The 44090-nt window shown below is 72.3% G+C and carries 40 protein-coding genes and 3 pseudogenes; 22 read left to right on the top strand and 21 right to left on the bottom strand.

Translation table 11 applies throughout. The annotated features are described in order from the left end of the window. Window positions 1–188 precede the first annotated feature (188 nt). Both ACFYX3_RS40190 and ACFYX3_RS40195 read left to right on the top strand, forming a co-directional pair. Complete coding sequence (locus ACFYX3_RS40190) at window positions 189–962, top strand: HAD family hydrolase (RefSeq protein ID WP_389024852.1); 774 nt, start codon at window positions 189–191, stop codon at window positions 960–962. Further along, a pseudogene (locus ACFYX3_RS40195) lies at window positions 959–3333 on the top strand (glycoside hydrolase family 65 protein). The gene ACFYX3_RS40190 and the pseudogene ACFYX3_RS40195 overlap by 4 nt, the downstream one beginning before the upstream one ends. A gap of 21 nt (window positions 3334–3354) precedes the next feature. Here the strand turns inward: ACFYX3_RS40195 and ACFYX3_RS40200 are convergent. Beyond that, window positions 3355–4344, bottom strand: a complete 990-nt coding sequence (locus ACFYX3_RS40200) for an Acg family FMN-binding oxidoreductase (RefSeq protein WP_389024854.1) — start codon at window positions 4342–4344, stop codon at window positions 3355–3357. A gap of 26 nt (window positions 4345–4370) precedes the next feature. After that, window positions 4371–4994 (bottom strand): CBS domain-containing protein, encoded by a 624-nt coding sequence (locus tag ACFYX3_RS40205; RefSeq protein ID WP_389024856.1) that lies wholly within the window; start codon window positions 4992–4994, stop codon window positions 4371–4373. Between the two features lie 250 nt (window positions 4995–5244). On the opposite strand from ACFYX3_RS40205, the gene ACFYX3_RS40210 reads away from it, so the two are divergent. From ACFYX3_RS40210 to ACFYX3_RS40225, 4 genes are all read left to right on the top strand, one after another. After that, window positions 5245–6141 carry a universal stress protein gene (locus ACFYX3_RS40210; RefSeq protein ID WP_389024858.1) on the top strand — a complete coding sequence of 299 codons (897 nt, stop codon included), beginning with the start codon at window positions 5245–5247 and terminating at the stop codon, window positions 6139–6141. A gap of 36 nt (window positions 6142–6177) precedes the next feature. Beyond that, window positions 6178–6741, top strand: coding sequence for a cation-transporting P-type ATPase (locus tag ACFYX3_RS40215; protein WP_389024860.1), 564 nt, complete (start codon window positions 6178–6180; stop codon window positions 6739–6741). Beyond that, on the top strand, window positions 6675–6947 hold the full coding sequence (locus tag ACFYX3_RS40220; protein ID WP_389024862.1) for a cation transporting ATPase C-terminal domain-containing protein: 273 nt from the start codon (window positions 6675–6677) through the stop codon (window positions 6945–6947). The genes ACFYX3_RS40215 and ACFYX3_RS40220 overlap by 67 nt, the downstream gene beginning before the upstream one ends. A gap of 78 nt (window positions 6948–7025) precedes the next feature. Beyond that, a complete protein-coding gene (locus ACFYX3_RS40225) occupies window positions 7026–8759 on the top strand; it encodes a GAF domain-containing protein (protein WP_389024864.1) in 1734 nt (577 codons plus the stop codon). A gap of 37 nt (window positions 8760–8796) precedes the next feature. Here the strand turns inward: ACFYX3_RS40225 and ACFYX3_RS40230 are convergent, their stop codons facing one another. Beyond that, entirely contained in the window at window positions 8797–9483 is a 687-nt protein-coding gene (locus tag ACFYX3_RS40230) for a response regulator (protein ID WP_389024866.1), read from the bottom strand. 51 nt (window positions 9484–9534) lie between these two features. After that, entirely contained in the window at window positions 9535–10173 is a 639-nt protein-coding gene (locus ACFYX3_RS40235) for a CBS domain-containing protein (RefSeq protein WP_389024868.1), read from the bottom strand. A gap of 292 nt (window positions 10174–10465) precedes the next feature. Between ACFYX3_RS40235 and ACFYX3_RS40240 the strand changes: the two genes are divergently transcribed. From ACFYX3_RS40240 to ACFYX3_RS40250, 3 genes are all read left to right on the top strand, one after another. Further along, window positions 10466–12589 carry a SpoIIE family protein phosphatase gene (locus tag ACFYX3_RS40240; protein ID WP_389024915.1) on the top strand — a complete coding sequence of 708 codons (2124 nt, stop codon included), beginning with the start codon at window positions 10466–10468 and terminating at the stop codon, window positions 12587–12589. 121 nt (window positions 12590–12710) lie between these two features. Then, the gene (locus ACFYX3_RS40245; RefSeq protein ID WP_181924792.1) at window positions 12711–13169 is read left to right on the top strand and encodes a DUF6325 family protein; all 459 of its coding nucleotides are present in this window, start codon (window positions 12711–12713) and stop codon (window positions 13167–13169) included. Between the two features lie 31 nt (window positions 13170–13200). Continuing rightward, a complete protein-coding gene (locus ACFYX3_RS40250; RefSeq protein WP_382660970.1) occupies window positions 13201–13494 on the top strand; it encodes an SHOCT domain-containing protein in 294 nt (97 codons plus the stop codon). A 127-nt stretch (window positions 13495–13621) separates the two neighbouring features. Here the strand turns inward: ACFYX3_RS40250 and ACFYX3_RS40255 are convergent, their stop codons facing one another. The 5 genes from ACFYX3_RS40255 to ACFYX3_RS40275 all read right to left on the bottom strand — a co-directional run bounded on the left by ACFYX3_RS40255 (window position 13622) and on the right by ACFYX3_RS40275 (window position 18175). Continuing rightward, window positions 13622–14929, bottom strand: a complete 1308-nt coding sequence (locus ACFYX3_RS40255; RefSeq protein WP_389024917.1) for a chloride channel protein — start codon at window positions 14927–14929, stop codon at window positions 13622–13624. A gap of 247 nt (window positions 14930–15176) precedes the next feature. Beyond that, window positions 15177–15515, bottom strand: a complete 339-nt coding sequence (locus tag ACFYX3_RS40260) for a P-II family nitrogen regulator (RefSeq protein WP_041133080.1) — start codon at window positions 15513–15515, stop codon at window positions 15177–15179. Continuing rightward, a complete protein-coding gene (locus ACFYX3_RS40265; RefSeq protein WP_389024871.1) occupies window positions 15512–16834 on the bottom strand; it encodes an ammonium transporter in 1323 nt (440 codons plus the stop codon). Before ACFYX3_RS40265 ends, ACFYX3_RS40260 begins: the two co-directional genes overlap by 4 nt. Window positions 16835–17039: 205 nt before the next feature. After that, entirely contained in the window at window positions 17040–17507 is a 468-nt protein-coding gene (locus ACFYX3_RS40270; protein ID WP_389024873.1) for a MarR family winged helix-turn-helix transcriptional regulator, read from the bottom strand. A 110-nt stretch (window positions 17508–17617) separates the two neighbouring features. Continuing rightward, window positions 17618–18175 carry an ester cyclase gene (locus ACFYX3_RS40275; protein WP_389024875.1) on the bottom strand — a complete coding sequence of 186 codons (558 nt, stop codon included), beginning with the start codon at window positions 18173–18175 and terminating at the stop codon, window positions 17618–17620. Window positions 18176–18310: 135 nt separating this feature from the next. Between ACFYX3_RS40275 and ACFYX3_RS40280 the strand changes: the two genes are divergently transcribed. Further along, window positions 18311–18967, top strand: a complete 657-nt coding sequence (locus ACFYX3_RS40280) for a TetR/AcrR family transcriptional regulator (protein WP_389024877.1) — start codon at window positions 18311–18313, stop codon at window positions 18965–18967. Here the strand turns inward: ACFYX3_RS40280 and ACFYX3_RS40285 are convergent. Genes ACFYX3_RS40285 through ACFYX3_RS40295 form a run of 3 tightly spaced genes read right to left on the bottom strand, consistent with a single transcriptional unit; the run spans window position 18936 to window position 21329 of the window. Further along, a complete protein-coding gene (locus ACFYX3_RS40285; RefSeq protein ID WP_376582620.1) occupies window positions 18936–19253 on the bottom strand; it encodes a hypothetical protein in 318 nt (105 codons plus the stop codon). The genes ACFYX3_RS40280 and ACFYX3_RS40285 overlap by 32 nt on opposite strands. A gap of 9 nt (window positions 19254–19262) precedes the next feature. After that, window positions 19263–20207, bottom strand: a complete 945-nt coding sequence (locus tag ACFYX3_RS40290) for a sigma-70 family RNA polymerase sigma factor (RefSeq protein ID WP_389024879.1) — start codon at window positions 20205–20207, stop codon at window positions 19263–19265. Between the two features lie 27 nt (window positions 20208–20234). After that, entirely contained in the window at window positions 20235–21329 is a 1095-nt protein-coding gene (locus ACFYX3_RS40295; RefSeq protein ID WP_389024881.1) for a chemotaxis protein, read from the bottom strand. 949 nt (window positions 21330–22278) lie between these two features. Here ACFYX3_RS40295 and ACFYX3_RS40300 point away from each other — a divergent pair. Further along, window positions 22279–22812 carry an EF-hand domain-containing protein gene (locus ACFYX3_RS40300; RefSeq protein ID WP_389024883.1) on the top strand — a complete coding sequence of 178 codons (534 nt, stop codon included), beginning with the start codon at window positions 22279–22281 and terminating at the stop codon, window positions 22810–22812. A 17-nt stretch (window positions 22813–22829) separates the two neighbouring features. Here ACFYX3_RS40300 and ACFYX3_RS40305 read toward each other — a convergent pair whose 3' ends face one another. Continuing rightward, a complete protein-coding gene (locus ACFYX3_RS40305; RefSeq protein WP_389024885.1) occupies window positions 22830–23747 on the bottom strand; it encodes a LysR family transcriptional regulator in 918 nt (305 codons plus the stop codon). A 67-nt stretch (window positions 23748–23814) separates the two neighbouring features. On the opposite strand from ACFYX3_RS40305, the gene ACFYX3_RS40310 reads away from it, so the two are divergent. The 3 genes from ACFYX3_RS40310 (at window position 23815) to ACFYX3_RS40320 (ending at window position 26088) form a co-directional block, all read left to right on the top strand. After that, window positions 23815–24615 (top strand): SDR family NAD(P)-dependent oxidoreductase, encoded by an 801-nt coding sequence (locus ACFYX3_RS40310; protein ID WP_389024887.1) that lies wholly within the window; start codon window positions 23815–23817, stop codon window positions 24613–24615. A gap of 53 nt (window positions 24616–24668) precedes the next feature. Further along, window positions 24669–25355: a 2-phosphosulfolactate phosphatase gene (locus ACFYX3_RS40315; protein WP_389024889.1), complete on the top strand. Its 687-nt coding sequence runs from the start codon at window positions 24669–24671 to the stop codon at window positions 25353–25355. A 115-nt stretch (window positions 25356–25470) separates the two neighbouring features. Next, a complete protein-coding gene (locus ACFYX3_RS40320) occupies window positions 25471–26088 on the top strand; it encodes an NUDIX hydrolase (RefSeq protein WP_389024891.1) in 618 nt (205 codons plus the stop codon). A gap of 53 nt (window positions 26089–26141) precedes the next feature. Here the strand turns inward: ACFYX3_RS40320 and ACFYX3_RS40325 are convergent, their stop codons facing one another. After that, window positions 26142–26552, bottom strand: coding sequence for an SgcJ/EcaC family oxidoreductase (locus ACFYX3_RS40325; RefSeq protein ID WP_389024893.1), 411 nt, complete (start codon window positions 26550–26552; stop codon window positions 26142–26144). Between the two features lie 142 nt (window positions 26553–26694). Here ACFYX3_RS40325 and ACFYX3_RS40330 point away from each other — a divergent pair, with 142 nt between their 5' ends. Beyond that, window positions 26695–27255: a GNAT family N-acetyltransferase gene (locus ACFYX3_RS40330; RefSeq protein ID WP_389024895.1), complete on the top strand. Its 561-nt coding sequence runs from the start codon at window positions 26695–26697 to the stop codon at window positions 27253–27255. An 81-nt stretch (window positions 27256–27336) separates the two neighbouring features. On the opposite strand, the gene ACFYX3_RS40335 is transcribed toward ACFYX3_RS40330, so the two are convergent. Beyond that, window positions 27337–28626, bottom strand: coding sequence for an MFS transporter (locus ACFYX3_RS40335; protein WP_389024897.1), 1290 nt, complete (start codon window positions 28624–28626; stop codon window positions 27337–27339). Between the two features lie 120 nt (window positions 28627–28746). Here ACFYX3_RS40335 and ACFYX3_RS40340 point away from each other — a divergent pair, with 120 nt between their 5' ends. Continuing rightward, window positions 28747–30282 carry an alpha/beta hydrolase gene (locus ACFYX3_RS40340; RefSeq protein ID WP_389024899.1) on the top strand — a complete coding sequence of 512 codons (1536 nt, stop codon included), beginning with the start codon at window positions 28747–28749 and terminating at the stop codon, window positions 30280–30282. Window positions 30283–30340: 58 nt separating this feature from the next. On the opposite strand, the gene ACFYX3_RS40345 is transcribed toward ACFYX3_RS40340, so the two are convergent. The 4 genes from ACFYX3_RS40345 to ACFYX3_RS40360 form a co-directional block, all read right to left on the bottom strand. Beyond that, a complete protein-coding gene (locus ACFYX3_RS40345; protein ID WP_389024919.1) occupies window positions 30341–31366 on the bottom strand; it encodes a TolB-like translocation protein in 1026 nt (341 codons plus the stop codon). A gap of 5 nt (window positions 31367–31371) precedes the next feature. Next, on the bottom strand, window positions 31372–32667 hold the full coding sequence (locus ACFYX3_RS40350; RefSeq protein ID WP_389024901.1) for an MFS transporter: 1296 nt from the start codon (window positions 32665–32667) through the stop codon (window positions 31372–31374). A gap of 1 nt (window position 32668) precedes the next feature. Further along, complete coding sequence (locus ACFYX3_RS40355) at window positions 32669–33550, bottom strand: alkaline phosphatase family protein (RefSeq protein ID WP_389024903.1); 882 nt, start codon at window positions 33548–33550, stop codon at window positions 32669–32671. A 242-nt stretch (window positions 33551–33792) separates the two neighbouring features. Further along, entirely contained in the window at window positions 33793–34191 is a 399-nt protein-coding gene (locus ACFYX3_RS40360; RefSeq protein WP_382660951.1) for an NTP pyrophosphohydrolase, read from the bottom strand. 358 nt (window positions 34192–34549) lie between these two features. On the opposite strand from ACFYX3_RS40360, the gene ACFYX3_RS40365 reads away from it, so the two are divergent. Together ACFYX3_RS40365 and ACFYX3_RS40370 are read left to right on the top strand one after the other, a co-directional pair. Then, entirely contained in the window at window positions 34550–36394 is a 1845-nt protein-coding gene (locus ACFYX3_RS40365) for a ricin-type beta-trefoil lectin domain protein (RefSeq protein WP_389024921.1), read from the top strand. Between the two features lie 38 nt (window positions 36395–36432). Further along, window positions 36433–39519, top strand: a complete 3087-nt coding sequence (locus tag ACFYX3_RS40370; RefSeq protein WP_389024905.1) for a glycoside hydrolase family 3 N-terminal domain-containing protein — start codon at window positions 36433–36435, stop codon at window positions 39517–39519. Between the two features lie 61 nt (window positions 39520–39580). On the opposite strand, the pseudogene ACFYX3_RS40375 reads toward ACFYX3_RS40370, so the two are convergent. Next, window positions 39581–40071: pseudogene (locus ACFYX3_RS40375) on the bottom strand (nuclear transport factor 2 family protein); the annotation flags it as partial. 463 nt (window positions 40072–40534) lie between these two features. Here ACFYX3_RS40375 and ACFYX3_RS40380 point away from each other — a divergent pair. The 4 genes from ACFYX3_RS40380 (at window position 40535) to ACFYX3_RS40395 (ending at window position 43863) form a co-directional block, all read left to right on the top strand. Further along, a complete protein-coding gene (locus ACFYX3_RS40380; RefSeq protein WP_389024907.1) occupies window positions 40535–42013 on the top strand; it encodes a glutamate-cysteine ligase family protein in 1479 nt (492 codons plus the stop codon). Window positions 42014–42251: 238 nt separating this feature from the next. Further along, entirely contained in the window at window positions 42252–43406 is a 1155-nt protein-coding gene (locus ACFYX3_RS40385) for a DUF3103 family protein (RefSeq protein ID WP_389024909.1), read from the top strand. Between the two features lie 23 nt (window positions 43407–43429). Then, window positions 43430–43744 (top strand): hypothetical protein, encoded by a 315-nt coding sequence (locus ACFYX3_RS40390; RefSeq protein ID WP_389024911.1) that lies wholly within the window; start codon window positions 43430–43432, stop codon window positions 43742–43744. Then, window positions 43729–43863: a hypothetical protein gene (locus tag ACFYX3_RS40395; RefSeq protein WP_389024913.1), complete on the top strand. Its 135-nt coding sequence runs from the start codon at window positions 43729–43731 to the stop codon at window positions 43861–43863. The genes ACFYX3_RS40390 and ACFYX3_RS40395 overlap by 16 nt, the downstream gene beginning before the upstream one ends. 113 nt (window positions 43864–43976) lie before the next feature. Here ACFYX3_RS40395 and ACFYX3_RS40400 read toward each other — a convergent pair. Next, window positions 43977–44090, bottom strand: a pseudogene (locus ACFYX3_RS40400) (3-oxoacyl-ACP reductase); the annotation flags it as partial.

Below are 44090 nucleotides of genomic sequence, written 5' to 3' on the forward strand. Positions count from 1 at the left end.
GGCCGCGGGGCGGCGGGACCGGCAGACAAGGGGTTCGGGGCTGCCTCGGACATGACCGCCCTCCTTCGGAGTGTGGGCCGGACTCCACCGTCGCACCAGAGGCGCCTGAGCCGCAGGGGCCCGAGAGGCCCGTCCCGGGGGCCGACCGGCTCATGCGGCAAGTGGCGACCGCGTAGTGGGGTGAGAGCGTGAGCGGCCAGGGCTCCAGCTTCCGATCGCCGCGGGCGGTCGTCTTCGACACCGACGGTGTGCTGCTCGACTCCGCCCGGGTCCACGCGGCGGCGTGGAAGACCGCGTTCGACGCCTGCCTGTCCGCGTGGACGCGCGACGGCGCCAAGCAGCGGCCCTTCGACGCGGAGGCCGAGTACCGCCACCTCGTCGACGGCAGGTCCCGCCACGACGGGGCCGCCGCCTTCCTGGCGGCCCGTGGTCTCGAGCTCCCGACGGGGACCCCGCGGGATCCGCCCGGCTGCGACACGGTCTGGGCCGTCGCCGCCCGCAAGGAACAGGTGTTCCGCGCCCTGGTCGGCGCCCGCGGAGTGCCGGTCTTCACGGACGCCGACCGGGCGCTCGACGCCCTCCGCGAGGCCCGGATCACCTGCGCCGCCGTGTCGGCCTCACGGCATGCCCGGGCCCTGCTGAGGGCCTCCGGGCTCGCGGGGTCGCTCGCCGTGATCGTGGACGGCGAGGACGTCGCCCGGCTCGGCCTCGTCGGAAAGCCGGACCCCGCGCTCTTCCTGCACGCGGCCGCCCTGCTCGGGAACGATCCGTCGGACACCGCGGTGGTCGAGGACGCGCTCGCCGGCATCAGGGCGGCGCGGCGCGGGGGATTCGGCCTCGTCGTCGGTCTCGACCGCACTCCGGACGGGAGCATGGCCGCTCCGCTGCGTGACCAGGGCGCCGACCTCACGGTCACCGATCTGACGGCGCTGGTCCGGAGCGTGCGGGGCGAGCCCGTATGACGAACTGCTGGAACTGGCGCTACGACCGCTACGAACGGGACCGCGAACGACTGGTAGAAGCCCTCTGCACCCTCGGCAACGGCCGCTTCGCCACCCGGGGCTCCGCCGACGCCACCCACTACCCGGGCACCTACCTGGCCGGCGGCTACGACCGGCGCGCCTCGGTCGTCGACGGCCGGCGGGTCGAGAACGAGGACCTCGTCAACCTCCCCAACTGGACGCTGCTGCGCTACCGATGCCGCCCCGACGACGGTTCGCCCGGAGACTGGCTGACACCCGACTCCGAGGACCTGCGCCACTGCGACGTCCAGCTCGACCTGCGCGGGGGAGTGCTGACCCGGCATCTGCTCTGCCTCGACGACCACGGTCGGGGGCTGCGGGTCAGCCACCTCCGGATCGTGCACATGGGAGACGCGGGGCTCGCGGCGCAGTGCACCATGTTCCGCGCGTACGGCTGGAGCGGTGCCGTCGAGGTGGCGTCGGTCCTCGACGGCGCGGTCGTGAACGCTGGGGTGGAGCGCTACCGGCACCTCGAGGGACGGCACCTCACCGACCACCGGGCCGGGTTCGGGCGTGACGGGGTGGCCTGGCTCACCTGCCGCACAGCAGACCCCGGCCTCGGCCTCGCCCTGGCCGTCCGCACGGTCACCCGCCCCGCGGGTCCCGCACAGGAGGCCGCGACGAGGACCGGCACCGTCCAGACGTACCGCCTCCCGGTCGGTCCGCGCCGCTCGGTGACCGTCGTGAAGACGCTCGCCCTGCGCACCTCGACGGACCGGCCCGCGGGCGACCCCCGGCAGGCGGCCTGCGGTGAGGCGGCCGACGCCCCGCCCTTCCCCCGACTGGTCTCCACCCACAGGGCGGCGTGGCGACGGCTGTGGCAGCAGGGCGAGTTGCACGTCCCCGGCGAGGCGGGCCGCGTGCTGCGGCTGCACCTCTTCCACCTGCTGCAGACCCTCTCCCCGCACACGGCGGAACTCGACGTGGGCGTCCCCGCGCGCGGCCTGCACGGCGAGGCCTGCCGCGGCCACGTCTTCTGGGACGAGCTGTTCGTCCTGCCCTACCTCTCCCTCCCTTCCCCGAGGTGGCCCGATCCGTGCTCGGCTACCGTCACCGACGTCTGCCGGCCGCGTGCGAGGCGGCGCGTCGAGCCGGGGGAGCAGGGGCCATGTATCCGTGGCAGAGCGCGAGTTCGGGCCGGGAGGAGACACAGGAGCTGCACCTCAACCCGCGCTCCGGCCGCTGGCTGCCCGATCACTCGCGCCTCCAGCGGCACGTGGGTTCGGCCGTCGCGTACAACGTGTGGCGGTACGCGAAAACCACCGGTGACCGCGGATTCCTCCACTCCGCGGGTGCCGAGATGCTCCTAGGGATCGCACGGTACTGGGCGGGCGCCGTGGCTTTCGACCCGTCTCTCCGGCGCTACCGGATCCCCGGGGTCGTCGGCCCCGACGAGTACCACGACGCCTATCCCGACGCGACGAGCCCCGGCATAGACGACAACGCCTACACCAACGCGACCGCCGCGTGGGTGATCGCCCGTGGCCTCGACCTGCTCGGCGAACTGCCCGGTGTCCGAAGGACGGAACTGAGGGAGAGACTGCTCCTCGACGACGCGGAACTCGACCGATGGGAGGACGTGCCCCGCCGTCTGTTCGTGCCGTTCCACCAGGGCGTGGTGAGCCAGTTCCAGGGCTACGGAGACCTGACGGAGCTCGGCTGGGAGGCCTGTCGGGCCCGGTACGGCGACATCCGCAGGCTCGACCGGATCCTGGAGGCCGAGGGCGACACCGTCAACCGCTACCAGGCGTCGAAGCAGGCCGACACCCTCATGCTCGGCTACCTGTTCGGGTCCGAGGAGCTGTACGGGCTCTTCGCACGGCTCGGCTACCGCCTGGACGACGAGACCTGGCGCGCCACCGTCTCGTACTACCTGCGGCGCACCTGCCACGGTTCGACGCTCAGCAGCCTCGTCCACGGCTGGGTACTGGCCCGGCAGAAGGGTCCCGACGCCTGGCGGTACTGCGAGGAGGAGCTCCTCGCCGACGTCGCCGACGTCCAGGGCGGGACCACCGGCGAGGGCATCCACCTCGGGGCGATGGCGGGCACGATCGACCTCGTGGAGCGCGGCGTCACCGGTCTCGAAGCGGGTCCGGAGGGGCTGAAGGTCGCCCCGGTGGCGCTGCGGGAGCTCCCGCGGTTCACCTTCACCCTCTGCGCCGGCGGTCATCGAGGAGTGCGTGTCCGGGTGCTTCCCGGGCGGTTGGGCGTACGGGTCCCGGCCTCGCCGCAGGGCCCGCTCACCGTGGTGCTTCCCGGTGAGCGGCGGCTCGCCGTCGCACCGGGGGAGGAGCGCTGGTTCCGGCTGTGAGCGCGGGCCGTGCGCCGGGGCTCAGACGAAGGTGAGCACCTCGGGCACGGGCCGGCGAGGCGTGGCCCTGCCGGCGGGTCCGTATCCGAGGCGGATCACCATGTGGACGTACCCGGTCGCGGAGCTCGGATCCCGCGCGACGGAGCGGAGTTCGGGCCATTCGAGGGGCTGGGACATGAGCGAGGTCGAAAGACCGTCGAGGGTGGCGCGGAGCAGCACCCGCTGCATGGCCTGGCCGGCCCTCAGCCAGTCCTGCGGGGTGTCCTCGACCGTGCCGAGCAGGACGATCTGCGGGACCTTCTCGAAGCGGGCCGACGGCCGGTCGGCGACGCGGCGGGGGGAGTCGAAGTCCCGGATCGGGGAGGTCACGTCGTACTGGCGGGGGCCGAAGGCGTACGCGGGGATGCCCTCGGTCGCGGGACCCTCGCCGGGTGCCCCCGTGCGGATCCACCGGGCGATCTCCGCACGGACCGAGGCGTCCGCGGCTTCGAACAGTTCGGAGGTGTGTACGGCGTCCATGACGGCGTCGGTGTGCCAGGCTCCCGGCACGCCCAGCCGGCAGCCCTCCAGGAGTGCGGCGGCACGGAGACCGTCCAGGATCTCGGCGGGGATCCGTTCGTCGGTGAAGGGGAACCGGCTGGTGTGCCGTTCGCGCAGGGCGGGCCGGAGCACGGCCAGGTCCTCGTCCGCGTCGGCGGCCTGCCGGATGTGGACGTCGGCGAAGTGCCAGGGATCCTCCCGGTCGGGCAGCAGCCGGGGTACGGCTTCCAGGCCGTGGTGTGCGGCGGCGACACGCAGGCCGAACAGGGCGGCGCCACAACCGAGGTGGAGGGAGCGGTGGGCGGGGTCCTCCCGCGGCATCTCGCGTGAAGGGTCGCCGTGGAGCTCGACGGCGTCGGTGCCCTCCCGGTGGACGAACTTCCACGGCTGGGCGTTGTGCATCGACGGCGCGGTGACGGCGTCCTCGACCAGCGAGGCCACGAGCTGTCGGGTCAGAGTGGTGGCGGACACGGTTCGTCCCGTCTGTGTGCGGTGAATCATTCGAAGGCTCCGAGGGCGGTACGCGCCGCGGGTGCGAGCCGGGTGCCGTCCTCCTGGGCGGTCAGCCGGTCCACCACGGCGACGACGCCGTCCACGCGCTCGGTGAGGCCGACCAGCATCCGGGCCTGGCTCTGCTGACGGAGACGGCCTTCCAGGGTCACGACGCCGTCCAGGACGCGCACGTCCACCGCGTCGCCGGCCAGACCCATCACGTCGGTGAGGACGTCCTCACGAATGCGGTGCCTTATCTCCGTGTCCGGCCGGAGGTAGACGCAGAGCAGATCGCGACGGGTCACGATGCCCACGAGCCGTTCCTCCTCATCGACGACCGGAAGGCGCTCCACCCCGCGACGCACCATCAGCCCGGCCGCGTCCGCCACCGACTGCTCGGCCTGCACCGTGACGGCCGGCGCGGTCATCAGTTCTCGCGCGGTCCGTTCCCGGTGGGCCAGGAGGTCGCTCTCGGAGACGACGCCCAGCACGAGGTCGTCCTCGTCCACGACGGGGACCCCGCTGATGTTGTGCTCGGCGAGCAGCTTCGCGACGTCCTTGAACGAGGCCGTGGGGACGGCCGCGACCACTTGGTCGGTCATCAGGCCGCCGACTTTCATGTGCTTCATCGCCGCGCCTCCTCTTCGGCCGGGCTGCCGCACGGCCCCCTTGCCACCACCGTCGCCGGTCCGCTCCCGGGCCCGCGTGGGCCGAACGGTCCACAGCCGAGGGCCGAACGGACGCGGGAGCCGAGCCGTCCGGGCCTGTCGCCGCCCGGTGGGACCTTTGGCCCCCGGCCTTGGCCCCAGCGGCCCTCCGGCCGGCCGGGCTCCGATGCCAGGGTGGGACCAGTGCCGTCGGAGCGGATGAGGAGGGGCCATGGAAGCGACCCCGGGCCGTCCAGGCCCCGGCAGGGTCGTCGTCGGAGTGGACGGATCACCGTCCGCCCGCTCGGCGGTCGTGTGGGCGGCGGACGAGGCCGCGCTGCGAGGCGGCGGACTGCTCCTCGTGCACGCGACGGACACCGACGCGGCGTCCCGGTTCCTCTCCAGGGCGGAGGCCGACCGGAGGCACCGCGCGGGCCGGGAGCTGCTCGACCGGACCGTCGAGGCCGTCGTCGCCGGACATCCCGAGCTGACGCCCGTCACGGAACTCGGCGACGGCGCGCCGCCCGAGGCCCTGCGGCGTGCCGCCGCCCTCAGCGGAACGATCGTCGTCGGCCACCGGGGCCTCGGCGGGTTCTCCTCGCTCCTGCTGGGCTCGGTGGGTCTTGAGGTCGTGGCGGCGGCCACCAGACCGGTGGTCGTGGTGCGCGGACCCGCCCTGCCCACGGTCTCCGGCGTCGTCCTCGCGGCGGTCCGGGACGGCGACGACCTCGGCTGCGCCGTCGCAGCAGCCCACGAGGCCGCGTTGCGCAAGGCCCACCTACGACTCCTGCACGTCTGGAGCGTGCCCCCGGGGGTCCGGACCCGGTTGCGCGGCGGCGCGGAACAGGGCGCCCGGGACCACGTACTTCCGCTGTCCGGCGTCGCCGACCGCATCCGGGAGGACTTCCCGGACCTGACGGTGCACGCCGACGGCGAGAAGAGCCGCAGCGCGGCCGGTGCGCTCGTCGACGCGTCCCACCACGCCGACCTCCTCGTCGTCGGCGGCTGCCGGTCCCCGGGCCACCTCGGACCCACCATCGGGCGGGCCACGCTCAGCGTGCTGCAACACGCCCACTGCCCCGTGGAGCTCGTCCCCCGGCACGGCCCCGGACACGGGAGCTCGTCATGACCGGCACCGACCCGCGACGGGACGAGTGAACCCGCCATGACCGCCTCGGTCACCGCGCCGGCCGGAGAGGCGGCGGGCCTCACCGAGAAGGAGGCCGCTCGCCGACTCGCCGAGACCGGGCCCAACGAGACGGCCACGCGGAAGTCCGTACGGCTCCACAGCCGCGTTCTGGCACAGCTGGGCGACCCGCTGATCATGGTGCTGCTCGGCGCCGTCGCGCTCACCCTCGCCATCGGCGACCATCCCGACGCGATCGTGATCGCGCTGGTCGTCGTCGTGAACACCACCGTCGGAGTCGCCCAGGAGATCCGGGCGGACGACGCCGTCGCCGCGCTGTCGGCCATGTCCGCCCCGCACGCGCGCGTACGCCGCGACGGCGCGGTGCGTGACCTTCCGGCGGCGGAGGTGGTCCCCGGAGACGTCCTCGTCCTCGGCGGCGCCTGGCAGCGGCTGCTCCTCCTCGCCGCCGTCGTCACGAGCGTCACGCTCGGTGCGGGACTCGCCGCCGAAGCACTGGGCTCCCCTGGCAGAGCGTGCTCTTCCTCGCCCTGCTCGCCGCGCAGCTCGGTGTCGTCCTGGGACTGCGCGCCCGCCTGGTGAACAGGGAGAACCCGTTCCTTCCCGGGGCCGTTCTCGCCTCCGCCCTGCTGGGGGCCGCCGCACTGCACGTCCCCTTCCTCCGATCGGTCCTGGAGACCGAACCCCTCGGCTGGTCGGGCATCGGCCTCGCCCTCGCCTGCGCACCGGTCGGATTCCTCGCGGCATGTCTGCTCCGGACGGCGTTCCGGCGGACCGCCGCGGGATGAACCTCCCGGGCATCGCGACTACCGTGAGAGCGGGCGCGGCGAGTGCCGTTCGCGCGCCGGACGCGACCGGAGGTTCCGATGGTCCGGGAGGACACCGAGTCCGCGGATGCGCGGTTGCCGCGACTGAGACTGGACGAACTCCTCGACGAGCTGCAGGTGCGCATCGACGAGGTCCGGGGCACCAGAGACCGGCTCCACGGGCTGCTCGAAGCCGTCATGACCGTCGGACGGGAACTCGACCTGCCACAGGTGCTGCGCGGCATCGTGGAGGCGGCCGTGACCCTCGTGGACGCCGAGTACGGAGCACTCGGGGTCATCGGTGACGACCGCAAGCTCTCCGAGTTCGTGCCCATCGGCATCGACGACTCACTGCGGGCGCGGATCGGGCCGCTGCCCTCGGGGCACGGCATCCTCGGCGAGCTGATCCGCGACCCGCGGCCGCTCCGGCTGACCGAGTTGTCCGAGCACCCGGCCTCGTACGGCTTCCCGACCCATCACCCGCCGATGAACACGTTCCTCGGCGTCCCGATCCGGGTGCGCGACGAGGTGTTCGGCAACCTCTATCTCACCGAGAAACGGGGCGGTGCCGACTTCGACTCCGAGGACGAGGCGGTGGTGACGACCCTGGCCGTCGCGGCGGGCATCGCCATCGAGAACGCCCGCCTCTACGAGGAGGGCCGGTTGCGCCAGCGCTGGCTGGCCGCGAGCTCCGGCATCACCAGCGCCCTCCTGTCCGGTGCGGAGGAGCCGGAGGTCCTCGGCGGCATGCTGGAGCAGGCCGTCGACATCACCGGTGCCGACATCGGGGTGTTCTACCTGGTCGGATCGGGCGGGGAGCTGCGCGGATCGCTGGCCTGCGGTGAAGGAGCGGAAGCCCACCGGGGCGTCGTGCTCCCCAGCAGCGAGGGAACCCTCGCCGCCGCGGCCCTCACGCACAACGGCCTGCTCGCCGTGGCCGACGTCGAGAAGGACTCCCGCATCACGGTGCAGCCCGAACGCTGGAAGGGCTTCGGACCGGCGGTGGCCGTCACCGTGGGCACGAAGGAGCGGCTGAGCGGCGTGCTGATCCTGGCGCGGCGCAGGGGGCGCTCCCCCTTCGCGGGCAAGGAGATCACCGCTCTCCCCGGATTCGCAGGACAGGCGGCACTCGCCCTCGAACTGGCCGACCGGCGCCGTGACGCCGAACAGGTGAGCCTCCTGGAGGACCGCGACCGGATCGCCCGCGACCTGCACGACCTGGCCATCCAACGCCTGTTCGCCACCGGCATGACGCTGCAGAGCGCCCGCCGGTTCGTCGAGCACCCGGAGGCGGCGGACCGGCTGACCCGGGCGATCGACGACCTGGACGCCACCATCAAGATCATCCGGTCGACCATCTTCGGCCTCCGGGAACACGAGCCCACCGGAAGCGAGCCGAAGCTCAGAAGCCGCATCGTCAAGGCGGTGGACCAGGCCGCCACGGTGCTCGGCTTCGCCCCCGCCCTGCGCATGGAGGGCCTGCTCGACACCGACGTGCCGCCGGAGATCGCCGAGGAGGTCGTCGCAGTCATCGGCGAGGCCCTCTCCAACGTGGCCCGCCATGCGGACGCGCGCCACGCGGAGGTGGCGGTCGTGGCCGAGGACGGCACGCTCGCGGTGTCGGTGAGCGACGACGGGGTGGGCTTCCGCCGCGGCGGGCCCCTCAGCGGACTGCGCAACCTCAGCGAACGGGCCGAACGCCTCGGCGGCGACCTGTCCGTCGGCCGGCGGACGGAATCGACGGGCGGCACTCTCCTCGAATGGCGCATCCCCCTGCCGCCCGAACGGGCCTGAGAGACCGGCCTGCCGCTCGCAGGGCGGAGCGGCCGGCCTACTTCCCGTCGGCGTCGTGCTCGTGGACCTGCGCCGCGATCACGGCCGCCTGCACCCGGCGCTCCACGCCGAGTTTGCCGAGCAGCCGTGAGATGTGGTTCTTGACGGTCTTCTCCGAGAGGTACAGCCGCTTGGCGATCTGCCGGTTGGTGAGACCCTGCCCGATCAGTTCCAGTACGGAGAGCTCCCGCTCGGACAGCACGGCGAGCCGCTCGTCCTCCGGGGCCTTGGCCACCACGGGATCCCGCAGCGAGCGCATGAGACGGGCGGTGGTGGCGGGGTCCAGCATCGACTGGCCGGTGGCCACCGTCCGTACCGCAGACACCAGGTCCGACCCCTTGATCTGCTTGAGGACGTACCCCGCGGCCCCGGCCATGATCGCGTCGAGGAGGGCGTCCTCGTCGTCGAACGAGGTCAGCATCAGGCAGGCCAGGCCGGGCATCCGCGAGCGCAGCTCCCGGCACACGGAGATCCCGTCACCGTCGGGCAGACGGACGTCGAGGACGGCCACGTCGGGCCGCAGCGCGGGCCCCCTGGCCAGCGCGTGGGCCGCCGTCGACGCCTCCCCGACCACCTCCAGGTCGGGCTCGTCGTCGAGCAGGTCACGAAGACCACGTCGGACGACTTCGTGATCGTCCACGAGGAACACCCTGGTGGGTGCGTCGGATGTCGGCGCTTCGGACATGGCGACCTCTGTGCTCGATGGGTGGTTACCCGCCCCCATCAGGATTGTCCGTCATGAGGTGCCTTCCTGCGGATCGAGGTCCATCCGGACGTCGACGACGCCCTCCACCGCGCGGACGGCACGCGCGAGCAGGGGCACCAGAGCCCGGTCGGGGACCGTTCCGCGCAGAGCTGCCACGCCGTCCGTCACGGTGACGTCCACGCCCGTGAAGCCCGCGGTCCCGCCGAGCACGGCCCGGCGGACCTCCGCCTCGATCTCGTCGTCCTCGCGGAGGAACACCTTCAGCAGATCGCTCCGACTCACGACTCCCTCCAGCAGGCCGATCTCGTTCACCACCGGCAGCCGCTTCACCTTCCGCCGGGCCATGATCCGTGCCGCCTCGGCGAGCGTCGCGTCCGCGTGCACCGTCACGGCCGGACTCGACATGAGCTCCCCGGCCCGCACGGCACCGGCCTTCGCGGCCTCCGCGAACTCGTCCGGGTGCGGCTCGACGCCCCGGAACTCCTCCTTCGCCAGCAGGTCGGCCTCCGAGACGACCCCGACGACCCGTCCCTCCCCTTCCAGGACGGGGAGGGCACTCACCTTCCACTGGTCCATGAGGGCGACGATCTCCTTGTACGGCGCGTCACGACCGATCGCGACGGCGGTGTGCGTCATGACGTCACTGACGGTGTACCGGGGGGCGGGCATCGTGTCCTCCGCGCGGGACGGGGGTACGGGCGAGGACTTGCCGCGCGCACCCCTTCGGGCTGTCCCTTCCGAGTCTCCGCCCGCCTGGAGCATGCGGGGAGGGCCGAACGGCCCACGCCCCGCCGCCTCCCGGGCAGGGGAGCCTTCCGGGCGGGAGCCGGGGGCATCCGCACGGAACGGCCGTGATCGCACGACCCGCACCCCGGTCCGCGCGACGAACCGCGGAAGCGCGGCCATACTGAGGAGGGCGGCAGCCGCCCAGGGGTGCGTACGTACGAGAACCGCGGTGGCGATGCAGCAGGTGCCCTTCGACGAAGTGACCACCAGCGCGGCCCGGGACGCGGGCGGATGGCTGGGGGACCTGCCGGTGGCCGTGGTGGGCACCAGCGCGGAGGGGGCGATCGTCCGCTGGGACCACGCGGCGGAGGACCTGCTCGGCTACACCCCGCACGAAGTGCTCGGCCGGCACATCGCCGACCTCCTCCATCCGGGCGCGGACCGCAGCCTCGGCCGGTCGCTGTGGGAGGGCGCGGCCACCCGGCGTGGGGTCATGGGCATGGTGACCGCCTGGCACAAAGAGGGGCGCCCGCTGGACCTGGAGATCTGGGCCGCCCCGGTCCCGGCCCGGCACCGGGGAGGGACGACGGTGCTGGTGTTCGCCGCGGAGGCGGAGACCGCACGACGGATCCGGGGCTCGTCGGCGGTGTGGGACGGGCTGTTCTCCCGGTCCCCCGTGGGCATCGCCGTCCTGGACACCCAGTTGCGGTTCCTCCGCGTCAACCCGGCACTGGAGGCGATGAACGGACTACCGCAGGCCGCTCACATCGGGCGCCGCCTCGTCGAGGTCCTGCCCGATGTCAACGCCGCGGAGATGGAGCGCGCGATGCGCCGGGCCCTGGACGAGGGGAAGCCCGTCCTGGATTCCCGCCGTACGGGCCGCACCCCGGCCGACCCGGATCACGACCACGTGTGGTCGGGATCGTACGTCCGCCTGGAGGACGCCGACGGACGCTCGATCGGGCTGGCCGCCACCCTGATCGACATCACCGCACAACAGCAGGCACAGCTCGAAGCCGAGGCGGGCCGGCGTCACCTCGCCCTCGTCAACGAGGCCACCCTCAAGATCGGCACCAGCCTCGACCTGGAACGCACCGCACAGGAACTCGCCGACGTCGCCGTGCCCGACCTCGCGGACGCCGTCACCGTCGACGTCGTGGAGACCCTGGCCGACGGCGGCGACCTCGGCGCCGGTCTGGTGGGCGGTGCCACACTGCGCCGGCTGGCCAAGGCGCCGCTGACCGGCTCACCCGTCGCGACCGCCCTCGCCCCCCTGGGGCATACCCTCGTCTTTCCCGCCAACGCGCCGTACACCCGGGCGCTCGGCGAACGCCGCCCGTTCGTCGTCCCCGAGTTCGACGAGCAGGCCATCGCCCCGGCGGCCGGCCACTCGGCCAGGCCTGCCGAGCTGCTCCGGCTGGGGGTGCACTCGTTCATGATGGCCCCCCTGCTCGCCCGTGGTGTGGTGCTGGGGCTGGCCACCTTCTACCGGACCCGGCCCGTAGGCCCCTTCACCAGGGAAGAGGTCGCCCTCGCGGGTGAGTTGGCGGCCCGCGCCGCTGTCTGCGTCGACAACGCGCGTCTCTACCGTCGTGAACACGACACCGCCGCCGTGCTGCAGCGCAGCATGCTGCCGCAGCACATCACCCCGCCGCCGGGGATCGAGGTCGCCCACCGCTACCTGCCCGCCAGCGACGTCAACGAGGTCGGCGGCGACTGGTACGACGTCATCACACTGGACGACGGCAGAGCCGTGCTCGTCATCGGGGACGTGATGGGCCACGGCACCGGGGCCGCGGCCGTGATGGGCCGGCTCTCCGCCAGCGTCAGGGCCCTCGCCCGCCTCGACCTCGCGCCCGAGGACATGCTGTACCAGCTGGAGGCCGCCCTGCACGATCTCGCCGAGCCGACGATCGCGACCTTCCTGTGCATCGTGGTCGACCCCGCCACCGGCCACTGCCGGATCACCCGAGCGGGTCACCCGCCCCCCGCGGCCGTACTCCCCGACGGCACCGTGCGCCTGCTCGACGTACCGCCGGGCCTGCCCCTGGGCGTCGGCGGCGTCGCCTTCACGACCACCGATGTCACCCTGCCCCTCGGCAGCCTCCTCGTGCTCTACACCGATGGCCTCGTCGAGGCCAGGAACAGTGACATCGACGCCCGCCTTGCCGAACTGACCGACCTGCTCGTCGAGCCCGTCCCTTCCCTGTCCGCCCTCTGCGACCGTCTGCTCACCCATCTCGTCCCGGCCGCCGCGGACGACGACATCGCCCTGCTCGTCGCCCGCGTCAACACTGCGGCCGGAGCACGGGACGGCGTGCGAGCCGCTCCACCGAGCCCCGGTCCGGGGCTCCCGTGAACGTGCGGGGCGCTGCGGCGAATGCTGGAATGGAGACGGGACTGTCCGTCGCCCCGGTGGAGCACCGGCACGGACGGGGGTGGGTTCGGTCAGGTCCTTCCCAACTGCGTGTGGAGTGGTCATGAGCGATGAATTCGAGGACATGGGGCCGGTGGACTATCTGGTCATCGAGTTCCCCGGCAACCGTATGACGGGCAAGGGACTGCCCCTTCTCCTCGATCTGGTCGACAGAGGCATCATCCGCATTCTCGACCTCTCGTTCGTCCGGAAGGACGCCGACGGCAGCGTCGTCGGCGTGGAACTACGGGACGTCGACGCCGACGGCGAGCTGGACCTGACCGTGTTCGAGGGTTCCTCGTCAGGACTCCTCGGCCAGGACGACCTCGACGAGGCGGGGGCGGCCCTGGAGGCGGGCAATTCGGCCGGCATCATCGTCTACGAGAACCTCTGGGCCGCGCCCCTCGCGCGGGAACTTCGGCGCGGCGGTGCGCAGCTCGTGGCCGGCGGGCGTATCCCCGTGCAGGCCCTGCTGGCCTCGCTGGACGCCATGGAGGAAGCGGGCGGCAGCGCCGCTGCCTGACGCCGACGGACGACAGCCAAGGAGGAACGACATGCCAGGACTTCTTCGGGGCGTGGCGCGCACCGCGGTAGTGGCCGGGACGGCGACCGCCGTCTCCAACAGGGTCTCGCGACGCCAGGCGGGCCGCTGGGCCCGGCAGGAGCCGGCGCCGGCGGAGCAGCAGTACGCGCCGCCGCCACCCCCGCCGCCGGCCGCGGCCCCCGCGCCGGCCGACGACATGAGCAGCAAGATCGCTCAGCTCAAGGAACTCGGCGAGCTGAAGGAACAGGGAGTGCTGACCGAGGCGGAGTTCGCCGCGCAGAAGAGCAAGCTTCTCGGCTCCTGAGCCTGCCGGAGCGAGCAGCCTTCCGCCCCGTGCGGCTCCTGACCGCCGGGGCGAGCGCGCCCGGCCTCGCCCCGTGCGGCTCCTGAGCCTGCCGGAACGGCCGCACCGTCCCTCGCCCCCGAAGGCCTCACGGCCGCCGGGGCGAGGGACGGCGCGTTCGCCCGCTCGGACGCTCTTCGAACGGGGGGATGCGCGGGCCCTGCGGCAGAAGCTCGGTGACGACGAAGGACAGGACCGCGGCCAGCACCACCAGGGCCACCGTCTCGACGTTGCCCAGCAGGAGCACGACCAGGATCACGCCGCTCACGGGCAGCCGCAGGGCCGCGGTCACCGAGGCCGCCATGCCGATCGCCATCGCCGGCACCAGACCGAGGCCCGGCAGGGGAGCGAGCAGGACGCCGGTCGCTCCGCCCAGGAACAGCGCGGGAAAGACGGGGCCACCGCGAAGGCTGCCCAGACACAGCGCGTACGCGAGGCCCTTGAAGACGAGCACCGCGACGAGGGCGCCCACCGACCAGGCGTGGGGGCTCTGGGCCAGCTCGGAAAACGTCGCCTCGCCGGACAGGGCCGCCTCGGCCGGCGAGCGACCGGTGGTGACGGCGTAGAGCGTGACGCAGACGGCCGCGCCGATCGCGCAGAGAATCGTGTTCCGTACGATGCTGCTCACCACGAAGCGGGCCGCGAACCGGCCGCCCACGAGGGTCCAGTGGACGGCGAACGCGACGGTGGGCGCCACCACGAGGACCCACAGCACGTCAGCGCCGTCGAGCGGCGGCGGCTCGGGCAGCCCGATGTCCAGGGTTCCCGTCTCAAGACCCGTCCAGTGGACGAACCCGGTGAAGATCAACGCTCCCACGCCGCTGGACAGCAGCGCCGGCAGCATCACCGCGAAGAGTTGTGGCCCGCCCACCCCGGCCACCTCCATCAGCAGCACGGCGCCGACCACCGGGTTCCCGAAGAGCGCGGAGATGGCCGCTGCCGCCCCGGCCGCGCCGAGCAGCGCCGTGCTCGCTTCGGTCTGCGGGGCGCGGGCCAGGCCCGCGAAGAACAGCGCAAGGCCTCCGCCCAGGGCGATCAGCGGTGCCTCGGGGCCCAGTACGGCGCCGAGCGGAAGACCCACCATCGCGGTGAGGATGACACCCGGCAGGGCCTGCTTCGTGACCCCGCCCGAGTGCAGTCCACCCGCCGGAATGTGTCCGCCCCGGCCGGGCAGGCGTGCGACCACCAGACCGACGGCGAGCCCCGCCACCGGCAGCAGCATGAGCCCCCACCACCAGGGGGCCTGCTTCCAGCCCAGGTCATTCGGCCAGTCCGTCCAGACGAGGCCTTCGAGCTGGTGCAGCGCCACGAGGAACCAGAAGGCGACGAGCGCCACCGGAACGCCGATCAGCCCGGAGAACACCAGAGCCTTCCGGTACTCGGGCCGCCGCAGCATGGTGCGCAGCAGGTCGGCTTCCTGGGGCTGGCTGTGCTGCGCGTCGGCCGAGGTGCTCGGGGGTGGGGTTCCGGTGATGGGGTCCTCCACGGCTCGACACCACGCCAGGCGCCCGGGGCGACGGGACACAGGACGGCGCTACGGGTGTATATCGGGGCGTATATACCGTGAGGGCGGCACGGTCATGGGTGTGCTCAGCGGTTCAGCCGTTGAGCACGACCCCGAGGCGTCCGTGCCGCCCTGTGCCTCAGAGCGCGTCCGGGCCGCGCTGCCCCGTGCGCACGCGCACCACCGTCTCCACCGGCACCGCCCACACCTTGCCGTCGCCGATCTTGCCCGTATGGGCCGCGCGGACGATGGCGTCGATGGCGGGCTCCATGTCGGCGTCCTCGACGACGACCTCGATACGGGCCTTCGGGACGAGGTCCACGCGGTACTCGGCGCCCCGGTACACCTCGGTGTGCCCTCGCTGGCGCCCGTAGCCGCTGGCCTCGGTGACCGTGAGCCCGTTGATGCCGAGTTCCTGGAGCGCGTTCTTCACCTCGTCGAGGCGGAACGGCTTGACGATCGCGGTGATCAGCTTCATGCGGAGGGCTTCCTGTCCTTGACGAGCGAGGTGACGGGGGACGCGGCGTGCAGCGGCGCGCCGCCGTGGCCGAGCACGCCGTGATCGTAAGCGGTCTCCGCGTGCACCGTCTGATCGAGTCCCGTCAACTCCTCCTCGGCGGAGGCCCGCAGTCCCATCGCCCGGTCGAGGGCCTTGCCGATCCCGTACGTGACGAGGAAGGTGTACGCCGCCACGACCGCCACGGCGAGCGCCTGCCGGCCGAGCTGGCCGATCCCGCCCCCGTACAGCAGCCCCTCGGTGCCGCCGGTCATGACCGAGGTCGCGAACAGGCCGATCAGCAGCGTGCCGACGACACCGCCGGCGAAGTGCACTCCCACGACGTCGAGGGAGTCGTCGTAGCCGAAGCGGAACTTCCAGGCGACCGCGTACGAGCAGACGACGCCCGCGGCGAGACCGACCGCCGCCGCTCCCGGCATGCCGACGACCCCGCACGCCGGAGTGATCGCCACGAGCCCGGCGACCGCGCCGGACGCCGCGCCGAACGTGGTCGGGTGGCCGTCGCGCCGCTGCTCGACGAAGAGCCAGCCGAGGAGGCCGGTGCATCCGGCGACGAGGGTGTTGAGGAGGGACGCGGCGGCCAGGCCGTTCGCGCCGAGCGCCGAGCCGCCGTTGAAGCCGAGCCAGCCGAACCACAGCAGGCCCGCGCCGAGCAGCACCATCGGCAGATTGTGCGGCCGCATCGCGTCCTTCTTGAAGCCGATGCGCGGACCGAGCACCAGACACATCGCGAGGCCCGAAGCACCCGACGCGATCTCGACGACGAGCCCGCCCGCGAAGTCGAGGGCGCCCAGCGAGTGCGTGATCCAGCCGCCGGGACCCCACACCCAGTGGGCCACGGGAACGTATACGAGAAGCGTCCATACCGGTACGAAGACGAGCCAGCCCGCGAACTTGGTGCGGTCCGCGACCGCACCGCTGATCAGCGCCGCCGTGATGATCGCGAAGGTCAGCTGGAAGGTGCTGAAGAGGAAGGTGGGAACCGTGCCGGTGAGGGTGTCGGGACCGATGCCCGCCAGGCCGAGGTGGCCGAGGCCGCCGATCAGGCCGGCGAAGGCGTCCTCGTCGAACGCGAGCGAGTAGCCGGCGGCCAGCCAGACCACCGTGACCAGGGCAATCGACACGAAGCTCATCATCAGCATGTTGAGGACGCTCTTCGTGCGGACCATGCCGCCGTAGAACAGGGCCAGGCCCGGGGTCATCAGCAGAACGAGCGCGGTGGCGGCGAGCATCCAGGCGGTGTCGCCGGTGTCGAGCCGGGGTGCGGCGGCGAGGGGCATCAACGGTCTCCTCCTACGGGTCAGGGGGAGAGCCTCGTGGCGGCGCGTTTCGCGATGCGTACACGGGAGTTTCCGCTGTGTTTCGTATGACGCGGGGATTGCCGGACCCTCACGCCGCACCCCGCTCGTGCGGGAGGATCCGCTCCCGGCGTGGACACGCGCGACCGCCCCGGCGAGACGCCGGGGCGGTCGGGTCGTGCGGTGCCTACGCGTGGGCGACGGGGGAGTCGACCGCCTCCACGGCCGCGACGAGCGGGGCCAGTTCGGAGTTCTTCGCGGCCTCGTCGAGCGCTTCGCGCAGCGCGGCGTCGTTGGTCGGCCGGGCCTCCTCCAGAAGCTCCAGGCCGACCGCGGTGACATCGGTGTAGATGCCGCGGCGGTCGGTGGGGCACAGGTACCGGGAGAGCAGTCCACGGTCCTCGAGCCGGCTGACCAGGCGGGTCGTGGCGCTCTGGCTGAGCACGACCGCGTCGGCGACCTGCTTCATCTGCAGATGGCCTCCGACGCCGTCGTGCTGGCGGCTGAGCACGTCGAGCAGCGAGTACTCCCGGACGCTGAGGCCGTGCCGGGACTGCAGGGCGCGCTCGACGTGCGTCTCGATCCTGCCGTGCAGGAGCGACAGGGCGCCCCAGCCGCTGGCGAGGGCGGTGAGCGCGGGATCGGTGGCGGTCATGAGGGTCCGTGTCTCCTTCCGGGGTGTGACTGGATCCAGGATACTCCACCAAGGAAAATATCGGCTATAAGCTATATAGAGCTTGTGCAAGCATTCTTTTCCCGGGCGCCCTACGCGTGCGCGCCGGCCGCGGCCCGGGCGGCTGCCGTGGTGACCCGGGCGGCGGCGCGGGCGGCGCGGCCGGTCACCTTCCAGGCGAGGGTGCGCAGGGCGGCGGGACCCGGAGGGAAGACGCCGAGCTGGCCGAGCAGGGTGACGTCGTCGCGTATCGCCTCGTGGCGCACCACTTTGCCGTCACGTACGCGCAGGAGGTGGACGTGCTCGAAGTCGATCTCGGCACCGGTGGGAGGGATCGCCTGGTCCAGGGCGCCTTCGCGGTAGCGGACGAAGGCGCCGGTGTGCCGGCCCTGCATCCGCAGCCGCACCCACACCAGACCACCTTCCTGGGCCACGTCGAGGACGGGGAAGCGCAGGCCGGTGAAGGCGTAGCGCATCCACGCCCCCGAGGCCAGCACGCCGGCCGGGCCGGGGAGCGAGCAGGCCGCGGGGGAGACGAGCGCCTCCCGGTTGCTGAATTCGGCGTGGACGACCTCGGCGGCCAGCGCCGCCCGTCCGGTCTCCAGGACCTTGAAGAGGCCGAGGGCCGCGCCCCTGGCGTCGTGTTCCATCGAGATCCCGCTCCCCCTCCGGGCGGCCGTCGGCCGCTGCTCGACTCCCGGGGCCATGGCCGGCCTCGGGATGCATTGAGGTTATGTAGAACCTATTGAATAGATCAAGGGTTCCCGTCTGGCTACACTCAGCCCATGTCCACGAAGCGCAGTTACGTCTCTCCCCGGCGCGAACAGGCTGCCGCCCAGACGCGCGAGCTGATCCTGCGGTCGGCGATCGACCTGTTCGCGGAACGCGGCTACGGGCGCGTGACCGTCGCGGACATCGCGTCCGGGGCCGATGTCTCCCCCAAGACGGTCTTCGCGAGCGTCGGCAGCAAGGGCGACATCCTCAACGAGATCGTCGACGCCGCCGTGCGCGCCTCCGGCCACGAACGAGCCATGAGGTCCGTGCTGGCCGCGCGGGACCCCGAGTCCGCTCTGGAAGCGCTGGCCCGAGGCACGCGGGCGGGCAACGAGAGCCAGTTCGCCGTGCACGAGGCGATACGGAAGGCCCTGCCGTCCCACGAGGACGGCGAGGCGCTGTGGGGGCGCGCCACGGCCGAGTACCGCGCCGCGCTGCGCGAGGCGGCCCGCCACCTCCACGCGCTTGCTCCCCTCCCGTACACCCGGGAGGAGACGGCCGACCTGCTGTGGTACTGGTTCGGACCGACCGGCTGGCGCACACTCGTGGCCGAATCGGGCTGGACCTGGGACCGCGCGGAGTCCTTCCTCGCACGCACGGCCATCGCCACACTCACCCCCGGCGAGCGCGGATCGTCTACGGCTCGTACAACGGCAGGAAGTGGATGACCGGTTCCTCGTAGGGGTGGGCGTCGCGGACGGCCCGCCGGACGGACGCGGCCTGCTCCGCGTCGCAGACCGACTCGATCCGGCACTCCTCGCTGTGCTGCACGGCGCCCACGTCACCGAGGTACGGCCGTGAACCGGGCAGAGGTTGCCAACTGCCGGTCACCTTCCAGACGCTGTGGCACCGTGCGTACTCGCCGACATGGCCCGCACCGGCCGCGTGAAGCGCCTCGACCACGGCTTCCAGATGGCTCTCGGGGACGGATATCTCGATCTTCAGCCGCGTCATGCCCGGACCCTAGCAACTCCCGCGACCAGCGCCTCCCTCGACCCGGAGCGTCCCGGGCAGGTCGAACGCCCCGAGCACGCGAGGATCCGTGAACACGACGTTCCGCGCGATCCGCCCGCCGGTGACCGTGAAGACCTGCAGCGAGTGCAGCCGGCACCCACCACCCGGCTCCGGCGCGTACGCGGCGAGCGCGGGCTGCCCGTTGGCGCTGACGGGCGTCGCGGCCCAACCCGCCCCGCGCATCGCGAAGACCCGCTCCATGAACAGGCCGTAGTCGCGCCTGCCCGCGTACCACAGCGGAACCGGCGGCATCTCCAGCACCGCGTCGTCCGCCAGCAGCCGCACGAGCGCGGGAACGTCCGCCGCCTCGAACGCCCGCACATACCGCTGAACCACCGCACGCGTCCGCGGATCCGCCGGCTCCACGACCTGCTCCGCGCCCCCCACGGCCGTGAGGGCGGAACGGGCCCGCTGCAGTGCGCTGTTGACGGCCGCGACGGTGGTCCCCAACTGCTCGGCGACCTCGGCGGCGGAGAACTCCAGTACCTCCCGAAGCACCAGTACGGCACGCTGCCGCGGCGGCAGCACCTGCATCGCCGCCACCAGCGCGAGCCGCATGTCGGCCCGTACCTCCACCTCGAACCGCGCGTCGGGGAACGGCTGCAGCCAGGGGACGTCCGAGGCCGGGGCGAGCGGCGCCCCGGGGTCGTCGCTCGGCCCGGCGAGCCCGGACGGCAGCGGCCGCCGGGCCCGCCCCTCAAGCGCGGTCAGGCATGCGTTGGTCGCGATCCGGTACAGCCACGTCCGGACCGAGGCGCGTGTGCCGTCGTACCGGTCACGGGCCTTCCAGGCCCGCAGCATCGTCTCCTGCACCAGGTCCTCGGCCTCGTGGAACGACCCCAGCATCCGGTAGCAGTACGCCAGCAACTCGCCCCGGTACGGCTCGACATCCATCCGCCCATCATGGCGTACCCGCGCGGTTCAGTAGCGCAGAGCGGCTGCGATGCGCTGCTGGCCGGCGAGCGTGTCGTGCGGGACGAACTGGACGTCCGTGCCGGTCTCCAGGGCCTGCTCCACGATCTCGTCGACCATGTCGTCCCGCGCCGAGGGGTCGTCGGCGCCGGCGGGTTCGAGGTGGCCGCCCTCCTCCCGGACGACGGTGCGGTAGTCGTCCTCGACGGCCAGGAGCCGTACCCGTCCCTCCTTGACGGCCTGCCACACCTCGTCGATGCCGCCCGCGAACTGCTTCCCGCTCCGGGCGGCGTCGAGTTCGGCGACGACGGTGGAGGCCGCCGCGGCCTGGCGAGCGGTGACCGAGGGGGTGACGGCCTCGTGCACGGCGGAGGCCGGGCCTGCCGCGAGGCCGCCGTGCTGGATCGTCACGGTCCCGGGGGCGAGGGGCCCGAGCTCCTCCAGGAGCGCGAGTGCGGCGGGGGAACCGATGACGTAGAGCGGGCGGGGGTCGGCGTCCAGCACGGCGCGCAGACGCTGGTGGGCGTCGCGCAGGAACTGCCGGGTGGCCTCGTCCTGCCACGTGCTGGGGAGGTCGCCGATGCGCTCCTTGCGCTCGGCGTCGGGGTCCTCGAGGCTCCTCGCGAGCGGGAAGCCGTCGCTCGCGGCCTCGGCCGCGCGCTCGGTCTCGCCGCTCCACAGGGAGACCCGGTCGGCGGCCACGGCCAGGGCCCAGTACGGCTGCTCGGCGGCGTGGGCCGCGACGAGGTTGCGGGTGAGGAAGGTGTCGGCCACCACGACCCGCTCGGGCACGGGACGGGCCACCTTCCACACGTGGTGCTCGCCCGGTGCCGCGTAGATCACCAGCCCGTCCTCGGCATGGACGAGGTCCGCCTCCTTGACCGCCTGGTTCAGCTGGTCGAGCACGTCCAGGCGCCGCTCACGGGTCACGCCGGGGTCGCTCTGCAGCGCCTTCTCGGCCTCGACGACGAGATTGCGGAGACGTACGGGGTCCTGGGCGTCGCCCGGTTCCCGGCGGTGCGTCGGCATCACCAGGGAGACGGCGGGGTACGGCCGGGGCTGGCGCAGCTGGTCGAGCACCTCACTGCTGAGCACGGGGTCCATGACGGGGAGCCTTCCTTCTGGATCAGGTGGAACCGGTGAGCTGCGCAGACGAGTCCTTGCGGGCCCACAAAGCGCCATCTTGGCCCGATACCACCCGTCTTGCGACTCGGCGGGCCCGGGCGCGAAGGGGAAGCGCCCTTCCTGATTCGGCGGGTGCTTGCGTGGCGGACGGCCAGGACGGTGGTGTCGTCGGCGAGCCGGCCGTCGGCTTGGTGTGCGGCGGCGGAGCGTGCGTACGCGACGAGGCGGCGGGGTTCGGTGAGGCCGGGGTCCTCGCGCGGTGCGGCGGCGAGGTCCTCACACAGCGGGGGAATCCGCCGTTGCCGTCGCGAGCCTCGGCGACTCCGTCCGAGTACAGCGGCAGGGTCTCGCCGGCGGCCGGCGAGAGGGACCGGTCCACGGGGCGGGCGCCGGTGAGCTCGAACATGCCGAGGGGCAGGACGGATCCGATCGGGGGTGACGGCCAGGGGAGTGAGGTGGCCGCAATTGACGAGCTAGACAGTGGTGGCGTGGCGGCGATGGGCGGGAACCGGACGAGTGCGGCGGTCGCGAAGCGTTCGTTCTCGTCGCCGCCGATCCGTGCGGTCTCGTCGGCCGCGGTGTGGACGGCGGCCTGTTCCGGACCGGCCCAGACGGGCGGCAGGGGCCGGAGCACGGTCTGCCAGGTGGTGTCGGCGGCGGCGCGGGCGCGGTGCTGGGCGCGGACCCTGGAGCCGCACATGGCGAGGGCGCCCACCCCACCCGCCAAGGCCCCGCCCTGAGCCCACCCGCCCGGGCGCGATGCCGGCGAGATCGTCACGTCGGGTGAGTCTTCGCCGCTTCCTGGCGGGTCGCCGGGACGCGAGGAAGCGGGCTGTCGATCATGAGCACGGTGCACGGTGTCCGGGGAGCGCCACATCGGACGCCGGCCGGACCCGCGCCTCACACCTCTCACGAAGGAAGACCCGACATGGCACTCCCGCGAACCGAGCTGCGGACCGCCCCGGCCGACCCCACGACCCCGAAGGCCCGTATCTACGCGATGCTGGACACGGACGGTGACGGAGTCGCCTCCCGGCACGACTACTTCGTCCGTATCGACCGGGCCCAGCAGGCAACCGGTCGCAGCGACGACGACCCCCTGGTCGTCGCCGCCCGTGCGACCGGCGAACGGGCCTGGGCGGCGATGGACGCCAACGGCGACGGCGTGATGACGTACGAGGAGTACATCGCCTGGGTGGACGCCGAGAAGTTCGACGACATCTGCCAGTACGCCCTGGGCGCGCTCTTCGACCTCGCCGACGCCGACGGGGACGGCGCGCTGGACCGCTCGCAGTTCACGATGCTGCGCCAGGCACTGGGCAACCGCGCCGACAACGCCGACGCGGCGTTCGACGCGCTGGACGGCGACCGTGACGGACGCGTCAGCCGCGCCGAGTACCTGGCCTCGATCCGCGCGTACGTCACGGGAGACGACTCGCCCATGGGTGCCGCGCTGTACTGAGCGCCCCTTCCGTCCGTCTACGCGTCCCGTGTGGCGGCGACGGCGGCGGACAGGAGGTCGGCGAGGTCGTCGACGACCGGGTGGGACGCTCGCGGGCGGGTGACGGCGAGGACCTCGCGCTCGGGCCGGTCTGCCGCGGGGAGGTCTTCGACGCGGGTGAGCGGCCGGTCCGGGTCGTGCCAGCCGCGGACGACGGACGCCGGTACGAGCCCGACCGCCAATCCCTGGGCGATGAGCGCGAGCGCGGTGTGATAGTCGTCCGTCTCGTACCGCACCGCCGGATCGATGCCGGTGCGGTGGGCCCAGCGCTGCAGCAGACGCCGGTCGGGGGTCCCCGGATGCCCGGCCGCCCAGTCGGACGTACGGCAGTCGTCGAGCGCGGCGATGCCGGTGCCGTGGGCGGCCACCAGCCACAGCGGCTCCCTGCCCAGCGCGCGGATCTGCAGATCGGCGGCGCTGGGAGGGTCTTCGGGGAGATACCGGTACGCCAGCAGCAGATCGATCTCCCCGGTCCGCAGCCCGCGCAGACCGTGCACGGGCTCGGTCTCCGTGACATGGAGCGCCACATCCGGATGGGTCCGGCGCAGCTCGGCCAGCGCGGTGGGGAGCAGACGCCCGGCCGCGGTCGCGTAGACGCCGATGCTCAACTCCGGTGCCCCGGACCGGGCGATGTCATCGGCCAGGCGCTGGAAATCGGCGGTGGCCGCCAGGACGCGGGCGGCCGAGTCGGCCAGCGCACGGCCCGCGGCGGTCGGGGTCACACCGCCGCCCGGCCGGCGCGAGAGCAGCTCCGTCCCCACCTGCTGCTCCAGCCGGGCGACGTGCTGCGACACCGCCGAGGGGACATAGCCCAGCGCGGCCGCCGCGGCGCTCATCGACCCGTGCCGCATCACCGCGAGCAGGGTCCGCAGCAGCCGGGGATCGATGCTGTTCATGATCCGTGAAAGCTCACTTTCTTGATTGTCGCTTCCCATGATGCCCGGCGGGGGTGAGGCTGTGCTCATGGACATGAACACAGAGCAGGACGTACGGGTGCCGGTCGCGGTGGTGACCGGTGTGGCACAGGGCATCGGGCGGCAGGTCGCCGAGGTCTTGGCCGGCGAGGGATACGCGCTCGTGCTCGCCGACCTGAAGGAGCCGTCGGAGACACTCGCGGCGGTACGGGACGCCGGTGCGGAGGCGTACGCGGTGGCCGGCGACGTGGCCTCGGAGGCCTACGTGACCGAACTCGCCGAGCAGGTACGGGAACGCTTCGGCCGGGTCGACGTCCTCGTGAACAACGCGGGCGTCTCGCTGCTCACCCCTGCCGAGGACACCACCGCCGAGCAGTGGCGGCGCGTCCTGGAGGTCAACCTCACCGGCCCCTTCCTCCTGTCCCGGGCGCTGGGGAAGCTGATGCTGGACGCGGGCGGCGGCTCGATCGTCAACATCGCCTCGATCGCGGGGCTGCACGGGGTCGCGGACCGGGCCGCGTACAACGCGAGCAAGCACGGCCTGATCGGCCTGACCCGGACCCTGGCCGCGGAGTGGGGCGGCCGCGGGATCCGCGTCAACGCGGTGTGCCCCGGCTGGGTCAAGACCGAGATGGACGCCGAGGACCAGGCCTCCGGCGGCTACACCGACGCCGACATCGTCGAGCGGGTGCCCATGGCGCGCTTCGCCGCCCCCGGGGACATCGCCCAGGCCGTCGCCTTCCTGGCGGACCCCGCGCGCAGCGGCTTCGTGAACGGCGTCGCCATGCCGGTGGACGGCGGCTGGACCGCGGACGCGAGCTGGAACTCCCTGCGTATGCGCAAGCGCTGAGCCGAGCGGGCCCACCGGGGTGCCCTGGGCCGGGCATGCGCGATCATGAACGGATGGATGCTCGTTTCCTCGGTATACCCGAGTTGACCGAAGTTCCGGACGTGGCGGTCGTGGTCGACGTCATGCGCGCCTTCACGGTGGCTGCCTGGGCCTTCGCCCAGGGCGCGGAGAAGATCGTCCTCGCCGGGTCCCTGGACGAGGCCCTGGCTTTGAAGGCCCGCCACCCGGACTGGGCGGCGCTCAAGGACGGCCCACCGGCACCGGGGTTCGACGCCGTCAACTCGCCGGGCATGCTGCGTTCCATCGAGCTCGGCGGACGGACCGTCGTGCAGAAGACCACGGCCGGCACGGTCGGCGCCCTCGCGGTCAAGGAGGCGTCGCTGGTGCTGTGCGCGAGCTTCGTGGTGGCGGAGGCGACGGCTCGACTGCTGCGGACGCGCGCGGGCGGAAGCGCCACGTTCGTGGTGACCGGGGAGGACGGGCAGGCCGAAGAGGACCTGGCATGTGCCCAGTACATCGCCCGGAGGGCCACCGGGACCGGGGTGGACGCGGCCGATTTCCTCCGCCGCGCCGCCGAGTCCCGTGCGGCCGGCGAACTGGTGGAGCGTGTGCGCAAGGGAGTCCATCCTGACGACGTCGCACTCTGTCTCGAGCTCGACAGGTTCCCTTTCGCCATGGTGGCGTCCGTGGAGGACTCGCTCATGGTCCTGCGCCCGCACGATGTGGCATCGCCGATGTGAGCCCGTTCAGGCCCCCAGGTCGTACGTGAGGTGGTTCCGATCAGGGCTCGGTCCGAGCCGTCCCGGCGTTGTCCGACTGTCGAGGACGGACGTCCGGACCTGGCAGGATGCGCGGATGACCTCCGCAGGCCCGTCACTCACCGACCCTGCCGACCAGCCGCGTGCGCACCTTCTCGGGCTGGTCGGCGCCATCGAACCCTGGGACGCGCTGGAGCGCGCTCACCTGAACACCGCCACGCAGTGGATCGCCGGTGGAGCCCCGGTCTACCGGGTGCACAAGCCGGACGTTCCTTCGATGCACCTGGTGAGCTACTTCGTCGTCCTGGACGACGCCCGCGGGCAACTGCTGCTCGTCGCGCACCGGAAAGCGGGCCTGTGGCTGCCGCCCGGCGGACATGTCGAACCAGGTGAGGACCCGTGGGCCGCGGTGGTCCGCGAATGCCGTGAGGAGCTCGGCATCGAGGCCGTGCCGTCGCCGATCACCGGCGAGCTCCCCCTCTTCCTCACGGTCACCCGGACCCGAGGCGAGGGCGTACACACCGACGTCTCGCTCTGGTACGTCCTCCATGCCGACGCCGACACCATCACCGCCTACGACCGGGACGAGTTCGACGCGATCAGGTGGCTCACGCCGGGGCAGTTGCTTGAGGAGCCGGACGACTTGCTGGACCCGCACATGCACCGCTTCACCCGCAAGCTGGAGCACGCCCGGGCCGCAAGCCGCCTCGGCTAGCCCCGCCGGCGAGGCGGACGCGCGGCTCGACGGCGGGGCTCCGGCATCAGGCCTTACGGCGTCGACGCGAGCACCGGGGCGTTGTGGTAGGCGGCGATCAGCCACCGGCCGTCCCGCTTCTCGAACACCCAGGTCGCGTGGACCCTGCGTTCCTGAGGAACCTCGGTCTCGTCGCCGAACAGGATCCCGGACTCGCTGACCACGATCGCGGCGCTCGTGCCGAGGAAGCGGAGGCTGAGCGTCTTGTTCCAGGTCGAGGTGGACTTGAGCGGGCCGGCGAAGGCCAGCGCCATGCTGTCGCGGATCACGTCGCGGCTGTCGCGGAGCGAGCCGGTCATGACGGCCGTGGCGTCGGGGGTGTAGTCGGAGACCATGCCCTCGGCGTCGCCGGCCTCCCACGCCTTGTAGGAGTCGGTCAGTACGGCCTGGATGGCGGCGCGGTCGTCGGTACGCGTGTCGGTCATGTGGATGCTCCTGGTCGTCGGTTCCCCGGGGATTTCCGGTGAACTCGCCTGTACATACCGACCGGGGGTCCGGAACTCATCGCGCCCGGAGAATGTCTTCACGTGTGTTGTTGATCAGTGGAAGAGATGAACGGAGATCGGTGTGAGCGTCCTCCTGTCCGTGGAGCCGACTGCATGCCTGCCCGCCCTGGGACTGCGCGCCTGGCAGCCCGACGATGTCGACGCCCTCGTGGCCGCGCATCGGGATCCCGCATTGCGTCGTTGGCTGATGACCACGATCAACAGCGAGGCCGATGCACGGCGTTGGATAGACGAGCAGCGTCAAGCCTGGGTCGACGGGACCCGCTTCGCCTTCGCCGTCCTGGAGGACGACGGGGCGGGCTTCGGCCCGCCGGTCGGCCATGTGGCCGTGAAGTCCAGCGGCGAGGGCTCCGTGGAAGTGGGCTACTGGACAGCGGCCGAGGTACGAGGGCGAGGCGTGGCCTCACGGGCGCTGGAGGCGGCTGTGCGCTGGGTCCTGGCCGAGCGTCCTGCCGGGCCGCCGGTGGCGCGATTCGAGCTCTTCCACGCCGCGGACAACGCCGCGTCATGTCGTGTGGCCGATCGTTGCGGCTTCGCCCTCGAAGCGGTCCTGCCCGCCCAGCCGCCCACGTTTCCGACGGAAGGGCATCTGCACGTCCGTACCGAGACCGCTCGGTTCTGAGGCGTCTCGGGCGTCGCTGCCGGCCGGGAGAGGGAGGGCGCGCGCCCGTTCCGTCAGGACGCCGGCGCGGTCGGCCCGACCTCAACGCTCGGCCTCCAGCACCGGGGTCTCCCCTTGCGGACGTGTCGCGGACGCTCCCGCACCGGGATTCCCGGGGCGCGTCCGCTCGGCCCGCGCGGCCACCGGAGGGCCCGCCGCGCCCACGAGCGCGAAGAACACGCCGAGGAGCAGCCATCCCGTGTGTCCGAGCGCGAGGACCGCTTCGGTCGGGATCACCGGGGCGAGCGCCTGGCCGGCGTCGAAGCCGATGCCGAAGAGGCCCTGATACTGCCCCTGGGCGTGGTCGGGCGCGAGGCCGAAGCCGAGCGCGAATCCGCCCGACGACTCCCACACCTCTCCGACGCTGTGGACGCACACGGCGAGGACGGCGAGGGCCGGCGCGACCCACGCGGGAACATCGGCCGTCAGCGCCATCAAGGGACAGCCGACGAGGAAGAGGAGCCCGGCGAGGCGGAAGGCCCGGCCGCCCTGTCCAGGGGTCTCCGCCTTGGAGCCGAGTCGGCTCTGGAGCAGCACGCAGACCCCGCTGTTGACCGCGTACACCGCTGCCACGGTCCAGCGCGGTGCGTCGGTGTGGGCGGTGAGCCAGATCGGCAGGAGGAGGGAGACCGTCTGGTACTGCAGGCCCGTGGCGCTGTAGAGCGCGACGAAGGACACGTACGGCCGGTCGGCCGGCACGGACCACTCCCGGTGCTCCTTGGGTCGGGGCAGAGGCCGGTAGTCCGGGACGCCCAGGAACGCGATCAGCCCGGCACCGGCGAAGCCGGCCGCGTTCGCGAGGATCAGCGCGGTGTAGGCGGGACGGGTGTCGATCTGGATGGCGAAGGCCGCGCCCAGCGTTCCGACGACGACGCCGAGATTGACGAAGGTGCGGAGTCTGGCGCGGAAGGCGGCAGGACGCTCCCCGCCGACGCGTGCGATGAGCGCACCGCCCGCGGCGCCGCCCGCCGTGGCGGCCGGCCGGTCCGGGGTCGCGACGAGCGTGAACGCGAACCAGCTGTCGATGAAGACGAACGCCGCCATGGTGGCGGCCTGCAGGGCGAGGGCCGTCAGCCAGACCGTACGCGGCCCGTACCGGTCGGCCGGATTCCCCGCCGGTACGCCGGCAGCCAAGCCGCTGAGGCCGGCGATCGTCAGACCGAGCCCCACCTGCGCGGCGGGCAGGTGCACCACGAACGTGAAGTAGAGGATGGCGGCGGTGTCGAAGAGACCGTTGCCCACCCTGCTGACGAAACCGGCAGTGATCAGAGGCCGCTGCGGACCGGCATCCGGCCCGCTCGGTCCCCGCTGCCTCGACCCCCTCCTGATCATGGCGATCAGGCTGACAGGGGCCCGCACGCATGGACCCGAGTCCTTTTTGGGGGACATCCCTGGCACGTTTCGGGGTTGTCCCCGACTGTGCCGAGCGTCCGTCGCTTCTAGGTTCGAGGTATGTCAACTTCCCGACGATTCAAGGCACTCGTCGCCTGTGCGGTGGTGCTCGCCGCCACCGTCACGACGACGTCCGTCACCACCGCCACGGCGGATCCGGACCCGCTCGCCCGCTTCCACGGCCAGCACGTCGACTGGCACGACTGCGCCCTCGGCACCGACGACAAGCTCGGCCGGGCCCTTGACGACTCCGGCGCCGACTGCGCCGACATCACCGTGCCGCTCGACTACACGGACCCCGGCGGTCGCACCGTCACCGTCGCCATATCCCGCCGGAAGGCCACCGACACCGCCCACCGCGTCGGCCCGCTGCTGCTCAACGACGGGGGGCCGGCGGGTGCCGGCCTGCACATGCCCCTGACCAAGCGGAAGGTGATGGGAGAGGTCGCCGACCGTTACGACCTCATCGGCATGGACCCGCGCTTCGTCGGGCGGAGCACCCCGCTGGACTGCGGCTGGGACCTCGGCTCGGCTCCCCTGCGCTCCGCGGGCGCCGACCGGGCGGCGTACCGCGAGGAGGTCGCCCTCGCGCGCGACCTGGCCGAGCGGTGCAAGCGGACCCGGGGCGACGTGCTGCCGTACGTCACCACCCGCAACACCGCCCGCGACATGGACGTCATCCGCGCCGCCCTCGGCGAGAAGACCCTCTCCTACCTCGGCTACTCCTACGGCACCTACCTCGGCGAGGTCTACACGCAGCTCTTCCCCGGCCGCACCGACCGCATGGTGCTCGACGGCGTGATGCCGCCGGAGCGCTACAGCTCCACCCTGCTGCGCGGCTCCGAGGCGGCGAACGAGGCGGCCCTGCACGCATGGGCGTCCTGGACCGCCGCGCGGGACGACACTTACGGGCTCGGTGCCACGCGCGCCGAGGTCCTGGCGAGGGTGGACCACATCCTCGACGCCGCCGCGGAGGAGCCGCTGCGGATAGGCAAGACGTACCTGCTTGACGAGCACGTCGTCCCCGCCTTCTTCATCGGCGGCCTCGGCAGCGACCTCGACGAGCGGCGCGCCGAACTGGCGGCGACCGTCCGCCTCCTGGCCCGCGCCGCGGACCGGAAGCCGGTCGAGCCGTCCGAAGAGCTCGCCGGACAGCTGGAGTTCCTGCTGACCGGGGCGGGCTCGGCACCCGCCAGCCAGATGACCGCGATCCTCTGCGGCGACATGGCCGAGCGGCGTGGCGTCGGCAGCTACTGGCGCGCGGTCGAGGAGTCCCGCGACCGGTTCCCCCTCGCCGGGCCCCTGGCGAACAACATCAACCCCTGCGAGTTCTGGGACCGGCCGGTCGAGGAGCCGACCGTGCTCGACAACGACATACCGGCCCTGCTCGTCGCAGGGACCGGCGACCCCCGCACCCTCTACTCCGGTGCCCGCGCCATGCGCGAGCAGTGGTCGAGCTCCCGACTGCTCACGGTGGACGGCGCCCGCCAGCACGGTCTGTACGGGGAGTACGGAAACGCCTGCGTCGACGAACGGGTCAACGCCTACCTGAGCACGGGCCGGCTCCCGGCGCACGACCTGACCTGCGAGGCGTAGCCGCGCGGGGCGGACCCGGCGGATCCGGCGGGCAGCCGGACGGGCCGGGTCCGCCTTCTCACTCCAGGAACGCCGGCGCCAGCGCGGCCGTCATCAGGCGCTTCGGGGCGCCCGAGCCGTCGGCCGGGACGGTGTAGAGGTCGGCGCCGTAGTCGCCCGGCAGGGAGTAGGAGACCGTGCGGTCGTCGAGCCAGACCGCCTGGTCGTCGACGCTGCGGCGCTCGGCGAGCGCGGTCTCGCGCAGGGTGGACAGGTCCAGGGCGTATTCGCGCCAGGGCGCGTCGGCGGGGGCACCCGCCACGCGCTTCTTGTACACGACCCGGGTCTCGTCGGGGGAGAGCGACGGGCACTCGACGTTCTGGTGGAGCGTGGTGACGGTACGGGCCGCCAGGTCGCCGCGCACCAGATAGGTCTGGCCTGCGGTCGCCATGGTCGCGTAGAAGTGCCGGTCGTCGCGGGAGAAGGTGACGCCCCAGAAGTTGGTGTCGGCCGCGTGGTAGTCCTTGCCGTCCTTCACCACCCGGAACTCCTCCAGCGACGGGGTGAGCCGGTTCGTCGAGGTGTCCAGGACGGCGGTACGGGTGGAGAAGTTCGCGCTGGCGTACGAGTCGCCGCCGACGAACACCGTCCAGGCCACCAGCCGCCCCGACGGCGAGACCCGTGCGCGGGTCGGGATGCCGGGCAGTGGGTGGTGGGTCCGCTCCTTGAGCGCCGAGTCGAGGACGACCGCCCGGTAGCTGTCCTCCACCGCGCCCCGTACGGCCTGGAGGCAGATCCCGGTGCCGCCGGCCGCGTGGAAGCGCAGGCACTTCACCCCGGACGCGGTGCGCGGTCCCGCGGGGGTGCCGGCCGGCACGGTGACCAGCTCGTCGCGGTGCGGGCCCCAGGCCATGTTGCGGAAGACGATCCTGCGGTCGGATCCGGCGGCGAGCGAGACCCGTCCTGATCCGATCGCCGGGCCGCCCGCCTGCGGGCGGTCCTTCTCGGCGGCCCGGTCGGCCGCGTGCAGCAGCGACGCGGCGGCCACACCGCCGAGCACGGCGAGCGCCGCGAGCAGGACGAGCAGTCTGCTGCGCAGGGTCAGCGGGGTCATGCGGGGGATTCCTCCGAAACCGTGGGGGTGGGCGAGGCCGTGCCGGGGTCCGTGGGCCGCAGGGCGTACGCGGCCGCCACGGACACCGCGAGCACGACGGTCGCCGCGCCGACCGCCCAGCGGTCGCCCCACGCGGTCCAGGCCGCGCCGAACGCGATCGAGCAGCCGAACCGGGCGAGCGCCTGCCCCGTCTGGATCAGCGCGAGCCCGGACGAGCGGAGCTCCGGCGGCACGCAGCCGGCTGCCGCCGCCATCAGGACGCCGTCGGTCGCCGCGTAGAAGCCGCCGTGCAGCGCGAGCACCAGATAGGGGAGGGCCGGGCTCTGCCAGCCGCTGAGCAGCGCTCCGTACACGAGCAGCAGGGCGGCGTGGCCGCCCAGGAACACCTGCCGGCGGCCCACCCGGTCGGCGAGCCGGCCGAGCGGCACGGCGAGCAGCAGGAAGGCGGCCGCGGTGCCGAGCGGCAGCAGCGCGAACCAGTGGTCGGTGACGCCGAGCCGCCGCTGCAGCAGCAGGTAGACGAAGGAGTCGCTGACCGTGGCGAGCCCCAACAGCAGGGCGGACAGGGCGAGTCGGCGGACATCGGGCACCCGCAGCAGGCCGATCGCGGCCTTGAGCGAGGCGCGCGGCGCGCCTTCCGGAGGTGCGGCCGGAGGCTGGGGGCGCGAGGGGACGAAGAGCAGCAGGACGAGCACGCCGATCGCGGCCACGGAGAAGCTGACCGTGAACACGGCGTCGTAACCGTCCGCCGCCTGGCGGAGGATCAGGAAGGCGACCAGCGGGCCGATCAGGGCTCCCGCGGTGTCCATCGCCCGGTGCACCCCGAAGGCGCGGCCGCGCGACTCCTCCGAGGACGCGAGGGAGATCAGCGCGTCGCGCGGCGCGGTCCGCAGGCCCTTGCCGGTGCGGTCGGCCGCCAGCACGGCGCTGATCAGCGGTATCGAACTCGCCACCAGGAGAAGGGGCTTGCACAGCGCGGAGAGGCCGTAGCCGAGCGCGGCCACGGTCTTGTGCCGGCCGCCGCGGTCGGCGAGATGGCCGCCGACGAGCCGGACGAGCGCGCTGAAGCCGTTGTACACGCCGTCGAGCAGGCCGAAGCCGAGCGGCGAGAGGCCGAGCCCGGCGACCAGGTAGAGCGGCAGCACGGCCGTGACCATCTCCGAGGACACGTCCGTGACGAGGCTGACCGTGCCGAGCGCGAGCACGGTCGGTGCGACGGCGGCGCGCCGCCCGGGACCGAGGTCCCGGGCGGCGGCCGTCGCGGGGGCGCTGCGACTGTCCGCTACGTACACGTCACGGAGTCCAGATGCCGGTGATCGGGGCCGCGTTGGCGGCCTGGCCGGCGTGCGTGGTGCCGTACATGTCCTCGATCGTGCGGAGCAGGTTGTAGTGGTTGTACGTGGTCGAGGACGTCGAGCCCGGGACCACCTGCTGGCCGTAGAGGACGGTCGCGATCTTGTTGCCGGCGAGGCGGTTGTCCTCGTCGAAGGTGACGACGAGCAGGCTGTTGTGGGTCTTCGCCCAGGTCGCGTAGGCGCCCAGGTTGTTCTTCAGCCAGGTGTCACCGGTGCCGACGGAGCAGTCGTGCATGTCGTTGCACAGGTTCGGGACGACGAACGACACCTGCGGAAGCGTGGTGTAGTCGGTCGGGAACTGCGCCATCGTGTACGCCGACGAGGTCGGGACGTTGTTGAAGCCGAACCAGGGGTTGTGCTTGCGGGCGTACTTGCCGCTGCTGCACGTGGTCGAGCCCTGGCTGGGCAGCGTCTCGTTGTAGCTCTTCCAGGTCTTGCCCGCGGCGATCAGCTCGGAGGCCAGGTTCGGCGCGGACGAGAAGCCCGGCGTGTAGCAGGAGTCGTCCGTGATGCCCTGGGTGGAGCCCGAGAACATCGCGAAGTAGTTGGGCTGGCTGGGGTGGGTCTCGGCGTACGACTGGGTGAGGTTGGCGCCGCCTGCCTTCAGGGAGTTGATGTACGGGGCGCTGGAGCTGTCGATCACCTGGTTGTAGGCGTGGTTCTCGAAGACGACGACGACCACGTGGTCGGGCGTGGGGACGGTCGCCGCGGCCTGGGCCTGCGACGTGCTGCCGAAGCCGGCCCACAGGCCGATCGACGTGGCCGCCAGGCCGAGGGCGGAAAGAAGAGCGGTGCGGCGATTCCTGGGCGCGCCGGACACGGCTACCTCCGGTTGAGGGTGGGGACTACGGAGCGGTGCAACCGGCAGGCTAGGAGTGGGCATGTCAACCTGGAAGGTGTTCCGCGTGAAGACCCGGGAAACGTCTCGTGCCGCCACCCGGAAACCACCTGGAAATGCCCGCTCACCTGCCCGATCGTCCCCCTTTTCCGTCCTGTGCTCCTCTGTCCCCAGTGTCCTCCTGGTGGGGCTCGGCCGCGGCTGGAAGCAAGCGGCGCAAGGCCCTATGCGGGCGGTGGGAGAACGCTGCGCGGTCCCGTGCAGCGGGCGCCCTCCCGCTCCACGCGCCGGCGCAGCTCGCGGTCGGCCGTGACCACCAGGCAGGGGCGGCCGTGGGCGCCCCGGGCCAGATCGGCGATCAGGTCGTCGCCGCTGCCGGGCGCCTCCTCGACCCGCACGCCCGGTACGGAGGCCACACCCCGGGCGCGGCCCTCGACGACCAGGACGATCTCGTACGGGCCGGGGTGCGGGCCGTCGGCCGGGCCGCCGGTCGCGGCGAGCCGGTCACGCAGCCGCTCGGCGGCCCCGCGCCGGTCGCGCCACCAGCCGTCCGGCACCGATCCCACGACGTTGGCGCCGTCCACGACCAGCAGGGGACGCAGGGGCAGGTCTTCGGAAGTCACGGTTCCAGGATGTCAGGGAACCGGTCGGGAAAGCCGTGACGATGCTCCGGGGCGCCTGGGCATCGGACCCACCGGCGCCGCCCGCTGGGAGGACCCGCACGGGCCACCGCTGCCGAGTCCGAACTCGTGTTCCGCGTTCAAGAGTTGTGTGCACGAGGGGTTGACTGGGCTGTGCCGTCTCCATAACTTCACACCTTGATATAAGCCTTGCCGTCTCGCGGCACGTCCAGCGGTCCGGGTTAGCCGGCCCGCTGCGCGGCGTGCCGCCCCCCACCGAAGGGCATGTCAGGTGCACTACAGTTCTTGGTCGCTCGCGCGGCGCGGTCGGCCCCGACCCCGCCGCCTCGCCGCCGCCCTCGTGACCGGCGCCCTCCTCGCGAGCGGCCTGGTCATGAGCGGCCCCGGCGTGGCGCAGGCCGCCGGCGAGCGGGTCGACGTCTGGCTGACCACCACCTCCGACGCCGGAGGCCGTACCGTCACCCGGGGACTCGCCCCGCAGACCCCGACGGCCTTCGGCCCGGCCGGCGGCAGCGCGAGCCACACCATCGCCGTCGACGAGTCCACCACCTACCAGCAGTTCGAGGGCGGCGGCGCGTCGATCACCGACACCACCGCCTATCTCCTGCGCGGCGGGGCGATCAGCGCCGCCACCCGCGACGACGTGATGCGCAAGCTGTTCTCGCCGACCGACGGCATCGGACTCTCCTTCCTCCGCAACCCCATCGGCGCCTCCGACCTCTCCCGTCCAGGCAACGTCTCCCTCGACGACACCTGCTGCGACCTCGACGACTTCGGGGCCAACGGCTACGACACGAACGTGCGGCTGCTGACCGGCCAGGCCAAGCAGCTCAACCCCTCGCTCCGGCTGATGGCGGTGCCGTGGAGCGCCCCCGGCTGGATGAAGGACAACGGCCGCATGGACCAGATGGGCTGGCTGAAGTGGGAGTACTACCCGCTCTACGCCCAGTACCTGGCCAAGTACATCCAGAGCTACCAGGCGGCCGGGATCAAGGTCGACTACCTCTCCGTGCAGAACGAGCCCAACTGCTGCCAGGCGGCCAACCCCACCGCCATGAACTACCCGGGCATGAGCTGGAACCCCTCCGGCCTGGTCGAGTTCACCAAGAACCACGTCTATCCGGCCTTCCGCGCGGCGGGCATCGACACCAAGGTCCTGGTGCACGACTGGAACTACGGCGACTACGCGAACTTCGGCTCCGGCGTCCTCGACGACGCGGGCGTGCGGAACGACCCGCTGTTCGGCGGCATCGCCTGGCACGGCTACGCCGGCGATCCGGCCGTCGGCAGCCAGGTCCACGACCAGTACCCGTCGGTGCGCCAGTTCAGCACCGAGCACTCCGGGGGCACCTGGATCGGCAACCAGCACAACGAGGACATGAAGGACATCGTCGGCTATGCCCGCAACTGGAGCGGCAGCCTGACGAAATGGAGCCTGGCGCTCAACCAGAACATGGGCCCGCACAACGGCGGGTGCGGCACCTGCACGGGCCTGATCACCGTCCAGGAGGGCGGTGCGCGCGCCGGGCAGGTCGACTACACGATCGAGTACTACACGACCGGCCACCTCACCAAGTTCGTGCGCCCCGGCGCGCACCGGATCGCCTCGACGGCCGACTCCACCGTGCAGAACGTCGCCTGGCGCAACCCGGACGGCTCGAAGGCCCTCATCGCCCACAACGGCGGCGCCTCGGCCCAGTCCCTTCGCGTCGACTGGGGCGGCCAGTCCTTCACGTACACCCTGCCCGCCCGTACCACCGCCACCTTCACCTGGTCCGGTACGACGGCGAGCGCCCCCACCGGACCGATGACCGGCCTGGCCGGCAAGTGCCTCGACGTCGCCGGCGCGGCCACCGCCGACGGCACCCCGGTCCAGCTCTACACCTGCAACGGAACCGCGGCCCAGCGGTGGACGCTCAGCGCCGACGGTACGGTCCGGGCCCTCGGCAAGTGCCTCGACGTCACCGGAGCCGGCACCGCCGACGGCACGAAGGTGCAGCTCTACACGTGCAACGGGACCGGCGCCCAACGCTGGTCGTACGACCCCGGGACCCATGACGTCGTCAACACGGCCGCGAACAAGTGCCTGGACGTCACGGGCAACACCTCGGCCGACGGCACACGCACCCAGATCTGGACCTGCACGGGCGGCACCAACCAGAAGTGGACCCACCAGCCGTCCTGAACCAGCCACCCCCCGTACCCCTCTCCCGAGGAGCCCGCATGCCGCACCCGCGCCACCGAAGAAGGGCGAGCGCCGCCGCGCTCGCCGCCACCGCCGTCCTCGCCGGACTGCTCGCCGCCGCCGTGCCCAGCGCCGCCGCGCCCGACGAAGACCCGCCGCCCCAGGCCGTCGACCGCTTCGAGGGGGAGGTCCCCTTCGCCGGACCGCCCGCCGAAGGCCTCTTCACCTGGGGCAGCGACACCGACGACCACCCCGCCCTCACCCTCGCCGAGCGCGCCGACGCCCCCGAAGGCGGACACGTCCTCGAAGGCCGCTACGACATCAGCGGTTGGGGCGGATTCACCCACGACTTCGCCTTCGACAAGCCCGCCCAGGACTGGACCGCGCACAAGGGCATCCGCTTCTGGTGGTACGGCCAGAACACCGCGCCCCTGCCGCCCGGCTCCGGGAAGCGGATCAACTTCGAGATCAAGGACGGCGGGGCGAACGGCGAGGCGTCCGAACTGTGGACGACCTCCTTCACCGACGACTGGGAGGGCTGGCACCACGTCGAGATCCCCTTCTCCGACTTCCAGTACCGCGCCGACTACCAGCCCGTCGGCGGCATCGACCAGGTCCTCGGCCTCGATCGCATGTGGGGGTACGCGCTCACGCTGCCGACCGGCGCGCCCGGCCGCTTCGCCCTCGACGGCGTCGAGCTGTACGGGAAGGCGGACCCCGCCCGCAACACGCGCGTCACCACCGGCGCCGTGGTCCACCCCGTCCACGAAGGAGACACCGCCAGGATCGCCGTCACGGTCGCCACCACCGGCTCCGCGCCGACCGGCGAGCCCGTCACCGTCACGTACACGACGGACGACAGCGGCCCCGCCGAGCCGGGGAAGGACTACACCCCGGTGACCGGGAGCGTGGAGTTCCCGGCCGGGACGCCGTCCGGGACGACCCGCTCGATCACCGTGCCCACCCTGAAGGACGGGGCCGGCGAGGAGGCCGAGACGATCCCGGTGAAGCTGACCGTCGACGGCGCCGAGGCACCCGCCGAGACCCCCGTCGTCGTCATCGACGCACACGGACTGCCCTACCTCGACAAGCGCCTGCCGGTGAAGAAACGGGTCGCGGACCTCCTCTCCCGGATGACGCTCCGCGAGAAGGCCGGCCAGATGACCCAGGCCGAACGCAACGCCCTGCGCTCGCCCGGAGACATCGCCGGCTACGGCCTCGGCTCCCTGCTCTCCGGCGGCGGCTCGGTCCCCACCCCCAACACGCCGGAGGCGTGGGCCCGCATGGTCGACGCGTACCAGCTGCGCGCCCGGGCCACCCGACTGCAGATCCCGCTCATATACGGCGTGGACGCCGTCCACGGGCACAACAACGTCGTCGGCTCCACGATCATGCCGCACAACATCGGCATCGGCGCCGGACGCGACCCCGGCCTCGCCGCCCGGACCGGTGCCGTCACCGCGAAGGAGGTCCGGGCCACCGGCGTCCCCTGGGACTTCGCCCCCTGCCTGTGCGTGACCCGCGACGAACGCTGGGGCCGCTCGTACGAGTCCTTCGGCGAGGACCCCGCGCTCGTCACCGCGATGGAGACCGTGATCGACGGGATGCAGGGCGCGCCCGACGGCCGGGACCTCGACCGCAACGACAAGGTGCTGACCACCGCCAAGCACTTCGTCGGCGACGGCGGCACCGCCTTCGGCTCGTCGACGACCGGCTCGTACACCATCGACCAGGGCGTCACCCGCGTCACCCGCGAGGAGCTGGAGGCCGTCCACCTCGCGCCGTTCGCCGAGGCGGTGAGGCACGGCGTGGGCACGGTCATGCCCTCGTACTCCTCGCTCGACATCCTCGGCGACGACCAGGGCCCCGTGAAGATGCACGCGAACGCCGAGATGATCAACGGGGTCCTGAAGGACCGGATGGGCTTCGACGGCTTCGTCATCAGCGACTGGCAGGCCATCGACCAGATCCCCGGCGACTACCCGAGCGACGTGCGGACCTCGGTCAACGCCGGCCTGGACATGATCATGGTGCCGACGAACTACCAGGACTTCACCCGGACCCTGATCGCCGAGACGGAGGCCGGCCGCATCCCCACCGCGCGGATCGACGACGCCGTCGCCCGGATCCTCACCCAGAAGTTCCGCCTCGGCCTCTTCGAGAAGCCGTACGCGGACACCGCGAACCTGGCCACCGTCGGCTCGGCCGAGCACCGTGCGGTCGCGCGGGAGGCGGCCGCCGCCTCGCAGGTGCTCCTGAAGAACGAGGGCGGCGTACTGCCGCTCAAGCCGACCCAGAACGTGTACGTCGCCGGCTCGAACGCGGACGACCTCGGCAACCAGGCCGGCGGGTGGACCGTCACCTGGCAGGGCGCCTCGGGCCGGACGACCACCGGCACCACGATCCTGGAGGCCATGCGGAAGTCCGCCGACTCCGGCGCCACGCTGACGTACTCCAAGGACGCCTCCGCGCCCACCGCCGGACACGACGTCGGTGTCGTCGTGGTCGGCGAGAAGCCGTACGCCGAGGGCATGGGCGACGTCGGCAACGGCCACGACCTGGAACTGAGCGCGGCCGACAAGGCGGCCGTCGACCGGGTCTGCGCCGCGATGCCCTGCGCGGTCCTCGCCGTCTCCGGCCGCCCCCAGCTCATCGGCGACCGGCTGCCCGCGATCGACGCCCTGGTGGCCTCGTGGCTGCCCGGCACGGAGGGCGACGGCGTGGCGGACGTCCTCTACGGCCGGAAGCCCTTCACCGGACAGCTCCCGGTGAGCTGGCCCAGGTCGGAGAACCAGCTGCCGCTGAACGTCGGCGACACACGCTACGACCCGCAGTTCCCCTACGGCTGGGGCCTGACCACACTCCGCGGCACCCCGCAGGGAGGCGAACCGGCACTGCGGGCGATCGAGCTCGCGGCCCGGGCCCTCCAGACGGCCGGCCACGGGGACTCCGCCGCGGCCCGGCAGCTCGTCGCCCGGGCCCGGCTGATCGTCCAGAACCGCATCGGGCAGAACATCACGGAACCGGTGGCGAAACCGTTCGCCGAGGCCGACCACCTGCTGCTCGGCGGTGATCCGGCGGGCGCCGTGGGCAAACTGACAGCGGCCTTCCGCGCGGCCGGCTGACCGACCCACCCGGCCCCGCCACCCGCACGGGTGGCGGGGCCGTCGGCATGGGCAGGCCCCCTCAGGGGGCGGACAGGCTGTTCTCGGGCGTCAGGCCGCGGAGCTTGTCGGGGTCGACCTGGAAGCGCAGGCGGTGAATGCGGCCGCCGGCGATGTCGAAGGAGAGCGCGCCGAGCGTGGGGCCGTCGATGGTCGCGAGGATGCCGAGTTCGCCGTTGATGACGGCCGGCTCCATGGTCAGGGCGGCCGGCTCCGGCTCGGCCGGGAAGCCGGCAGCCGGCGCGCGACATGGTCGATGCCGTGGAGCGGACGACGGGCGGCGGTGACCTTGCCGCCGCCGTCGGACCAGGCGACCACGTCCGGGGCGAGCAGTTCCATCATGGAGTTCAGATCGCCGCCCGCGCAGGCCGTCAGGAACTGGTCGGTGACCTGCCGCCGCACCCCGGGGTCGGTGTCGAAACGGGGGCGGAGGGCCTGGACGTGCGCACGGGCGCGATGGGCGATCTGGCGGACCGTCATCTCTGTTCGTTCCAGGGCCTCCGCGATCTCCGCGGCCGCCTCGATGCCGGTCAGGCCGCCGCAGACGGTGACCGTGCCGGTGTCGGTGGAGCCGCCCGGCGCGTACACGAGAGTGTCGTACGAGAGGGCCGTGCCGCCGTCGACGGTGACGCGCCGGGCCTCGGGGTCGATGGCGGTGGCGGCGCCCCGTACGAACCTGACGCCCGTGCCGTCGAGAAGATCGGTGATCCGATGGTGGGGCAGCTCCTGACAGGCCGCGATCCGGTGCATCCGCAGCCGCTCGGCGCCCCCCTCCGGACGTGACAGCCCGCCGGCGTGAACCAGGGCACTCGGTGAAAGCGCTGCGCCCGCCCCACCCTCGGTCACTCCGGACCACCCTGCGTACACGGGTCTGCCCTGGCCAGGTGGCCCGGGCGGCCCGCGCCGGGCGGGGCCCGCCTCCTGGTGGCACGCTGAAGGAAGAAGGATCCGCGCCGCAGAGCCCCGGGAGGATCCGATGGGTCGTGACGTCCCGGCACTGACGTTCACACGCGACGACCGTCGCCGCTTCCGCGACAGGACGCACGCCTCCCTCGACGTCCTCGCCCGCATGCTCCGCGAAGCCCGCTTCGACGTCGAGCGGCCACGGGTGGGCCTCGAAATCGAACTGAACCTCGTCGACGAGACCTCCAGACCCGCCATGCGCAGCGCCGAGGTCCTGGAGGCCATCGCCGACCCGGCCTGGTCGAGCGAGCTGGGCCGGTTCAACCTGGAGATCAACATCCCGCCCCGCCGTCTCACCGCGGGCGGCCCCGACACCTGGGAAGGGGAGATCCGCAACGCCCTGAACCACGCCGAGGAGAAGGCCGCCGCCATCGGCGCGCACCTGGTGATGATCGGGACGCTCCCGACCCTCGAGCGCGAGGACGTGAACCGCGAAGCGCTGTCCGAGAACCCGCGCTACCACCTCCTGAACGACCAGATCTTCGCGGCACGCGGCGAGGACCTCCTCATCGAGGTCGACGGCGTGGAACGCCTGCGCACGTACGCGGACACCATCACGCCCGAAGCGGCGTGCACGAGCACCCAGTTCCACCTCCAGGTCGCGCCCGAGCAGTTCGCCGCGCACTGGAACGCCGCGCAGGCCGTCGCCGGCGTGCAGGTCGCGCTCGCCGCGAACTCGCCGTTCCTCTTCGGCAAGGAACTGTGGAGCGAGACCCGCATCCCCCTGTTCGAGCAGACCACGGACACCCGGCCGGACGAGATCAAGATCCAGGGAGTGCGGCCCCGCGTGTGGTTCGGCGAACGCTGGATCACCAGCGTCTTCGACCTGTTCGAGGAGAACACCCGCTACTTCCCGGCGCTCCTGCCGCTCTGTGAGGACGAGGATCCCGTGGAGACCCTCGAGCGCGGCGAGATCCCGCACCTGGCCGAACTCGCCCTGCACAACGGCACGGTCTACCGCTGGAACCGTCCCGTCTACGCGGTCGTGGACGGCGTCCCGCACCTCCGCGTCGAGAACCGGGTGCTGCCCGCCGGACCGACCGTCGCGGACGTGATGTCGAACGGCGCCTTCTACTACGGCCTCGTCCGCGCCCTGGTCGACGAGGACCGACCGGTGTGGAGCCGGATGTCCTTCGCGGCCGCCGAGGACAACCTGCACGCGGCGGCACGACGCGGCATCGACGCCGAGCTCTACTGGCCGGGTACGGGCCAGGTGCCCGTGACCGAACTGGTCCTGCGCCGCCTCCTCCCGCTCGCCCACCGGGGCCTGGATACCCTGGGCCTCGACGCGCAGTGGCGGGAACCGCTGCTCGGCATCGTCGAGCAGCGCTGCGTCTCCGCCCGCAACGGAGCCGTGTGGCAGGCGGAGATGTTCCACCACCTCCACGACGTCGTCCACCTGGACCGGCCGGCTGCCCTCCGTCGGATGACGAGCCAGTACATCGACTTCATGCACCTCAACGCCCCGGCGCACACCTGGCCCGTGGAGTAGACGGAGCCGTCCCGGGCATCCTCCGGCGCATTCTCGCAAGAACATTTCCGGCAGTCCCTCCCCCCTGCCCATGAATGGCCGAGAGGCCGTCTATCCGCGTAGACGCGGATCCCCCAGACTGTCGTCGCACTCGAACGCGCACGCGCACGACCGTCATGCGACGACGCACGGCGGCATTCCGGCATGCCCGAACCCGAACAACCGGGCACCTGGGCAACGCCATTGTCTGGAGGACACCTTGTTCGCAGGAAGACAGCTCCGCGCGGCACTCACCGGTCTCGCGCTGGGAGCACTGACCCTGACCACCCTTCAGGGCACGGCCACGGCGGCGACCGACACCCCGTCCACGACGTCCACGCACACCGCCAAGACCTCCCCGGTCGCCACGATCGAAGCCGCGACGGCACGCGCACTGGCCCGCTCGCTCGCCGAGCCCGCGTGGCAGCGCCAGATGGCCGAAGCGGCCGTGGCGAACAAGGACGTGGACCTGCTGGCGCTGACCGCGAAGTCCGGAGCCAAGCGGGTCAAGGACTTCCGAACGACCCTGGCCAAGGCGGAGGCGGACGTCGCCGAGGCGAAGGGGCTCGGCAAGGGCGTGCCGTCCCTGCTGCGGGTGAGCCTCGCCGGGCAGAAGGTCACCGAGTCCGGCCTCGCCACGACCGAGCCCCTGGTCGCGTCGGCGCCCGCCGACGACGACGCCAAGACGATCGTCGCCTACGACAGCGCGGGCAAGGCGCACGAGCTGGACGCGGCGAAGACCCCGAACCGGCCGGTCTACCTGGTCGGCGTCGACGGGCAGAAGGCGCTCGCGGCCGGCCTCAAGGTGGTCGACGAGGAACTCGCCGCGAAGGGACTCGGCACCCCGACCGCGGACAAGGCCCGTTCGCTCTCCGCCGCCGACTCCGGCTTCTGGACGACGCGGATCCAGTCCATCAGCGTGGGGGACGTCCAGGAACCCTGGTTCAAGGGCGACGCCGAGATCTTCACCCTCGTCACCGGCTTCGGCACGGACGGCAAGGTCCGCGTCGACACGGTCACCATGCCGTACCTCAACGACGAGAACACGACCTACTACCCGAACCAGATCCTGGTCAACTGGTCGAACTACAAGTACAACCTGGCCGACGCCGTGATCATGGAGGACGACGGCGACACGAACTACTCGTCGCTCGCCAAGGCCCTCGCCGCGGTCCTGCTGACGATCACCGACCAGGGCGCGTACATCCCGCTCGTCGACGCGATCATCGACGCCATGCCCACGTCGTGGTGGACCGACGACCCGGACTACGTGGACTCCTTCTACACCCTGGCCAGGGAGACGACCGGAACCCGCGTCGGCGCCGGGGCGAACGCCCGTATGACGGTGGACCGGTACTACGTCTCCGCACTCTGACCCCATCGGCAGGCTCCGTGGCCATGGGAGCGAGCAGATGGTCGTACTTCACGCCCTTCCGGCACAGTGAGCGAGAGGCACTGGACGATCTCCGGGAGAGGGTCTTCGCCGAGGACGCCGAGTACTACCGAGAAGAGGGCGTCGAGACGCTGGAAGGGCTGATGGCGAGCGGATGGCTGGTGGAGGAGCCGGCGCATTCGGTACTGGACGTCGAGCGCGTGGTCCGCTGCGAAGAGGACCTGGAGGAGCCCGGCGACGTGCGGGTGGTCGAAGCGGCGGAAGCCGTCGAACGTTCGGCACGCCGCATCCCGTACGGGAGGCCGTGGAGCAGGCCCTGAAGCGGGCCGGTGACGGCTGGTTCCCTCCGGTCGACCGCGGCTCCGGCTGCTGCACCATCGTCTACGACGCCGAGGGCCGCCCGTCGGAGCTGTGCTTCTGGGGTCTCACCGGCGATTGATCCGGGCTCGACGAGCCGGGACGGAGCGTCAGCCGCGCTGTCCGCCCTCGAAGTGACGCAGGGCGGACAGCGCGGCGTCGTGCGAGGGGCGAGCCCCCTCTCACGTGCCGTCCTCAACTCCGCAGATGTGAAGCCCCGTTGAGGTCGAGGATCGTGCCGGACGACCATTCGGCGGCGGGGGAGGCGAGCCAGAGCACCGCCGCCGCGACCTCCTCGGCCGAGCCCAC

The organism is Streptomyces sp. NPDC002463 (assembly GCF_042889835.1).
Lineage (GTDB): Bacteria > Actinomycetota > Actinomycetes > Streptomycetales > Streptomycetaceae > Streptomyces > Streptomyces nymphaeiformis.

Excerpts from the sequence above, each read along its gene's own strand:
- ACFYX3_RS40280 (WP_389024877.1), top strand. The coding sequence starts at position 18,311 with ATGTCCACGAAGCGCAGTTACGTCTCTCCCCGGCGCGAACAGGCTGCC.
- ACFYX3_RS40240 (WP_389024915.1), top strand. The coding sequence starts at position 10,466 with ATGCAGCAGGTGCCCTTCGACGAAGTGACCACCAGCGCGGCCCGGGAC.
- ACFYX3_RS40255 (WP_389024917.1), bottom strand. The coding sequence starts at position 14,929 with ATGCTGCGGCGGCCCGAGTACCGGAAGGCTCTGGTGTTCTCCGGGCTG.
- ACFYX3_RS40305 (WP_389024885.1), bottom strand. The coding sequence starts at position 23,747 with ATGAACAGCATCGATCCCCGGCTGCTGCGGACCCTGCTCGCGGTGATG.
- ACFYX3_RS40370 (WP_389024905.1), top strand. The coding sequence starts at position 36,433 with ATGCCGCACCCGCGCCACCGAAGAAGGGCGAGCGCCGCCGCGCTCGCC.
- ACFYX3_RS40210 (WP_389024858.1), top strand. The coding sequence starts at position 5,245 with ATGGAAGCGACCCCGGGCCGTCCAGGCCCCGGCAGGGTCGTCGTCGGA.
- ACFYX3_RS40250 (WP_382660970.1), top strand. The coding sequence starts at position 13,201 with ATGCCAGGACTTCTTCGGGGCGTGGCGCGCACCGCGGTAGTGGCCGGG.
- ACFYX3_RS40380 (WP_389024907.1), top strand. The coding sequence starts at position 40,535 with ATGGGTCGTGACGTCCCGGCACTGACGTTCACACGCGACGACCGTCGC.
- ACFYX3_RS40325 (WP_389024893.1), bottom strand. The coding sequence starts at position 26,552 with ATGACCGACACGCGTACCGACGACCGCGCCGCCATCCAGGCCGTACTG.
- ACFYX3_RS40295 (WP_389024881.1), bottom strand. The coding sequence starts at position 21,329 with ATGGACCCCGTGCTCAGCAGTGAGGTGCTCGACCAGCTGCGCCAGCCC.
- ACFYX3_RS40290 (WP_389024879.1), bottom strand. The coding sequence starts at position 20,207 with ATGGATGTCGAGCCGTACCGGGGCGAGTTGCTGGCGTACTGCTACCGG.
- ACFYX3_RS40270 (WP_389024873.1), bottom strand. The coding sequence starts at position 17,507 with ATGACCGCCACCGATCCCGCGCTCACCGCCCTCGCCAGCGGCTGGGGC.
- ACFYX3_RS40260 (WP_041133080.1), bottom strand. The coding sequence starts at position 15,515 with ATGAAGCTGATCACCGCGATCGTCAAGCCGTTCCGCCTCGACGAGGTG.
- ACFYX3_RS40310 (WP_389024887.1), top strand. The coding sequence starts at position 23,815 with ATGGACATGAACACAGAGCAGGACGTACGGGTGCCGGTCGCGGTGGTG.
- ACFYX3_RS40320 (WP_389024891.1), top strand. The coding sequence starts at position 25,471 with ATGACCTCCGCAGGCCCGTCACTCACCGACCCTGCCGACCAGCCGCGT.
- ACFYX3_RS40315 (WP_389024889.1), top strand. The coding sequence starts at position 24,669 with ATGGATGCTCGTTTCCTCGGTATACCCGAGTTGACCGAAGTTCCGGAC.
- ACFYX3_RS40235 (WP_389024868.1), bottom strand. The coding sequence starts at position 10,173 with ATGCCCGCCCCCCGGTACACCGTCAGTGACGTCATGACGCACACCGCC.
- ACFYX3_RS40225 (WP_389024864.1), top strand. The coding sequence starts at position 7,026 with ATGGTCCGGGAGGACACCGAGTCCGCGGATGCGCGGTTGCCGCGACTG.
- ACFYX3_RS40205 (WP_389024856.1), bottom strand. The coding sequence starts at position 4,994 with ATGAAGCACATGAAAGTCGGCGGCCTGATGACCGACCAAGTGGTCGCG.
- ACFYX3_RS40215 (WP_389024860.1), top strand. The coding sequence starts at position 6,178 with ATGACCGCCTCGGTCACCGCGCCGGCCGGAGAGGCGGCGGGCCTCACC.
- ACFYX3_RS40265 (WP_389024871.1), bottom strand. The coding sequence starts at position 16,834 with ATGCCCCTCGCCGCCGCACCCCGGCTCGACACCGGCGACACCGCCTGG.
- ACFYX3_RS40390 (WP_389024911.1), top strand. The coding sequence starts at position 43,430 with ATGGGAGCGAGCAGATGGTCGTACTTCACGCCCTTCCGGCACAGTGAG.
- ACFYX3_RS40285 (WP_376582620.1), bottom strand. The coding sequence starts at position 19,253 with ATGACGCGGCTGAAGATCGAGATATCCGTCCCCGAGAGCCATCTGGAA.
- ACFYX3_RS40245 (WP_181924792.1), top strand. The coding sequence starts at position 12,711 with ATGAGCGATGAATTCGAGGACATGGGGCCGGTGGACTATCTGGTCATC.
- ACFYX3_RS40300 (WP_389024883.1), top strand. The coding sequence starts at position 22,279 with ATGGCACTCCCGCGAACCGAGCTGCGGACCGCCCCGGCCGACCCCACG.
- ACFYX3_RS40340 (WP_389024899.1), top strand. The coding sequence starts at position 28,747 with ATGTCAACTTCCCGACGATTCAAGGCACTCGTCGCCTGTGCGGTGGTG.
- ACFYX3_RS40335 (WP_389024897.1), bottom strand. The coding sequence starts at position 28,626 with ATGATCAGGAGGGGGTCGAGGCAGCGGGGACCGAGCGGGCCGGATGCC.
- ACFYX3_RS40275 (WP_389024875.1), bottom strand. The coding sequence starts at position 18,175 with ATGGAACACGACGCCAGGGGCGCGGCCCTCGGCCTCTTCAAGGTCCTG.
- ACFYX3_RS40230 (WP_389024866.1), bottom strand. The coding sequence starts at position 9,483 with ATGTCCGAAGCGCCGACATCCGACGCACCCACCAGGGTGTTCCTCGTG.